General features: G+C 69.2%; 54 protein-coding genes (2 of these 54 only partly in view). 24 read left to right on the top strand and 30 right to left on the bottom strand.

Annotated elements, in window-relative coordinates:
* From rsrA to ACTMTF_RS30620, 5 genes are all read left to right on the top strand, one after another.
* Window positions 1-254 carry the 3' portion of a mycothiol system anti-sigma-R factor gene (rsrA, locus tag ACTMTF_RS30640; RefSeq protein ID WP_441113777.1) on the top strand. The gene continues 13 nt to the left of window position 1, outside the view, so only the last 254 of its 267 coding nucleotides appear in the window; the start codon falls outside the window, past its left edge; its stop codon occupies window positions 252-254.
* Between the two features lie 9 nt (window positions 255-263).
* A complete protein-coding gene (locus ACTMTF_RS30635) occupies window positions 264-1202 on the top strand; it encodes an NAD-dependent epimerase/dehydratase family protein (protein WP_441113776.1) in 939 nt (312 codons plus the stop codon).
* A 224-nt stretch (window positions 1203-1426) separates the two neighbouring features.
* A complete protein-coding gene (locus ACTMTF_RS30630) occupies window positions 1427-2782 on the top strand; it encodes an HD-GYP domain-containing protein (protein WP_441113775.1) in 1356 nt (451 codons plus the stop codon).
* Window positions 2779-4038 carry an HD-GYP domain-containing protein gene (locus ACTMTF_RS30625; RefSeq protein WP_397005381.1) on the top strand — a complete coding sequence of 420 codons (1260 nt, stop codon included), beginning with the start codon at window positions 2779-2781 and terminating at the stop codon, window positions 4036-4038. Before ACTMTF_RS30630 ends, ACTMTF_RS30625 begins: the two co-directional genes overlap by 4 nt.
* 280 nt (window positions 4039-4318) lie before the next feature.
* Window positions 4319-4531 carry a biotin/lipoyl-binding carrier protein gene (locus ACTMTF_RS30620; protein WP_397005379.1) on the top strand — a complete coding sequence of 71 codons (213 nt, stop codon included), beginning with the start codon at window positions 4319-4321 and terminating at the stop codon, window positions 4529-4531.
* Here ACTMTF_RS30620 and ACTMTF_RS30615 read toward each other — a convergent pair.
* The gene (locus ACTMTF_RS30615) at window positions 4521-4901 is read right to left on the bottom strand and encodes a thioesterase family protein (protein ID WP_441113774.1); all 381 of its coding nucleotides are present in this window, start codon (window positions 4899-4901) and stop codon (window positions 4521-4523) included. The two genes, ACTMTF_RS30620 and ACTMTF_RS30615, sit on opposite strands and share 11 nt — an antisense overlap.
* A gap of 273 nt (window positions 4902-5174) precedes the next feature.
* Here ACTMTF_RS30615 and ACTMTF_RS30610 point away from each other — a divergent pair, with 273 nt between their 5' ends.
* Window positions 5175-6746, top strand: coding sequence for a protein kinase domain-containing protein (locus ACTMTF_RS30610; protein ID WP_441113773.1), 1572 nt, complete (start codon window positions 5175-5177; stop codon window positions 6744-6746).
* A 6-nt stretch (window positions 6747-6752) separates the two neighbouring features.
* Here ACTMTF_RS30610 and ACTMTF_RS30605 read toward each other — a convergent pair whose 3' ends face one another.
* From ACTMTF_RS30605 to ACTMTF_RS30575, 7 genes are all read right to left on the bottom strand, one after another.
* Window positions 6753-8399 carry an acetolactate synthase gene (locus ACTMTF_RS30605; protein WP_441113772.1) on the bottom strand — a complete coding sequence of 549 codons (1647 nt, stop codon included), beginning with the start codon at window positions 8397-8399 and terminating at the stop codon, window positions 6753-6755.
* Between the two features lie 52 nt (window positions 8400-8451).
* Entirely contained in the window at window positions 8452-9219 is a 768-nt protein-coding gene (locus ACTMTF_RS30600; RefSeq protein ID WP_441113771.1) for a DUF4097 family beta strand repeat-containing protein, read from the bottom strand.
* On the bottom strand, window positions 9216-9872 hold the full coding sequence (locus ACTMTF_RS30595) for a response regulator transcription factor (protein WP_397005369.1): 657 nt from the start codon (window positions 9870-9872) through the stop codon (window positions 9216-9218). Before ACTMTF_RS30595 ends, ACTMTF_RS30600 begins: the two co-directional genes overlap by 4 nt.
* Window positions 9863-11023 (bottom strand): histidine kinase, encoded by a 1161-nt coding sequence (locus ACTMTF_RS30590; protein WP_441113770.1) that lies wholly within the window; start codon window positions 11021-11023, stop codon window positions 9863-9865. Before ACTMTF_RS30590 ends, ACTMTF_RS30595 begins: the two co-directional genes overlap by 10 nt.
* Window positions 11024-11136: 113 nt before the next feature.
* A complete protein-coding gene (locus ACTMTF_RS30585) occupies window positions 11137-11718 on the bottom strand; it encodes a helix-turn-helix domain-containing protein (RefSeq protein WP_441113769.1) in 582 nt (193 codons plus the stop codon).
* A gap of 61 nt (window positions 11719-11779) precedes the next feature.
* On the bottom strand, window positions 11780-12502 hold the full coding sequence (gene bioD / locus ACTMTF_RS30580) for a dethiobiotin synthase (RefSeq protein ID WP_397005363.1): 723 nt from the start codon (window positions 12500-12502) through the stop codon (window positions 11780-11782).
* A gap of 30 nt (window positions 12503-12532) precedes the next feature.
* Window positions 12533-13252, bottom strand: a complete 720-nt coding sequence (locus ACTMTF_RS30575) for a GntR family transcriptional regulator (RefSeq protein ID WP_397005361.1) — start codon at window positions 13250-13252, stop codon at window positions 12533-12535.
* A 570-nt stretch (window positions 13253-13822) separates the two neighbouring features.
* Between ACTMTF_RS30575 and ACTMTF_RS30570 the strand changes: the two genes are divergently transcribed.
* Complete coding sequence (locus ACTMTF_RS30570) at window positions 13823-15292, top strand: histidine kinase N-terminal domain-containing protein (protein WP_441113768.1); 1470 nt, start codon at window positions 13823-13825, stop codon at window positions 15290-15292.
* A 128-nt stretch (window positions 15293-15420) separates the two neighbouring features.
* Here ACTMTF_RS30570 and ACTMTF_RS30565 read toward each other — a convergent pair whose 3' ends face one another.
* Window positions 15421-15678, bottom strand: a complete 258-nt coding sequence (locus ACTMTF_RS30565; RefSeq protein ID WP_441113767.1) for a WhiB family transcriptional regulator — start codon at window positions 15676-15678, stop codon at window positions 15421-15423.
* Between the two features lie 266 nt (window positions 15679-15944).
* Window positions 15945-16907 (bottom strand): diacylglycerol/lipid kinase family protein, encoded by a 963-nt coding sequence (locus ACTMTF_RS30560; protein ID WP_441113766.1) that lies wholly within the window; start codon window positions 16905-16907, stop codon window positions 15945-15947.
* A 114-nt stretch (window positions 16908-17021) separates the two neighbouring features.
* On the opposite strand from ACTMTF_RS30560, the gene ACTMTF_RS30555 reads away from it, so the two are divergent.
* Window positions 17022-17408, top strand: coding sequence for a hypothetical protein (locus tag ACTMTF_RS30555; protein WP_397005355.1), 387 nt, complete (start codon window positions 17022-17024; stop codon window positions 17406-17408).
* Here ACTMTF_RS30555 and ACTMTF_RS30550 read toward each other — a convergent pair.
* From ACTMTF_RS30550 to sodN, 3 genes are all read right to left on the bottom strand, one after another.
* Window positions 17405-18184: an RNA polymerase sigma factor SigF gene (locus tag ACTMTF_RS30550; RefSeq protein ID WP_397005353.1), complete on the bottom strand. Its 780-nt coding sequence runs from the start codon at window positions 18182-18184 to the stop codon at window positions 17405-17407. The genes ACTMTF_RS30555 and ACTMTF_RS30550 overlap by 4 nt on opposite strands.
* 17 nt (window positions 18185-18201) lie before the next feature.
* The gene (locus ACTMTF_RS30545; protein WP_189136393.1) at window positions 18202-18627 is read right to left on the bottom strand and encodes an anti-sigma factor; all 426 of its coding nucleotides are present in this window, start codon (window positions 18625-18627) and stop codon (window positions 18202-18204) included.
* A gap of 128 nt (window positions 18628-18755) precedes the next feature.
* Window positions 18756-19157 (bottom strand): superoxide dismutase, Ni, encoded by a 402-nt coding sequence (sodN, locus tag ACTMTF_RS30540; RefSeq protein ID WP_397005351.1) that lies wholly within the window; start codon window positions 19155-19157, stop codon window positions 18756-18758.
* 89 nt (window positions 19158-19246) lie between these two features.
* Here sodN and ACTMTF_RS30535 point away from each other — a divergent pair, with 89 nt between their 5' ends.
* Entirely contained in the window at window positions 19247-19567 is a 321-nt protein-coding gene (locus tag ACTMTF_RS30535) for a S24 family peptidase (RefSeq protein WP_441113765.1), read from the top strand.
* Here ACTMTF_RS30535 and ACTMTF_RS30530 read toward each other — a convergent pair.
* The 4 genes from ACTMTF_RS30530 to ACTMTF_RS30515 are packed head-to-tail and all read right to left on the bottom strand — an operon-like array spanning window position 19543 to window position 22437.
* Window positions 19543-19956 carry a CGNR zinc finger domain-containing protein gene (locus ACTMTF_RS30530; protein WP_397005347.1) on the bottom strand — a complete coding sequence of 138 codons (414 nt, stop codon included), beginning with the start codon at window positions 19954-19956 and terminating at the stop codon, window positions 19543-19545. The genes ACTMTF_RS30535 and ACTMTF_RS30530 overlap by 25 nt on opposite strands.
* Before the next feature lie 52 nt (window positions 19957-20008).
* Complete coding sequence (locus ACTMTF_RS30525) at window positions 20009-20752, bottom strand: amino acid ABC transporter ATP-binding protein (RefSeq protein ID WP_441113764.1); 744 nt, start codon at window positions 20750-20752, stop codon at window positions 20009-20011.
* Window positions 20749-21576 carry an amino acid ABC transporter permease gene (locus ACTMTF_RS30520; protein WP_441113763.1) on the bottom strand — a complete coding sequence of 276 codons (828 nt, stop codon included), beginning with the start codon at window positions 21574-21576 and terminating at the stop codon, window positions 20749-20751. Before ACTMTF_RS30520 ends, ACTMTF_RS30525 begins: the two co-directional genes overlap by 4 nt.
* A 3-nt stretch (window positions 21577-21579) precedes the next feature.
* Window positions 21580-22437 (bottom strand): ABC transporter substrate-binding protein, encoded by an 858-nt coding sequence (locus ACTMTF_RS30515; RefSeq protein ID WP_441113762.1) that lies wholly within the window; start codon window positions 22435-22437, stop codon window positions 21580-21582.
* Window positions 22438-22721: 284 nt separating this feature from the next.
* On the opposite strand from ACTMTF_RS30515, the gene ACTMTF_RS30510 reads away from it, so the two are divergent.
* Together ACTMTF_RS30510 and ACTMTF_RS30505 are read left to right on the top strand one after the other, a co-directional pair.
* Window positions 22722-23894 carry an NAD(P)-dependent malic enzyme gene (locus ACTMTF_RS30510; RefSeq protein WP_441113761.1) on the top strand — a complete coding sequence of 391 codons (1173 nt, stop codon included), beginning with the start codon at window positions 22722-22724 and terminating at the stop codon, window positions 23892-23894.
* 154 nt (window positions 23895-24048) lie between these two features.
* Window positions 24049-25407: a hypothetical protein gene (locus ACTMTF_RS30505; protein ID WP_441113760.1), complete on the top strand. Its 1359-nt coding sequence runs from the start codon at window positions 24049-24051 to the stop codon at window positions 25405-25407.
* Window positions 25408-25454: 47 nt separating this feature from the next.
* On the opposite strand, the gene ACTMTF_RS30500 is transcribed toward ACTMTF_RS30505, so the two are convergent.
* The 6 genes from ACTMTF_RS30500 to ACTMTF_RS30475 all read right to left on the bottom strand — a co-directional run bounded on the left by ACTMTF_RS30500 (window position 25455) and on the right by ACTMTF_RS30475 (window position 34968).
* The gene (locus ACTMTF_RS30500; protein ID WP_441113759.1) at window positions 25455-26966 is read right to left on the bottom strand and encodes a trypsin-like serine peptidase; all 1512 of its coding nucleotides are present in this window, start codon (window positions 26964-26966) and stop codon (window positions 25455-25457) included.
* Between the two features lie 179 nt (window positions 26967-27145).
* Complete coding sequence (locus ACTMTF_RS30495) at window positions 27146-28681, bottom strand: hypothetical protein (RefSeq protein WP_441113758.1); 1536 nt, start codon at window positions 28679-28681, stop codon at window positions 27146-27148.
* Window positions 28682-29114: 433 nt separating this feature from the next.
* Window positions 29115-30629, bottom strand: a complete 1515-nt coding sequence (locus ACTMTF_RS30490) for a trypsin-like serine peptidase (RefSeq protein WP_441113757.1) — start codon at window positions 30627-30629, stop codon at window positions 29115-29117.
* A 408-nt stretch (window positions 30630-31037) separates the two neighbouring features.
* Window positions 31038-32207, bottom strand: coding sequence for a trypsin-like serine peptidase (locus tag ACTMTF_RS30485; protein ID WP_441113756.1), 1170 nt, complete (start codon window positions 32205-32207; stop codon window positions 31038-31040).
* 199 nt (window positions 32208-32406) lie between these two features.
* Window positions 32407-33525 (bottom strand): trypsin-like serine peptidase, encoded by a 1119-nt coding sequence (locus ACTMTF_RS30480; protein WP_441113755.1) that lies wholly within the window; start codon window positions 33523-33525, stop codon window positions 32407-32409.
* 336 nt (window positions 33526-33861) lie between these two features.
* The gene (locus ACTMTF_RS30475; RefSeq protein ID WP_441113754.1) at window positions 33862-34968 is read right to left on the bottom strand and encodes a trypsin-like serine peptidase; all 1107 of its coding nucleotides are present in this window, start codon (window positions 34966-34968) and stop codon (window positions 33862-33864) included.
* Between the two features lie 283 nt (window positions 34969-35251).
* Between ACTMTF_RS30475 and ACTMTF_RS30470 the strand changes: the two genes are divergently transcribed.
* The 5 genes from ACTMTF_RS30470 to ACTMTF_RS30450 all read left to right on the top strand — a co-directional run bounded on the left by ACTMTF_RS30470 (window position 35252) and on the right by ACTMTF_RS30450 (window position 39454).
* Window positions 35252-36691: an acetyl-CoA synthetase gene (locus ACTMTF_RS30470; RefSeq protein WP_441113753.1), complete on the top strand. Its 1440-nt coding sequence runs from the start codon at window positions 35252-35254 to the stop codon at window positions 36689-36691.
* A gap of 99 nt (window positions 36692-36790) precedes the next feature.
* Window positions 36791-37069: a hypothetical protein gene (locus ACTMTF_RS30465; protein WP_441113752.1), complete on the top strand. Its 279-nt coding sequence runs from the start codon at window positions 36791-36793 to the stop codon at window positions 37067-37069.
* Complete coding sequence (locus ACTMTF_RS30460; protein ID WP_441113794.1) at window positions 37056-37484, top strand: type II toxin-antitoxin system VapC family toxin; 429 nt, start codon at window positions 37056-37058, stop codon at window positions 37482-37484. Before ACTMTF_RS30465 ends, ACTMTF_RS30460 begins: the two co-directional genes overlap by 14 nt.
* A 42-nt stretch (window positions 37485-37526) precedes the next feature.
* A complete protein-coding gene (locus tag ACTMTF_RS30455; RefSeq protein ID WP_441113751.1) occupies window positions 37527-38474 on the top strand; it encodes a hypothetical protein in 948 nt (315 codons plus the stop codon).
* 23 nt (window positions 38475-38497) lie between these two features.
* Window positions 38498-39454, top strand: coding sequence for a zinc-binding dehydrogenase (locus ACTMTF_RS30450; protein WP_441113750.1), 957 nt, complete (start codon window positions 38498-38500; stop codon window positions 39452-39454).
* A 21-nt stretch (window positions 39455-39475) separates the two neighbouring features.
* Here the strand turns inward: ACTMTF_RS30450 and ACTMTF_RS30445 are convergent, their stop codons facing one another.
* From ACTMTF_RS30445 to ACTMTF_RS30420, 6 genes are all read right to left on the bottom strand, one after another.
* Entirely contained in the window at window positions 39476-39631 is a 156-nt protein-coding gene (locus tag ACTMTF_RS30445) for a hypothetical protein (protein WP_441113749.1), read from the bottom strand.
* Window positions 39628-40344: a PadR family transcriptional regulator gene (locus ACTMTF_RS30440; RefSeq protein WP_397005311.1), complete on the bottom strand. Its 717-nt coding sequence runs from the start codon at window positions 40342-40344 to the stop codon at window positions 39628-39630. The genes ACTMTF_RS30445 and ACTMTF_RS30440 overlap by 4 nt, the downstream gene beginning before the upstream one ends.
* Window positions 40341-41144, bottom strand: a complete 804-nt coding sequence (locus ACTMTF_RS30435; RefSeq protein WP_441113748.1) for a DUF4097 family beta strand repeat-containing protein — start codon at window positions 41142-41144, stop codon at window positions 40341-40343. The genes ACTMTF_RS30440 and ACTMTF_RS30435 overlap by 4 nt, the downstream gene beginning before the upstream one ends.
* Before the next feature lie 91 nt (window positions 41145-41235).
* Entirely contained in the window at window positions 41236-41415 is a 180-nt protein-coding gene (locus tag ACTMTF_RS30430) for a DUF6104 family protein (RefSeq protein WP_189136413.1), read from the bottom strand.
* A gap of 125 nt (window positions 41416-41540) precedes the next feature.
* A complete protein-coding gene (locus ACTMTF_RS30425) occupies window positions 41541-45209 on the bottom strand; it encodes a multifunctional oxoglutarate decarboxylase/oxoglutarate dehydrogenase thiamine pyrophosphate-binding subunit/dihydrolipoyllysine-residue succinyltransferase subunit (protein ID WP_441113747.1) in 3669 nt (1222 codons plus the stop codon).
* A gap of 204 nt (window positions 45210-45413) precedes the next feature.
* Window positions 45414-46058 carry a B3/4 domain-containing protein gene (locus ACTMTF_RS30420; protein WP_397005305.1) on the bottom strand — a complete coding sequence of 215 codons (645 nt, stop codon included), beginning with the start codon at window positions 46056-46058 and terminating at the stop codon, window positions 45414-45416.
* Window positions 46059-46131: 73 nt separating this feature from the next.
* Between ACTMTF_RS30420 and ACTMTF_RS30415 the strand changes: the two genes are divergently transcribed.
* The 4 genes from ACTMTF_RS30415 (at window position 46132) to ACTMTF_RS30400 (ending at window position 49758) form a co-directional block, all read left to right on the top strand.
* The gene (locus tag ACTMTF_RS30415) at window positions 46132-46749 is read left to right on the top strand and encodes a winged helix-turn-helix domain-containing protein (RefSeq protein WP_441113746.1); all 618 of its coding nucleotides are present in this window, start codon (window positions 46132-46134) and stop codon (window positions 46747-46749) included.
* Entirely contained in the window at window positions 46746-48020 is a 1275-nt protein-coding gene (locus ACTMTF_RS30410) for an MFS transporter (RefSeq protein ID WP_441113745.1), read from the top strand. Before ACTMTF_RS30415 ends, ACTMTF_RS30410 begins: the two co-directional genes overlap by 4 nt.
* A gap of 71 nt (window positions 48021-48091) precedes the next feature.
* The gene (locus tag ACTMTF_RS30405; RefSeq protein ID WP_441113744.1) at window positions 48092-49150 is read left to right on the top strand and encodes an MBL fold metallo-hydrolase; all 1059 of its coding nucleotides are present in this window, start codon (window positions 48092-48094) and stop codon (window positions 49148-49150) included.
* A gap of 95 nt (window positions 49151-49245) precedes the next feature.
* Window positions 49246-49758 (top strand): NADPH-dependent FMN reductase, encoded by a 513-nt coding sequence (locus tag ACTMTF_RS30400; RefSeq protein ID WP_441113743.1) that lies wholly within the window; start codon window positions 49246-49248, stop codon window positions 49756-49758.
* Window positions 49759-49862: 104 nt separating this feature from the next.
* Here the strand turns inward: ACTMTF_RS30400 and ACTMTF_RS30395 are convergent, their stop codons facing one another.
* Window positions 49863-50909 carry an NAD(P)H-dependent amine dehydrogenase family protein gene (locus tag ACTMTF_RS30395; RefSeq protein WP_441113742.1) on the bottom strand — a complete coding sequence of 349 codons (1047 nt, stop codon included), beginning with the start codon at window positions 50907-50909 and terminating at the stop codon, window positions 49863-49865.
* A 180-nt stretch (window positions 50910-51089) separates the two neighbouring features.
* Here ACTMTF_RS30395 and ACTMTF_RS30390 point away from each other — a divergent pair, with 180 nt between their 5' ends.
* The 4 genes from ACTMTF_RS30390 to ACTMTF_RS30375 form a co-directional block, all read left to right on the top strand.
* Entirely contained in the window at window positions 51090-51962 is an 873-nt protein-coding gene (locus tag ACTMTF_RS30390) for an SDR family oxidoreductase (protein ID WP_397005293.1), read from the top strand.
* 196 nt (window positions 51963-52158) lie between these two features.
* Window positions 52159-53316 (top strand): ROK family transcriptional regulator, encoded by a 1158-nt coding sequence (locus ACTMTF_RS30385; protein WP_441113741.1) that lies wholly within the window; start codon window positions 52159-52161, stop codon window positions 53314-53316.
* Window positions 53317-53327: 11 nt separating this feature from the next.
* The gene (locus tag ACTMTF_RS30380) at window positions 53328-54812 is read left to right on the top strand and encodes a sugar ABC transporter ATP-binding protein (RefSeq protein WP_441113740.1); all 1485 of its coding nucleotides are present in this window, start codon (window positions 53328-53330) and stop codon (window positions 54810-54812) included.
* A protein-coding gene (locus ACTMTF_RS30375; protein WP_397005288.1) for an ABC transporter permease crosses the window boundary here: on the top strand, window positions 54812-55028 show its 5' portion. Its footprint extends 812 nt past the window's final position; only the first 217 of its 1029 coding nucleotides appear in the window; its start codon is at window positions 54812-54814; the stop codon falls past the right edge of the window. The genes ACTMTF_RS30380 and ACTMTF_RS30375 overlap by 1 nt, the downstream gene beginning before the upstream one ends.

The raw sequence follows: 55028 nt of genomic DNA, 5'->3' as shown, positions 1-55028 counted from the left end.
AGCCGCACGAGACCGACTGTCGCGAAGTCCTGGACAAGGTCTACGCCTATCTCGACGGCGAGTTGACCGAGCACGACGTGTCACACATCCGCGTGCATCTCGACGAGTGCGGCCCCTGCCTGCAGGAGTACGACCTGGACAAGGCGATCAAGGCGCTGGTGGCCAAGAAGTGCGGCTGCGATCCGGTGCCCGACGACCTGCGCGCCAGGGTGCTGGCCCGCATCGCGCAGGTAAGGGCCGAGCTGGCCGACTAGGATTCCCCCATGCGCTTGCTTGTCACCGGGGGTGCCGGGTTCATCGGGTCTCATCTCGTCGATCGCATGCTCGCCGACGGGCACGAGGTCGTGGCGGTCGACGACCTGTCGTCCGGCAGCCGCGGCAATCTGGCCGGAGCCTTCGAGAGCGATCGGTTCACCCTGCACGAGCTGGACATCCGCGATCCCGCGCTGGTCCGGCTGACCGCCGAGCTGCGTCCCGAGGTGGTCTTCCACCTCGCCGCGCAGATCAGTGTGCGCAGGAGTGTTGCCGATCCGGTGCACGACGCCAGGATCAACGTCGAGGGCACCGCCGCGACGCTGGTCGCCGCCCGTGAGGGCAGCGCGCGCAAGGTGGTGTTCGCCTCCTCCGTCGCCGTCTACGGCAGGCCGACCACGATCCCGGTCCCGGGTGACGCCGCGACCGACCCGCGCTCGCCGTACGCCGCCTCCAAGCTGAGCGCCGAGACCTACCTCGCCATGTTCCGCGCCCTGCACGGGATCGAGTACACCACCCTCGTCCTGTCCAACGTGTACGGCCCGCGCCAGTCACCTGACGGCGAGGCGGGCGTGGTCTCGATCTTCACCGACGCGCTGCTCGCCGGCACCCCGACGGTCCTGTACGGCGACGGCACCCAGACCCGCGACTACGTCTACGTCGACGACGTGGTCGACGGCCTCGTCCGGGCCGCCGGGGCCGAGGGCAACGGCCGCAGGTTCAACCTCGGCACCGGCATCCAGACCACCGACCGCAGGCTCCACTCGCTGATCGCCGACGCGGCCGGGGCCCCTGACAAGCCGGGTTTCGCCCAGCCGCGCGAGGGCGACCTGCCGGCGATGGCGGTCGATCCGGTGCCCGCCTTCGAAGGGCTCGGCTGGGAGCCGCGCGTCGACCTGGCCACCGGTGTGAAGCTCACCGCCGAATGGGCCCGGAGTCGCCCCAGGTAGTTGGTTGATTACGCTTTGCTTGCGATTTTCGACTCCGCCCATGTGATCGCCCCTTCTTCTGTAGCGTGAGCCCAGAAGTAGACGTGGAGGCGAGTGGATGTTGAAGGCTACGATCGTCCGGCTGTTCACGGTCGTCGTGCTCATCACCCCTGTGGTCCTGGTGCTGGCGGGCGGGGCCGCACCTCCCGGGGTTTCCTGGACCTGAGTGCTGGTGGGGGGCCGCAATGCGTGATCTGCCGTGGCCCGCGAGGGTCTACCTGCTCGCCGTCATCGGCGCGGCGGCGGCCCTCATCGGGCGCAGTCTGATCACCTCCGGGAGCCTGGTGGCCCCGGAGAATCTCGACGTGCTGCTCGTGCTCGTCCTGCTGTTCCTGGTGTGCGAGTCGATGCCGACCCTGCTCAACGTGGAGCAGTTCGCGGTGTCGGTCAGCTTCTCGGCGGCACTGGCCGCGGTGGTGCTCATCGGGCCCGAAGGGGCTGCGCTGGTGGGCCTCACGGCCACGCTCAGCGTGCGGCCGGGGCTGCCGCTGATCAAACGGGTGTTCAACGGCGCGCAGTTCGCCATCTGCGGCTACGCGGCCGGCGGCGTCTACGTCTGGCTCGGCGGCGCCGTCGGCGTGCCGAAGGTCAACGCCTTCGACGATCTCATCGGCCCCTACGCCGCGGCCACCGCCGTGTTCGTGCCGCTCAACATCCTGCTCACGCTCACCATGATCAGACTGGCCGCCAACGTCAGCGCCCTGGAGGTGCCGCTGCGCGGGCTGACCCAGTTCCTGCTGTCCTATCTGGGCTACGGGACGTTCGGGCTGCTGGTGGCCGGGCTGTGGGCGACCGTGCAGTCCATCTCGGCCGTGCTCGTGCTGCTGCCGCTGTTCGTGGCCCGGTGGGCGTTCGGTCAGTATCACGCGCAGCAGCGCTCCTACGACGCCACCATCGCGGCGCTGTGCCAGGCGGTGGAGACCAAGGACTACTACACCCGGGGTCACTGCACCCGCGTCTCGCTCGCCTCCTCCATGATCGCGCACGAGGTGGGCATGGGGCTGGAACGGCTGCGGGCCATCCGCTACGCCGGCATGCTGCACGACGTGGGCAAGCTCGGCGTGCCCACCAAGGTGCTGCAGAAGGACGGGCCGCTGACGGAGGAGGAGTTCGCCGCGATCCAGCTCCATCCCATGCGCGGGCTGGAGATCGTGCAGGGGATCGACTTCCTGGACGAGGCGTTCGCCGGGATCATGCACCATCACGAGCGCCACGACGGCAAGGGCTACCCGATGGGGCTGGCCGCCGACGAGATCCCGGAGTTCGCCCGGATCATCGCCGTGGCCGACGCGTTCGACTCGATGACCTCCGACCGCGCCTACCGCGGCGCCAGGCCCGTCGAAGTGGCCGTGGAGGAGCTGCGCAAGGGCGCGGGCACCCACTTCGACCCGGTCATGGTGGAGGCCTTCATGCGCGCGCTGGAGCGCGACCCGTGGCAGCCGCCGGGCCGCGTCGACCCGCCGCCTCCCGAGGACGCCGACACCCTCACCAAGGACCACGACGACCCGACCATGCCCATCCAAGTGGTGACGGGACTGTGACGCGCACCCACCAGCGGCTCGGGACCGGGCAGCTGCTGCTCATCTGCGCGGCCGCCCTGATCGCCGTGGCCGGGATCGCGCACACCTGCGCGGTGGGCCTCGACCGGCCCGAGATCGCGGTCGGGTTCGGCGCGCTCATCGCGGCCGGCGAGCTCGCCAGGCTGACGATGCCGGGCAACAGGGAGGTGGCCCCCGTCGGCGCCGCCGCCGCGCTCGGCTACACGCTGCTGCTCGACCTCAGCCAGGCCCCGCTGCGCCACTCAGCGCTCCAGGTGGTGGCCGTGATCGCCGTGGGGATGATCGCCGGCGCGCTGCCGCACCTGGCGGTCGGCCGCCCGCCGCGCCTGGACGCGATGGCCCGCCGCCTGCTCACGGGCGCTCTGCTCGCCTTCGCCTTCCGCCCGCTCGCCGACCCCCTCTACCAGGCCACCCAGGGAGAGATGGGCACGTGGTGGCCGGCGCTCGGCGTGATGGTGGTGCTCATCAGCCTCAGCCTGCTGATCGACGTGTTGATCGCCGCCATGCTCCGGGCCGAGCAGCTGCGCACCGCCTTCAGGGTGGCGGTGCGCGACGAGCTCAACGTCGCCTTCCCGCTCGCCGCCGCCGTCGCCTCGTCGGGCGTGCTGCTGGCCCTGGCGACGCACAGCATGGATCTGGTGGCCCTGCTGGTCTTCGCGGCCCCGCTGCTCGTCACCCAGGTGGCCTTCCGCAAGTACGCCGGCATCCGCGCCACCTACCTGCAGACGGTCCGCGCCCTGTCCAGGGTCACCGAGGTCGGCGGCTACGTCGAGCCGGGCCACTCCCGCCGGGTCAGCCGCCTGGCGGTGGCGATCGGCAGGGAGCAGGGCATGGCCGAGCCGGAGCTGCTGGAGCTGGAGTACGCCGCGCTCATGCACGACATCGGCCAGCTCTCGCTGCGCGACCCGATCCCCGGCGGCGCGACCGTGCTGACCGACCCGGAGCAGGCCCGCCGCATCGCCGAGCTGGGGGCCGAGGTGATCAGGCAGACGGGCGTGCTCGACCGGGTCGCCGACCTGGTCAGCCGCCAGTGCGACGAGGTGAGCGAGGACCCGCCGCAGTCGAGCCGCATCATCAAGGTCGCCAACGCCTACGACGACCTGCTCGGCGGCTCGACCGACCGCGACCGTGCGGGCGCCGCCCTGGAGCGGCTCAGGCTGGGCGCGGGCACGGCCTACGATCCCGTCGCCATCGAGGCCCTGGCCCGGGTCGCCGGCCGCCCGTCACACCGGCGCTGAGCCCGGTGCCGCGGGTGCGCCCGCCGCGCCGGCGCTGAGCCCGGTGTCGCAGGCCCTGTACGGCGCCGTTGGTTGGTTGTAGGTTTCCACCAGATCCGGTCGGCCGGATCGGTGGTTTCGGGGGAGAGGGACGGCGGTCCCGGCGGTCGTATGGTGAGGCGCGTGCTCAAGGAGACGCTCGGCGGCAGGGCGGCACGCGGCGGGCGACACACGGGCTCGGTCGGGCCGATGCGCGCGCGTTGTCGTGGAGACTGTCGGATCACTACACAAGGGAGTCGCGATGGCTGAGGTCCACGCTGAGATGGTGGCCAACGTGTGGAAGGTCGTCGTCCAGGAGGGCGACAAGGTCTCCGAAGGCGACACGCTGGTCATCCTCGAGTCGATGAAGATGGAGATCCCGGTGCTCGCCGAGGATGACGGCGTGGTGGTCCAGCTCAAGGTGGCCGAGGGCGACGTGATCCAGGAGGGTCACCTGATCGCGGTCATCGAGTAGCGCGGGCGAGGAACCGGTCGCGGTCCACCACGATCCGCTCGATCGTGCCGCGGGCGACCACGGCGTGCTTGTCCTGGGCCTGGAAGGCGAAGGTCAGCCGTCGGCCGTCGACCCGGGTGAGCTCGACGCCGATCTGCACATGGGCGCCGACCGGGCTCGCGGCCAGGTGTTCGAGCTCGATCCGGGTGCCGACGGAGGTCTCGCCGGGCGCGAGGGCCTGGCCGAGCGCCTGGACGGTGGCCTGCTCGGCCAGCGCCAGCAGCCGGGGCGTGGCCAGCACCGGGACGTCGCCGCTGCCGATCTTCTGAGCTGTGTCCTCTCGCTCCACCATGATGAGCAGCTTGGAACGGAGACCGGGCGCGAGCGTCATGGCCGTCAGCCTAGTGCCGGTCCCGGCTTCGGCTGCGGGCAGCGCACCCGGTACGGTGCTGTGATCTCACAGAAAACCGGGACAAGTGTGGTCGGTAGGCCGCAGGATAGGGTTTGTACGGCTTGTGGCAATTGTGTGGCATGTGAGGACAGTGAGCCGTACACTCTCGGAGTTCCGTGACCTCTGTGTTACCTCGCTGCGACACAAGTCCGCTTGGTTGGAGAACCCTGGGGTGGGAGAGGTTCTAGAGGTAGAGGGGTAGCGGGGGAAGTCATGGTGGCCCAAGGGACGACGCTGGCGGGGCGGTATCGCCTGGATACCCGCATCGGCGCCGGTGGCATGGGCGAGGTCTGGCGCGGAGAGGACACGGTCCTCGCACGGACCGTCGCCGTCAAGGTGCTGCTCCCAGGGCGCATGCAGGACCCGGGATTCCTCGCGCGCTTCCAGGCGGAAGCAAGAGCGATGGCGACGATCAACCACTCCGGCGTGGTCGACGTCTACGACTACGGCGTCAGCGGCGACACCGTCTACCTGGTGATGAAGTTCGTCGACGGGGAGCCGCTCGACCGGCTGCTGACCCGTCTCGGCAGGATCTCGCCGCAGCCCGCGATGGAGTTGATCGCGCAGGCGGCCTCGGCGCTGCAGGCGGTGCACGACCAGGGGATCGTGCACCGCGACGTGAAGCCGGGCAACCTGCTGGTGCAGCGCGACGGCACACTCGTCATCACCGACTTCGGCATCGCCAGGTCCGATCTGGCCAACCGGCTCACCGACGCCGGCATGGTGCTCGGCACGGCCGCCTACTGCGCGCCCGAGCAGGCCGAGGGCGCGCCCGTCACGCCCGCCGTGGACATCTACGCGCTCGGCGTGGTCGCCTACGAGTGCCTGGCGGGGCAGCGGCCGTTCGACGGTGACAGCCCTGTCACCATCGCGCTCAAGCACATCCGCGAGGCGCCCCCGGCGCTGCCGGGCGACATCCCGCCGCCGGTGCGGGCGCTGGTGGAGCGCGCGCTGTCCAAGGACCCTGCCAGGCGCTTCCCGAGCGCCAGGGCGATGAGCGACGCGGCTCGGATGATCGCCGCCGGTGATCTCTCGATGGACGTCGCCCTCCCGCCGACGACGGGTGCCACGATGGCGCCGCCGCCCTCGGCGGCCCACCACACGGGAGCGGTTCAGGCGACCCCCGAGGCCACCACGGTGGCCGGGCCACGCCAGGGCGGCCGGCGCGCGAGCAAGGCTCCCCGCAGAGGCGGGCTGATCGTGGGCCTCGCCGCCGCGGTGGTGCTCGGGCTGGGCGCCGGCGCGGTCGCGCTGAACGAGATGAGCTCGGAGAGCCCCCCGTACGTGGATGTGAAGGCGGGCTCGTCGCCGTCCGCGTCGTCGTCGGGCGACCCGGAGCCCACTGCCGAGCCGGACGAGCCGACGCCGACCAGGTCCAGGGAGACCAAGCCCCAGCCCACCCGGGAGCAGCCGGTTACCAACAGGACGTCACCGACGCCCACTGAGGCGGCAGTCGAGCCCACCAAGACCACCAGTCCTAGCCCCAAGCCCTCAAAGACGCCCACACCGACACCGACGCCGAAAGTGAAGAAGCCGGTGCCGCATGTGGTCGAGATGCCGTTCTTCCAGGCCCGGACACTGATCGCCAAGGCGGGCTTCAAGCTCAACGCCGACGACCAGACCCATGGCGAGGTGGAGCCGTCCTGCCTCAAGATCGGCCAGAGCTGGCCGGACGGCGGCGAGCTGCTCGAGGTGGGCAAGACGGTGGAGGTCGTCCTCATTCCGCTGGTGCCGTGCAGCACGCCCACCCCGAGCGTGACGGTGACCACCACCGTCAAGCCGTAGCGCGCCTCACACGCCGGTCGTGTTGCGCGGGTAGGCGATCGCCGGGTCCGTGGCGATGTTGACCATGTACGGGATCCCGGAGTCGAACGCCCGGCGCAGTGCGGGACCGATCTCCGACGGGTCGGTGACCAGCTCCCCGCCGCCGCCCAGCGCCGTGACGACCTGGTCGTAGCGGCACTGCGGCTGCAGCTCAGCGGCGACGTCGTAGCCGTAGAGCATCTGCATCGGGTGCTTCTCCAGGCCCCAGATGCCGTTGTTGCCGCAGATCATCACGACCGGCAGGCGGTGCCGTACCAGCGTGTCGACGTCCATCAGGGAGAACCCCGCGGCGCCGTCGCCCAGCAGGAGCACCACCTGGGAGGACGGGCGGGCCAGCCGGGCGGCGATGGCGTAGCCGAGCCCGGTGCCGAGGCAGCCGTACGGGCCCGGGTCGAGCCAGTTGCCCGGCTGCCTGGGCTCGACGTACTTGCCCGCGTAGGAGACGAAGTCGCCGCCGTCGCCGATCACCACGGCGTCCTCGGCCAGCACCTTGCCCAGCTCGCCGTAGATGCGCATGGGGTGGATCGGGTCGGAGTCGGCGGCCAGCAGGGCAGCGTCGCCGGCGATGGCGGCGGCGGCCTTGTCGGCCAGCTTCGTCACCCAGCCGGCGTAGCGGGTCGGCTTGACGCCCGCCTCGCCGCAGGCGTCGCCGAGGCTCCAGAGCACCACGGACAGGTCGCCCGCGGCCGAGGCGACCGGCCGCATGTGCGTGGTCAGGTGGGACGGCGCGTCGGCGATGTGCACCACCTTGGCCAGCGGCGCGCCGTCCTTGCCGCCGAACCAGCCGTAGCCGAGCCGGAAGTCGAGCGGGGTGCCGATGACGACGACCAGGTCCGCCTGGGCGAAGGCGTCGCCGCGGGCGCGGGTGACGAGCAGCTCGTGGCCCGCGGGCAGGATGCCACGGCCCTGGCCGTTGGGGATGACCGGCAGCCGCCAGGTCTCCGCGAAGTCGCGGGCGGCCTCCTCGGCTCGGTCCATCCACAGGTCGGACCCGTACACCAGCACCGGCCGCTCGGCCTCGGCCAGCAGCTTGGCGATGGCGCGCAGGTCGTCGCGGTCGGGCTCCAGCGGCGACGGCGACTGCGTCTGCGTCTCGTGCACGGGGGCGGGCGAGAACAGGTGGTCCATGTAAAAGTCGAGGAAGACCGGGCCACGGTGGGGCGCGACCGCCGTCCGGAAGGCCATCTCGACGTCCTGGCTCACCGAGTCGGCGCCCGAGGCGGTGAACGCCAGCTTGGTGATCGGGGCGAGCAGCGGCGGGTGGTCCATCTCCTGCAGCGCCCCGCTGCCCCAGCGCGACTGTGGCGCGCGGCCGCCCATGACGACCACCGGTGAGGCGTTGAAATGCGCGGTCGCCACGCCGCTGACGCCGTTGGTGATGCCGGGCCCGGCTGTCAGCACGGCCAGGCCGGGTGTCCTGGTGAGCCGGGCGGTGGCCTCGGCGGCGAAGACCGCACTCTGCTCGTGACGCACGTCGAGGATGCGCATGCCCTCGTGCTGTGCGCCGTCGTAGAGGGGGAAGACATGCCCGCCCGACAGGGTGAACATGGTCTCGACACCGTAGGCCTTGGACACGGCGACGGCGGCGTCACCGGCGTGCTTCGCAGACTCCATGCCCGGGAACTTACCAATGAGTCACAAGAGTAAACAGTCCTTGGGCTCCCGCTCAGCAGCAGATGTCCACCGTGCCCTCCGGAGTGGACACGGTGATCTTCCGTGGCGACGTGGCGGTGTGGTCGGTGGAGACGGATACCTTCGGGGCGTTCGCCGACACGTCATAGGGAGCGTCAGGCAGGTTCAGGTCGATGTCGCCGGAGGTCCTGACCACCGCCCGCACCCGGCTGGGCGCCGTCCTGAACTCCAGCTCCACCTGCCCGGAGCCGACCTCCACGTCGGCCTGGTCCGCGAAGAGGTCGTTCGCCCTGACATCGCCCGAGCCGCTTCTGACGCGCAGGGGGCCGGGGATGTCGTAGACGTGGACGTCGCCGGAGACGGAGGTGACGCGCACGTCGCCGTGCACGCGGTCGACGCCGACGGGGCTGGTGGAGCTGACGACCTCGATGTCGGTCTCCTGAGGCACGAACAGCCGGTAGTCGACCTCGCAGTGCTCCTCCTGCAGCCATTCCTGCACGCAGGAGGTGTCCAGTCGCAGCGTCCGGCCGTTCCAGTCCTCGGAGACGGACGGTTTGGCCTGTGACCACTGCAGCTCTCGGTCGACGACGATCATGCCGGCCTCGCCCGCGTGGATGTCGAGTCGTACGTGGCCTCCGTTCGCCTCGATCCGGAGCTGGGAGTTGCCCGGGAAGGGGATGGTCCGGGTGGTGTGCTCGCTCGGAGCCTGCGCCATGGCCATCCCTCGGGAGAGCGCCACGGTGGACATGAGCAGGGCCAGCACGGTCATCACGGAGCCGGCGATCAACCAGGCCGCTCTCATGGCAGGCTCCTGATCTTGAGGAACTGCAGGACGGCGAGCACTCGCCGGTGATCGCCCTCCGCGGGAGACAGGTCGAGCTTGGTGAAGATGTTGCCGATGTGCTTGCCCACCGCTCCCTCGCTGAGCACGAGCTGCCTGCCGATGCCCGCGTTGGAGCGGCCCTCGGCCATCAGCTGGAGCACTTCGCTCTCCCGGGGCGTCAGCCGGTCCAGCGGGTCGCTGTGGCCGCGCAGCAGGAGCTGGGCGACCACCTCGGGATCCAGCGCGGTGCCACCCGCCGCCACCCTGCGCAGCGCGTCGATGAACTCGTCCACGTCCGCCACCCGGTCCTTGAGGAGGTAGCCGACGCCTCCCGTGGCGGCGGAGGCGAGGAGCTGGGCGGCGTAGCGTTCCTCGACGTACTGGGAGAGCACCAGGACCGCAGGCGCGGGCTGCGCCCGGCGCAGCACCAGCGAGGCGCGCAGGCCCTCGTCGGTGTGCGTGGGCGGCATCCGCACGTCCGTGAGCACCAGGTCGGGCCGGTGCTCCTCGGCCGCGCGCAGCAACTGCTCGGCGTCGGCGACGGCGGACACCACCTGCATGCCGGCGGCCTCCAGAAGCCGGATCAGGCCCTCGCGCAGCAGCACGGAGTCCTCGGCCAGCACTACTCGCACGGCAGATCCACCTCGATCGTCGTAGGCCCGCCCAACGGGCTGCGCAGGCGCAGGGTGCCGTCCACGGAGTCGATCCGCTGGCCGAGGCCGCGCAGTCCGGTGCCGCCGTCGAGCGTGGCGCCGCCGCAGCCGTCGTCGTGGACGAGGAGGTGCAGCCGGTCGCCCTCGCGGCGTACGGTCACCTCGGCCTTGGTGGCCGCGGCGTGTTTGGCGATGTTGGTGAGTGCCTCGGACACGATGAAGAAGGCCACCGCCTCGATCGTCGGGGTGGTGCGGCGCTCGATGTCGACGCGCAGCCGCACCGGGATGGGGGCCCGCGCGGCAACGCCGGAGAGCGCGGCGTCCAGGCCCTGGTCGTTGAGCACCGCCGGATGCAGGCCGCGGACGAGGTCGCGCAGCTCCTTCAGCGCCTGCTTGGACTCCTCGTGCGCCCGCTCGATCGCCTCGCGGGCCGGGTCGGGCAGGTCTCTGAGGGTCGCGCGGGCCAGCCCGAGGTTCATCGCCAGCGACACCAGCCGCTGCTGGGCCCCGTCATGGAGGTCACGCTCGATGCGGCGGCGCTCGGCGTCGGCGGCGTCGATCACGCCGGCCCGGCTCTCGGTCAGGGTCTCGATCCGCTGTCCCAGCTCCTGGTGGCTGGGGCCGAGCAGGGTGCGGGCGATCGACAGGTCGAGCATGGCCATCGCCCGCGCCAGGATGGGCGCGAGGAACAGCAGCAGGATGCCGAGGACGATGTAGACGGTCAGCACCACGGGGTTGCGCAGATCGATGGGGAAGACCAGGGGCGGCGGCTGGATCAGCGGTGGCAGGAAGGCGCTCACCCCGACCAGGCCGGCTCCCCACACGACCGCGACCATGACCGCGCCCACCATGCCCACCAGCGGGGAGAGCAGGTGATAGCCGATCTGCCGCCACAGGCTGCTGGTGCGCAGGGACGGCGCGGCCGGCACCGGCGGGATGCGCACGCCGAGGAAGGCCTCGAACCTGGAGCGCTGCACCCGGGTGAGCCAGGGCATGCCGCGGCGCAGCGCGGGCGGGATCACGGCCAGCACGAGGGTGAGCACGGCGAGCACGAACCCTACGGGCGGCCCGGTCATGACGTGGGCCGTCGCCAGCCAGGCCCTCGCCGACCAGGGGCGGATGGCTTTCATGTCTCCAACGGTATTGATCGCGGCACCATGCGCGACATGGCCCTGCTGTGTCGCTCCAGGGTGGAGCTAACCCCACCCCCCACAGCGGATTATCCCGCTAAGTCGGGAAAAGGTTAGGCTTTCGGCTTCGCCCGGACGTGCATCCGTTCGCCCTGGGAGCCGAACAGCGTGAGGATCTCGACCGGCTGGTCGTCGGCGCAGCCGAACCAGTGGGGCAGCCGGGTGTCGAACTCGGCGGCCTCGCCCGCGCGCAGCACCAGATCACGGTCGTCCAGCAGCAGCCGCAGCCGTCCGGACAGCACGTACAGCCACTCGTAGCCCTCGTGCGTCTGCGGCTCCGACCGGGGCCGGTCCGGCGGGATAATGATCTTGTACGCCTGCGGGCTCCCTGGCTGCCTGGTCAGCGGCAGGACGGTCATGCCGTTCAGCCGGCGCGGGGAGGGCTGGATGCGGGGGTCGTCGACCTCAGGCGCGCCCACGAGCTCCTCCAGGGGCACCCGGTAGGCCTGGGCGATGGGCAGCAGCAACTCCAGGCTGGGGCGGCGCTGGCCGGACTCCAGCCGGGACAGGGTGCTGGTGGAGATGCCGGTGGCCTTGGTCAGCGCGGACAGGGTCAGGCCTCGCTGGGCGCGCAGCCGTCTGAGCCGGGGGCCCACCTTGGCCAGCACCCCGTCGATCGCCGCCGTGTTGTCCATGGCATCTCTCATTCCCGGAAACAGCACGAGAAGTTGCCACAACCGGTGCATGAGTGCAAGCTCATGGCCCCAGCGTGAAGGTCTCCCTGAACACCGCCGGGTCGAACGAACCGCCCAGCGTGACGGCGAGGCCGCGCCGTGCCACGGCGGCGAACTCGTCGTCGCCGAGCTTACCCGCGTCCTCGGGGAGCACCCCGGCCAGGGGCCGCGCCGCCAGCATCTCCAGATCCCCCACGTTGCTCCGCTCGGCCGGGCCAGGACGGTCAGGCCAGGCCCCGATCACCACCCCGGCCAGGTCGAGCCCTCGATGGGCCAGCGCCTCCAGCGTCAGCGCGGTGTGGTTGAGCGTGCCGGGTCCGGCCCCGGTCACCACGAGCACCTGCGCCCCGAGCAGCCTGGCCAGGTCGGCGATGGTCGCACCGTCGTCGTCGAAGCGCACCAGCAGCCCGCCCGTGCCCTCCACGATCACCAGCCGGTTGCTCTCGGTCAGCTCACGGACCAGACGCGCCGCCGTGGGCATCGACACCGCCGGCTCACCCGCCGCCCGCGCGGCTGCGGCCGGGGACAGCGGCGCCGCGTACCGGGCCAGCTCGAACGTGGTCGTCACCCCGGACAGCCGGATGACCTCGTCGAGATCGCCTCTCGCGCCGGGCGGCACCCCCGTCTGGGCGGGTTTGACCACGGCCACGCTCGCCCCCCGGCCCCGCGCCAGCGTCGCCAGCGCCGCGCACACGACGGTCTTGCCCACCCCGGAGTCGGTCCCGCAGACGACGATCACACTCATCAGGCCAGCGTAGAGCGCCGGAGGCGGTGACTACGGGCGGCGCAACCGGGTGACGAACTTGTAGCGGTCTCCCCGGTAGAGCGACTGCGCCCACTCGACCGGGTTGCCGTCGGCGTCGAAGGCGTGGCGGGTCAGCAGCAGCATGGGCAGGCCCACGTCCACGCCGAGCAGCTTCGCGTCGTACGGGGTGGCGAGGACGGTCTCGATGATCTCCTCGGCGTCCGTCAGCCGTACGTTGTAGGCGTTGTGCAGCGTCTCGTACAGCGAGGAGTGCACTTCCAGCTCTCGCCGCAGCCGCGGGAAGCGGCGCGCGGACAGGTGGGTGGTGTCGACCGAGACGGGCTCGCCGTTGGCCAGCCGCAGCCGGTGGATGCGCAGCACGCGCCCGCCCGGGTTGATGGCCAGCCGCCTGGCCAGCGCTTCGTCGGCGGTGAGGTAACCGATCTCCAGGATCTTGGTGTCGGGCTCCAGCCCGGCCGTGCGCAGGTCGCCGATGTACGAGGTCAGCTGCAGGACCTGGGCGACCTTGGGCTGCGCGACGAACGTGCCCTTGCCCTGGATGCGCAGCAGCCGCCCCTCCACGACCAGCTCGGTCAGCGCCTGCCTGACGGTCGTGCGCGAGGTCTCGAACCGTACGGCCAGCGTCCGCTCGGGCGGCAGCGCGGTGCCCGGCGCGAGCGACTTGGTGAGCTCGAGCAGGCTCCGTTTCACGTCGTAGTACTTCGGTACGCGAGGGCCGTCGTCTGTCACGCTCTCACCTTCACTTCTGCCACGGCGGTGAGGGCGTGTCTGATCACCGCGAGATCATCGGAACTCACATTGGCCCGAGCGGTCAACCTCGGGTGAAGGCGGCCCGCCGGCACGGACGGCGGCCGGCAGCCCCCTGCCCGCGGTTGCGGCTCCGCACGGGTGGCGGGATCCGGGAGGGCGAGGCCGGGCGGCTCGCTCGCCCTGTCGCACGCCGATCCGGGCAGCTCAGGCTGATGGTGAAGGATAACCGCAGGGGTGGGCGTGGCCGCAACCGAGGTCGGGGTGAGAGCGGGACGGGACGTGACCGGGGGTGTGCCGATCCTGGTCGACCGGCCCAGGAAGGGCGGGTAATAGGGACGTAAGTACCTAGACAGTGTGATGGTTCTCACAATGTGAGATTTCGCTATAAGCGCGGGCAGGCAGGCCTTTTGGCGTCTCGTATGCCGAGACGTCGTGTCTTGGCCGGCCCACGGCCCGCCCCTGTGGCCGAGGTGCGCGTACAGCCCCATGTGCGCATTCAACCAGGGGCCCGGTTTGGCTGTTCGGCGGGTCAGCACGCATGATGCACTCGTGCCGACTCTCAGCGACCTCGTCGTCCGCCACACCGCGCTGAACGCGGAGGACCTCGACTGGCTGCACTCCCTGGTCTCCGACTGGCAGTTGCTGGCCGACCTGTCGTTCGCCGATCTCATCCTGTGGGCGCCCCTGCTCGGTGAGGGCGGCTGGATAGCGATCGCCCAGATGCGCCCCACCACCGGGCCCACCGTCTATCACGACGACATCGTCGGCTCCGTGGCCGCCAAGGGTGAGCGCCCGCTGATCGACACAGCCTGGAACGAGCGGCGCATCTGCCGGGAGGGCGACCCCGACTGGTCCACCGGGGTGCCGGTCCGTGAGGAGACCATCCCGGTACGGCGCGCGGTCCCGGAGGGTGAGGCCCGCTTCCTGGCGATCATCCAGCGCTCCACGAACCTGTCGTCGGCCCGCACCCCGTCCCGGCTGGAGCTCACCTACCTGCAGAGCGCGTCCGACCTGGCGCAGATGGTGGCCGAAGGGCGCTTCCCCTTCTCCGGCGAGGAGCCGATCCTGGTCCGCTCGCCACGCGTCGGCGACGGCCTGCTGCGGCTGGACCGGGCGGGCCGCGTCACCTACGCCTCACCCAACGCGCTGTCGGCCTACCGGCGGCTCGGGCTGCACGCCGACCTGGTGGGCGCCGAGCTCGGCAGGGTGACCGCGACGCTGTGCTACTCCGACGAGCCCATCAACGAAGACCTCATGATCGTGGCCAGCGGGCGGGCCGCCAAGGAGACCGAGGTGGAGTCGGGCGGCACGATCGTCCAGCTCCGGGCGATCCCGTTGATCGTCGGCGGCGGCCGCATCGGCGCGCTGGTGCTCATCCGCGACGTGACCGAGCTCCGGCGGCGCGAACGCGAGCTGATGACCAAGGACGCCACCATCCGCGAGATCCACCACCGGGTCAAGAACAACCTGCAGACCGTGGCCGCGCTGCTCCGGCTCCAGGCCAGGCGGCTGCAGGTGCCGGAGGGCCGCGAGGCGCTTGAGGAGGCCGTGCGGCGGGTCGGCTCGATCGCGATCGTGCACGAGACGCTCTCGCACGCGCCGGAGGAGTTCGTGGACTTCGACGACATCGCCGACCGGGTGATCGCGATGGCGGGAGAGGTCTCGGCGCCGGAGGCGGCGGTCATGCCGCGGCGGGTGGGCGGCTTCGGGGTGCTGCCCTCGCTGATCGCCACCCCGCTCGCGATGGCGCTGACCGAGTTGCTGCAGAACGCGCTCCAGCACGGCCGGCCCAAGCGGCTGCAGGTGGTGGTCGAGCCGGGGGCCGAGCGGCTCAACGTGCTCGTCTGGGACGACGGCCAGGGGTTGCCCGAGGGATTCGACCTCGACAGCTCCACCAGTCTCGGCCTGCAGATCGTCCGCACCCTCGTCGAGGGGGAGCTGTCGGGCAGGCTGGCGGTGAAGCCGCGCGAGGGGGGCGGTACGGAGGTCACGCTCTCGATCCCGCTACCTGCCGTGTGATCCCGCCCGGAAAGCCTGAACGCCGCGTCCCTGTGATCAGGGGCGCGGCGCTGTCCAGGCTCGGCGATTCGCTGCGGTTTTCAGACGGGGCTCCTTTGCCACGCTGTACTTCTCCGGAAGGGGCCCTGTTAGTAGGCGGTGGCGCGGGCGCGGGCCCGTGCGCTGCGGCGCTTGAGCGCCCGGCGCTCGTCCTCGCTGAGGCCGCCCCAGACACCGGCGTCCTGTCCGGACTCCAGCGCCCACTTCAGGCAGGCGTCCATGGCCGAGCAGGAATGACAGACTTGCTTGGCCTCCTCGATCTGCATGAGTGCCGGTCCGGTGTTGCCGATCGGGAAGAACAGCTCGGGGTCCACGTCACGGCAGGCAGCTACGTGGCGCCAGTCCATGCGTCCACTCCTTAGTCGATGGAGCCTAAGGTCGGCTCCGGCTAACTTTGTGAATGATTTCACTAAGGCGTGCGAACAAGGTCCCGGAACGGTGTACCGGGAGATGTTCACCCGACGTCCGGAGGATCTTTGGGGTGTTAAAGGTCCTACGTTCCGACGTCGTGAATTGAGCTTTTCAGCCACGGAGAGTGCACGCAAGAGGGTGTGACCGAAGTTTTGGCCGTTTAGGATGTCGGATGCGTCACACAATCACAGAATGTAACCTGCTAGACCAGAACCTGTAATGCGTTCGGGGTAGCCCGGAATGTGACGTATTCGCGTTCGCCCAGGTAGTCCCCGTCCAGTTGGAAGGCCACCGGGCGGTTCGCGGTGAGCGTGAACTCCGCCTCGTCGTGGAGCTGCACCAGGTGCCTGCCGGACGGCAGGCTGTCACGCTGGGTGAGGATGTGCCGGATGGTCGGCACCATCGCCATCGGCCCGATCCGCCGCAGCGCCAGCATGTCGAGCCCGGTCTCGAAGCCCGCCCACGGCGTGGGCGTGACGGGCTTGCTGCCGATGTACGACCAGGGCGAGGTGTTGCTGATGATCGCCATGAACACCCCGGCGGCGGACGGGATGCCAGGGCCGGTCAGGCGCATGGCGGGATGCCGCTTGTCCGTCGCCAGATAGTGCCGCAGGGCGGTGTTGACATACCGGGTCGGGGTAGCCTTCCGCCCGGCTCCCCGCAGCCCCTCGACGGCCCTGATGACCTCCGCGTCGTAGCCCAGGCCCGAGCAGAAGGTGAAGTAGCGGCTCTCGCCCTCCCACAGCGCCTGCCCCAGGCCGACGGTGCGCCGCCGGCCCTCGCGCAGCGCCTCCAGCACGGCGCCGGTGGCCTCGATGGGCTCGTTCGGCAGGCCCAGGGCCCTGGCGAAGACGTTGGCACTGCCGCCGGGGATCACGATCAGGCCCGGCCGCCCCGCGCTCGGGTCGTCTCCGGGCGGCTCGCCGCCGTTGACCGGGTTGAGCAGCCCGTTCACCGTCTCGTTGATGGTCCCGTCGCCGCCCAGCACGGCCACCACGTCGTAGCCCTTGGCGCGGGCCGTGGCGGCCAGGGCGGCCGCGTGTCCGCGGTAGCCCGTCTGCTCGACGGTCAGGTCCACGGCGGCGCCCAGCGCGCGGATCAGCACGTCGCGCGTCCGGGCGTTCGTGGTGGTGGCCTTGGGGTTCACCAAGAGCATCGTGCGCATACGGCCAGCGTATCCGCTGGTCGATGTCTACTTTGTGGATAAAGTCCTATTTTGCGAGGGTTCGCTGTGGACGCCGCGCGGCGCACCGGGCCTGCGCATAGGTAGGGTTCGGATGTGTCGAAGCGTCCGTGGAGTCTGATCGCCGCCGCCCTCGTCGTCGCCCTCGAAGGGCTGATCGCCTCGGGGCTGGGCATCTACGTCCTGGTGGAGACGGTGCGCGGCGGGGCGGACGACCTGACGGCCGCGCTGGCCGAGGCGGCGTTCGGGCTGCTCATCGGCGCCGGACTGCTCTGGGTGGCCTGGGGCGGGCTGATGGCGGCCGAGCGGTGGGGGAGAGCGCCCAGCGTGCTGACCCAGATCTTCATGATCCCCGTGGCGGTCACGCTCATCCAGTCGGACCAGCCACTCATCGGGATCCCGCTGATCGTGGTCGCCCTGATCGGGCTCGGCACGCTGCTGGCGCCTCCCACCACCCACGCCCTCTATGGGGACGACACCTAGTCGTCGGCTGTCAGGCCCTCGCGGAGCTGGGCGAGGGTGCGGGCGAGCAACCGCGACACGTGCATCTGTGAGATGCCGAGCTCGGTGGCGATCTGCGACTGGGTCATGTTGCCGAAGAACCGCAGCAGCAGGATGCGCTTCTCGCGCGGCGGCAGCCGCTCAAGCAGCGGCTTGAGCGACTCGCGATATTCGACCCCCTCTAGCGATTCGTCGACGATGCCGAGCGAGTCGGAGACGGCCGGAGCGTCGTCGTCGCCGGAGTCAGGGGCGTCGAGGGACACGGTCGAATAGGCGTTGGCCGACTCCAGTCCTTCGAGCACCTCCTCCTCGGTCATCTTGAGGTAGGCCGCCAGCTCGGCCACCGTGGGCGCCCGGCCCTCGCGCTGCGACAGCTCGCTGATCGCCTTGGTGAGCGAGAGCTTGAGCTCCTGCAGCCGGCGCGGCACCCGGACCGCCCAGCCCTTGTCACGGAAGTGGCGCTTGATCTCGCCGACGATCGTGGGCGTGGCATAGGTGGAGAACTCGACGCCGCGGTTGAGGTCGAACCGGTCGATGGACTTGATCAGGCCGATGGTGGCGACCTGAGTGAGGTCGTCGAGCCATTCGCCCCGGTTACGGAAGCGGCGGGCCAGGTATTCGACCAGGGGAAGGTGAAGCTCGACCAGCTCGTCCCTGATGCGCTGGCGGCGCGGCTCCTCGGGACCGAGCTCGGACAGCTCGGCGAAGAGCATGCGAGCACGCACCCGGTCGGGCACGGCGTGTTCGCTGGTGGCCATGGCTCCAGTCCCTTCCGTCACGCCGACCTCGCCACGCCTCGGCGCTTACGCAGGACGATCGCCATGCGGTCGGGGGAGTCGGTCACCGCGTCGACGTCGTCTGCCAGCGCGGTCAGCACCATCCAGGCGAAATCATCGCGTTTCGGTGCGGAACTCCCCACTGTCGCGACCTCGACGCGGACCTGCATCTCCTGGCCCGTGAGCTCGAACTCGGCGGTCAGGTCGGTGCCCGGCACCGCCTCGCTCAGCAGCATGGCGCACGCTTCGTCGACCGCGATCCGCAGATCCTCGATCTCGTCCAGCGTGAAGTCCAGCCGGGCTGCCAGCCCGGCCGTGGCCGTACGCAACACTGACAGATAGGCGCTGGCGGCGGGGAGCCTGATGCTCACCACGTCGCGGATGGCGGCCTCGCCTGTCGTGCGCGTCTCGGTTTCCTCGGTCACGTTCCTCCTCGCGTATAAGACGCCTACTGCAACTTACCGCCCTCGGGACGTGCTTGGCGGATTCAGACTCGCCATCGACGGAAAAGGCTCTGTGCGGTCTGGAGCCGCACAGAGCCTTTTGTGCCGGTTTAAGCGGCCTTGGTCTCCCAGAAGATCTTGGAGATCTCGTCGATCTTGCCCAGGAGATCCTCGGCCTTCGCGACGTCGACCGTCCCCTTGCCACCCGCAGCGCCGGCCAGCTTCGTGGCGTCCCAGAAGAGCTGGTGAAGCTGGGGGTACTGCTCCAGGTGCGGCGGCTTGAAGTAGTCGGTCCAGAGCACCCAGAGGTGGTGCTTGACCAGCTCGGCCCGCTCCTCCTTGATGGTGATCGCGCGAGCGCGGAAGACCGGGTCCTCGTTGCCCGCGTACTTCTCCATGATCGCCTTGACCGACTCCGCCTCGATCCGGGCCTGAGCGGGGTCGTAGACACCGCAGGGCAGGTCGCAGTGGGCGGAAGCGACATGCTTGGGTCGTAGCAGTCGTGCGAGCATCAGAAAATCCTTCCTTGATGCCGAATCAGCTTGGTCCAAGTACCGACCTTACTCGCGTTGAAACGCCTTCGGAGGAGGGGGTCACAGCCATGAGAGTGCGTGTCGAGGGCGACTCGATGCGTCCGGCGCTGCTGCCCGGAGACTGGCTCCTGGTCCGGCGTGGCGCCCGGGTGCGTCCCGGCGACCTCGTGGTGGCCAGGCTGCCCGGCGAGCCGGACCGGCTGATCGTCAAGCGGGCCGCCTGGCAGGGCGAGGACGGCTGGTGGCTGGAGAGCGACAACCAGCGCGCCTCGGGCCGCCGCGACAGCTGGGACTTCGGCGCGGTCCCCGAGCTGGTCGGGCGGGTCGTGCTGCGTTACTGGCCGCTGCGTCACCGGCCACTGCGTCACTGGCGGCGGCGCGCCCGGTAGGCGGCCACGTTGGCCCGGCTGGCGCAGCGCGTCGAGCAGTAGCGGCGCGAGCGGTTGGAGGAGGTGTCGAGGAAGGCGCGTGCGCACCGGGGGTCCAGGCAGCGGCCCAGCCGCTCGGCGCCCAGCTCGGCGACGACCGCGGCCAGGCCCATCACGGCCGCGGCGCCGGTCTGATCCGCCAGGTGCAGATGCCAGTGCCCGTCGTGGTCCGTCAGCTGAGGGCGTACCGGATAGCGGGAGAGCAGCGCGTTGAGCAGGCCGGCCACCGTCGCGCCGTCGCCGGCGTCGAACACCGCGGCCAGCTCCGCCCGGAGCGGCTGGAGCTCGGGCGGTGCGGCGGGATCGTTGACCAGGCGGACCGCCCACTCGGCGTAAGAGGTCAGGTCCATGCCGGAGTATTACACGAGAACAGGGGCGCCCCGAAACGGGACGCCCCGGTCGTCATCCCTCGGGGTGCAGGACGCGGTGGAGGAAGGAGCGGGTGCGTTCGTGCTGGGGGTCGCCGATCACCTGACTGGGCGGCCCGTCCTCGACGATGACGCCGCCGTCCATGAAGACCACCCGGTCGGCCACCTCGCGGGCGAAGCCCATCTCGTGTGTGACGACGAGCATGGTCATGCCCTCCTCCGCCAGCTTGCGCATGACGGCGAGCACGTCGCCGACCAGCTCCGGGTCGAGCGCCGAGGTGGGCTCGTCGAACAGCATCAGGTCCGGGTTCATCGCCAGCGCCCTGGCGATGGCCACCCGCTGCTGCTGGCCGCCGGAGAGCTGGGCGGGGAAGGAATCGCACTTGTCGCCTACGCCGACCTTCTCCAGGTTCTCCCTGGCGACGACCTCGGCCTCCCGCTTGGACCGCCTGAGCACCCGCCGCTGGGCGATCATCACGTTCTGCAGGGCCGTCATGTGCGGGAACAGGTTGAACTGCTGGAACACCATGCCGATGCGGCGCCTGACGGCGTCGATGTCCACGTCCAGGTCGGTGACCTCGATGCCCTCGACGTAGACGTGGCCCTTGGTCGGCACCTCCAGCAGGTTCACACAGCGCAGCAGCGTCGACTTGCCGGAGCCGGAGGGCCCGATCACGCACACCACCTGGCCGGGCTCGACCAGCATGTCGATGCCCAAGAGCACCTTGTTGGCGCCGAAGTGCTTATGCAGGTTCTTGATCTCGATGGCGTGGGTCATCGGCCCGTCCCCTTGAGCTTCTCCAGCCGTCCCGCGAGGTAGCCCAGCGGGATGGTGACGATCAGGTACGTGATGCCGGCGACCATGATGGGCGTGGCGTTGGCGTACTGGGAGGCCAGGTCGTTGCCGAACTTCGCCAGCTCGACGTACTCACCGGAGACGCCCAGGAACAGGACCAGGGAGGAGTCCTTCAGCAGGGCCACGAACTGGTTGGTGGTCGGCGGGATGACGATCCGGATGGCCTGCGGGATCACCACGGTGACCTGCGACCTGGCAGCCGACATGCCCAGCGACCTGGCGGCCTCGACCTGTCCCCGGGGGACGGCCTGCAGGCCCGCCCTGAAGATCTCCGCCTGGTAGGCCGCGCCGACCAGGCCGAGCCCGAGGATGCCCTGCCCGTAGGTGCCGAACGGCACCACGAAGCCGGGCAGCGCCAACGGCAGGAAGGTGATCAGCAGGAAGATCAGCAGGGCCGGCAGGCCGCGGAAGATCTCGATGTAGATGGACGAGATCCACCGGTACGGACGCACCGTCGACAGCCGCATCAGCGCGAGCAGCAGTCCGAACACGGCCGACAGGACGAAGCCGCCGACCGTGTAGATGATCGTGTTGCGCAGGGCGATCGTGAACAGCTCGGGCAGGGCCTCGGCCGCCACGTCGACCTTGGCGAAGTTCTGGGCCAGGCTCGGCCAGTCGGCGTAGAGCACGACCCCGACGAGGGCGGCGATCAGGAGGGCGTACTGGATGCCGCGGCTGATGCGCTGCTTCTTACGGGGGCTGAGCCGGGCTCGTACCGGCTCAGCCGTACCGGGCAGTTCCGCCATGGATCAGCCCAGCTCGCCGGGCTTCTTGCCGAACCACTTGACGAAGATCTCGTCATAGGTGCCGTCGGACTTGGCCTTGGTGATCTCGTCGTTGATCGTCTTGAGCAGGACCGGGTCGGCGCCCTTCTTGAGGCCGATGCCGTACTGCTCGCCGGTGTCGAGGCTGGCGATCACCTCGAACTTCTCCGCGACGTCCGACTTCTTCAGCCAGGTGAGCACCACGGGGAGGTCCTGGACGATCACGTCGGCCTGGCCGGACTGCAGGGCCAGGAGCTCCTTGGCCGAGTCGGCGTACTCCACCGGGTCGAAGCCCTGCTTCTTGACGTAGTCGAGGCCGGTGGTGCTGGCCTGCGCGCCGAGCTTGAGGTTCTTGGCCTTGACGTCCTCCAGGGAGGTGGCGCCGGTGCCCTTCTTGGCCAGCAGGGCCTGCGTGGCGTCGAAGTACGGGACCGAGAAGTCGATGTTCTGCTGGCGCTCGGGAGTGATCGTCATGCCGGCGGCGGCCACGTCGCACTTCTTGGCGGCCATGGCGGCGCCGCTCTTGATGACGGCGAAGTCGATGTCCACGATCTCCTGCTGGACGCCGAGCTTCTTGGCGGCCAGGTCAACGATGTCCACGTCGAACCCGACGATCTTGCCGCTGGCGTCCTTGAACTGGAACGGCTCGTACGGGATGTTCGTGCAGACAGTGAGCTTGCCGGGCTTGACCAGTTGTGCGCCACCGGCGGCCGAGGCGGTGGCACTGGCGGAGGTCGTACTCGAGCCTCCGGTGTCGCCGCCGCAGGCGGTCAGTGCCAGGGCGGCGGTCAGGGCGAGCGCGCCGGCGGCGGAGCCGCGGCGTGTCAAGGGCCAGAGGGCCATGAGAGGCCTCCTCAAGTGATATGCCACGAAAGTTGAGTTTTGTGCAGTTTAGATGGGTTTTAGCAGCGGTCCGTCATCTGCCATTTAACAATGCGTCAACGGATCAGCGTCGGCCTCGATACCGGAGGCCGTCTCAGCATGTGGCAGGATGGGGGAACGGGTGACCCCCGTAACCCCCTCAACGAGACGATCGACGAGGGGAACCTGGCGGCTACCGAAGCCAGGCCTCTCGAGTGTCTTCCGAAGGTCTCTTCCGTCCGCTGAACTACTGGGGTTCTGTGTCCATGACACCCGCTCTCGATCAAGATCCTGCCTTCGCCCTGCACCGCGGGGGAAAGCTCGAAGTCCGCTCCACCGTGTCGGTCCGCGACGCCGGTGACCTGTCGCTCGCCTACACCCCCGGGGTGGCCCGCGTCTGCACCGCCATCGCCGAGACGCCGGCGCTGGCCGACGACTACACCTGGGTCTCCAACGTGGTGGCCGTCATCACCGACGGCACCGCAGTCCTCGGCCTCGGCGACATCGGGCCCGCCGCCGCCATGCCGGTCATGGAGGGCAAGGCCCTGCTGTTCAAGGAGTTCGGCGGCGTCAACGCCGTCCCTCTCTGCCTGGCCTGCACCGACGTCGACGAGCTGGTGGAGACCGTGGCCCGGCTCGCGCCCTCGTTCGGCGGCATCAACCTGGAGGACATCAGCGCGCCGCGCTGCTTCGAGGTCGAGTCCAGGCTCCGCGAGCTGCTCGACATCCCGGTCTTCCACGACGACCAGCACGGCACCGCCATCGTCGTGCTCGCCGCCCTGCGGAACGCCGCGCGCCTCACCGGCCGCACCCTGGGCGACCTGCGCGCCGTGGTGGCCGGCGCCGGCGCCGCGGGCGTCGCGGTCGCCCGCATCCTGCTGGAGGCCGGCATCGGCGACATCGCGGTGGCCGACTCCAAGGGCCTGATCTACGACGGCAGGGAAGGCCTCAACCCCGTCAAGCAGGCCCTGGCGCGTGACACCAACAAGGCGGGCCACACCGGCTCCACCGAAGAGGCCCTGGTGGGCGCCGACGTGTTCGTGGGCCTGTCGGGTTCGACCGTCACCGAGCAGACCATCGCCGCGATGGCCGACGACGCCATCGTCTTCGCCCTGTCCAACCCCACGCCCGAAGTCCTCCCCGAGGTCGCCGCCCGGCACGCCGCGGTGGTCGCCACCGGCCGCTCCGACTACCCCAACCAGATCAACAACGTCCTGGCCTTCCCCGGTGTCTTCAGGGGCGCGCTGGACGTCAGGGCCACCACGATCACCGAGAACATGAAGGTGGCCGCCGCCAACGCGCTGGCCGCCGTCGTGGGTGACGACCTCACCGCCGAGTACGTCATCCCGAGCCCCTTCGACGAGCGCGTCGCCCCCGCGGTCACGGCGGCTGTCGCCGCTCAGGCCAGGGCCGACGGCGTGGCCCGTACGAAGGACTGAAAGGCCTCTCTCCGGGCAGGAAGACGCGGTCCCGTATCCCCAAGGACAGTTCAAGACGGCACCGGGAATCTCTCAATTCCGCTAACTCCCCGTGCTATAAAAAGAGCTCTCTGTAAGGATGCGGGCGCCCCCGACTCCTGCCATGAGGAGAGCGATGGAACGCGAGCCCAACCGACAGCTGCAGCAGCTCATCGCGGAGGCGGGCTTCTCCCACAAGGGACTGGCCAGGCGCCTCAACGACCTGGGCGCCGCGCGCGGCACCCCCGGCCTGAAGTACGACCACAGCTCCGTGCTGCGCTGGATCGGCGGTCAGCGGCCGAGAGACCCGGTGCCCTGCCTCCTCACAGAGATATTCGCCCTACGACTCGGCAGGCCCGTGACGGCGGAGGATCTCGGCATGTCCGCCATCACGACACCCCTCGATCTCGGGCAGGAGTTCACGCACACGTGGCAGGAGGGGGTCAGGACCGTGACAGCGCTGTGGCGGGCCGACGTGGAGCGGCGAAGGTTCCTGATCGACTCGACGTTCGCGATAGGCGCGGGCTCGGTGGGGGCCGTGCGATGGCTCACGTCCCCGCCTGAAGGACGGCCCAGCAGTACGGGCGCGCGCCGGGTGGGCAGAGCGGACATCGCCGCCGTGCACGAGGTCACCCGCTCCTTCGGCGAGCTCGACAACCGGTTCGGCAGCGGGCGGGTCCGCTCCTCGGTCGTCAAATACCTCGACACCGCGGTGACCCCGCTGCTCAGAGACGGCTCCTACGGCGACAGCACCGGCCGCCGGCTCGCCGCCGCCGCTGCCGAGCTCACCAGGCTCGCCGGCTGGATGGCGTACGACCTGGAGCAGCACGGCCTCGCCCAGCGTTACCTCATCCAGGCCCTGCGCCTGGCCAGAGGCGCCGACGACCACGCGCTCGGCGGGGAGATCCTGGCCGGCATGGCCCACCAGGCCATCTACATGGGCCAGCTGGCCCACGCGCTCGACCTGGCGCGCGCCGCCCAGCTCGCCGCCCGCCGGGCCGGCGTCCCCACCCTGCTCGCCTCCAGCCACGTCCTGGAGGCGCACGCCCACGCCGGGCTCGGCGACGCCCGCTCCTGCGGCCACTCGCTGCACGAGGCCGAACGCGCCTTCGACGCCCGCAGCCCCGCCGACGAGCCCCGCTGGCTGAGCTACTTCGACGAGGCCTACCTGGCGGCGAAGTTCGCCCACTGCTTCCGCGACCTCGGCGAGGGCGAGCGCACCGTACGGCAGGCCCGGCGCTCCCTCGACATGGACGGGCGGTACGTACGGGGCCGGATGTTCAACCTGTCGCTGCTGACGGCGGGGCTGCTGCAGTGCGGTGAGCTGGAGGAGGCCTGCACGGTCGCGGTGGGGGCGTTGACGCTCGCCGGCGAGCTGCAGTCCGCGCGGTCCCGGTCCTACGTGGCCGACCTGCGCAGGCGGCTGGAGCCGTACCGGAACGAGCCCGCGGTGGTGGCGCTGAACGAGCGGACCCGGGAGCTGGTCGCCGTCTGAGCATGCGTGGAGCCCGTCACCTCGCGTGGTGACGGGCTCCTGCGCGGCTACTTGAGGAGCTCGCCGTTCGGGCCGACGACCGGCTTCGTCTCGGCGTAGTTGGCCTTGTTGTACACGTCGGCCACCTCACCGTCGAAGTAGGGGGAGCTGATGGTGTCCACCCGGTCGTTGCCGTCCTGGTCGTGGAACATGCTCGTCACGCCGTTGAGGTAACCGGTGCGCTTGCTGTTGCTGTAGCGCAGCAGCCACGGGCCGCCGTCCGCGCCGCCGGTCATCGAGCACTTGAGCACCTGGTGCGTCTCGACGCGGAACGTGTTCGCCTGGTACGTCTTGGTGCCGGTCTTGCCGTAGCACCACTTGGGCGTCACACCGGTGAAGGCCTTGTGGCCGTCGGGGTGCGGCTCGCCCGGGTAGCCGAAGACGGTGACCTTCTGGCCCAGAGGCTGGTTCCAGGCGACGCCCTGGCCGCCGACCGCATCGCCCAGGCGACCGGTGTCCTTGGCCAGGCCGACGTAGAAGGTCGTCCTGAGGTAGTCCGTCTTCGCGGTCTCCTTCACCCAGTACTTCAGGAAGTAGTGGGTGATGGTGAAGTTGCCCTGCGCGTCGATCTTCTGGTAGCCGGGGCCCTTGTACGCCTTGTACTCACTTTGGGTGACGTGGTCGACGACCAACTTGTCGGCGGCCTGGGTGCCGTTGCCGTCACCCTTGGGAGCCTTGTCGAACTGCTCCTTCTCGACTTCCTTGTAGGCCCTCTTCTTGTCACCCTTGTAATCCGGGCCGACGATGTCGGAGGTCGTCGAGAGCTTGGCCCAGCAGTCGGCGGTCTCGCCGCCGTTGAGGTCGACGCACTTCTGGTACGTGGCCGCGTCGATGGCGACGTCCTTGACCCACTTGTCGCCGGTCCACTTGTCGTACTCGGCCTTGCCGACCTGCTTCTGGCCGTTGAACCGGAAGCCGTTGTGCACCGCGACGAAGGCGAAGTCGCCGTCGTAGTCGTCGTAGGTGTCCAGGTCGTAGGCCGTGAAGGCGTAGGCGCCCGCGTAGACGCCCCAGGGGGCCTTGCCCTGGTAGTAGCCGGGGACGAACACCCACTTGTCGTAGACGTCGTCCTTGCCGTTCTCGAAGACGCAGTGCCCCGCGGTGGCGACCAGGTTGCGGTGCCTCGACTGGATGGAGGTGGCGGAGCACCAGTGGTATTCGCCCTTGTTGTCGAGGAAGAACACCTTGCCGATGGTGCGCGGCAGGTTGACGTTCTTGACCTTGGTGCCGGCCGGTGCGTTGGTCGCGGGGGCGGTCGAGCCGGGCTTGCCGTCATCCGGCTGGTCGCCGGCCTTGGCGACGACGACCTTGTTCACTGCCTTGGCGTCCCAGTGGTACTGAGTGGCCTTGCGGAGGGCGGCGCCGTTGGCGTCGAGCCAGAAGTTGGCGTTGCTGTAGCCGTCAGCGGGCTTGGGGGCGAGGGGGTCGGACGCCCAGGTGGGGGCCGCCGCGCTGGCGGGCACGGCGAGAGCGGCAGCGCTCAGGGCAGTGGCGGTGAGGGGGATGAGCAGGCGCTTCACTGGAAGACTCCACAACATTAACAAAAGGGGTGTTAGAACCCTATCGTCACTTTGGTCACACCGTTAAGAGCTTTCGGGATGTCCGGTAAAAGGCCGAAGGGCCCGGCAGAAGCCGAGCCCTTCGGGTGAAACTGAGTGAGTACGAGGTTTGGACCCTCGCGCTCGCGGCTGCTTAAGAACTACTTCTTGAGCGAGCCCGACCAGGTGTTGGCAGCCTGGTTGTAGACCGTAGCGGTCTCACCGTCGAAGTACGGCGAGGAGCTGTAGTCGTAACGGTCGTTGCCGTCCTGGTCGTGGAAGATGCTGGTGACGCCGTTGACGTAGCCCAGACGCTTGGTGTTGCTGTACTTGATGAGCCACGGGGAGCCGTCGGCACCCGGGGTCATCGCGCACTTCAGAGCGATGTGCTCCTCAGCCTTGTACGCAGCGGAGGCGTAGGTCTTGCCAGAGGTGGCGCCGTAGCACCACTTCGGCGTGACACCGGTGTAGGCCTTGTGGCCGTCCTTGTGGGCGTCGGCCGGGTAACCGAAGACGAAGACCTTGCCACCGGTCTTCTGGTTCCAGGAGACACCCTGGCCACCGACGTTGTTGCCGAGCGCGCCAAGGTCCTTGTTGACATCCTTGACGATGTAGAACTCGGACCGAAGGTACTCGACCTTGGTGTCCTTCTTCACCCAGTACACCACGTTGTAGTGGGTGATGGTGAAGTTGCCGTCCTTGTCGATCTTCTGGTAGCCCGGGCCCTTGTAGGCCGCGTACTGCGACGCGGTCACGTACTCGGTGACAGGCGCCAGCGAAGACTGACGGCCGTTCTTGAACTCGTTCTCCTTGTTGAACGGAGGAGCTGCGTCGTACTGCGCCTTGGTAACTTCCTTGCGCACCGCAACAGCGCCAGGCGTCTTCGCGCCGGCAAGGTCACTCAGGTCCGTGGTCTTGGCCCAGCAGTCGGCGGTCTCGCCACCGTTGTAGTCCACGCACTTCTTGTACTCGGCTTCGGTGATGGCGTGAGCCTTGTCGAACTTGACGCCATTGTGCTTGTCAAACTCGGCCTTGGTCACCTTGGTGGGGGTGCCGCCGCCAGGCTGGACGCCGTTGTACACGGTCACGAACGCGTAGTCGCGGTCGCGGTCGTTGTACACCGAGAAGTCGTAGTGCGTGAAGGCGGTCTTGCCGACGTAGATGCCGAACGGGGTCTTGCCCTGGTAGTAACCCGGGACGAACACCCACTTGTCCATGACGCTGGCGTTCTTGTCGTCGTCGTAGACGCAGTGACCGGCGGTCGCGACCAGGTTCTTGTACTTGCCCTGGATCGAGGTGCCGGAGCACCACTTCAGGTCGCCCTTGTCGTTGACGAAGAACACCTTGCCGATGGTCTTCGGCAGGTTGATGTTCTTGGTCTTCGAGGCGACCTTCGTCTCCTCGCCGATCGGCTTGATCTCGTTAGCCTTGGTGTCGGGCGTATAGCCGCCGCTGACCTTGAGCTTCGAGGTGGCCTTGGTCTCCCAGGTGTAGGGAGTCGCCTTGGCGAGGTTGTTGGTGTGCCCGTTGGCCGCGAACCAGAAGTCGACCACTGCCTGAGCGGCAGGGGCGTCCTTGGCCATGGTGTCCGACGCCCAGTCGGGGACCGAGTTGGCGTTGGCGGTACCGGCCAGGCCGGCGGCCAGCAGACCGGTGGCCAGAATGGCGCCACCGGCGGGGAGGAGGATGCGCTTCAAGGTAACTCCTTGCTCTGTCGTGGAACGCTTTCTGCGTCCCATGCGTCAGTAAAGGGATAGCCAGGAACATACAGTGTGGATCTTGAAGTCGGGTAGCCGCTTTGCCAGGAAAAGATGGGACAAGGCGGGCGTGACCGTTCCGTGATGTTTAGCCAGCCGTTGCGGATGAGGCGGGCAAAGGGGGCGGAGGGCGCATCTCCGCAGATCAACATAAGGGTGTTGTTAGTGTGACGACAGGGTCGGCAGTGTCCCGCCGGCTCCACCCGCGTGATTGATGTGATGCAGATCACAGTGGCTTGATGGCACCGTATCGGGCCGCCATGCGTCCAAACGACTTCACATTCGGGCTCGGAAGCAGCCGAAGGGCCCGGCGGTGCCGGGCCCTTCGGGGTCTAACGGGTGACGCTGCGGTGAAACCGATCGCTCAGCGTGACTAGACGATCTTGCCGGACCACACGTTGGCGGCCGCCTTGTAGACCGTGTTGGTCTCGCCGTCGAAGTACGGCGAGGAGATGTAGTCAACGCGGTTGTTGTTGTCCTGGTCGTTAAAGGTGCTGGTGACACCGTTCACGTAGCCGAGACGCTTGGAGTTGCTGTAGTTGAGGAGCCAGGGGCCGCCGTCGGCGCCCTCGGTCATCGCACACTTGAGCGCGACGTGCTCCTCGATCTTCTTGGCGGCCGACCCCACCAGCTTCTTCGTGGTCTTGCCGTAGCACCACTTCGGCGTGGTGCCGGTGTAGTTCTTGTGACCGTCGGGGTGCGGTCCGGCGGGGTAGCCGAACACGCGGACGATCTTCTGGGTCGGCTGGTTCCACGAGAAGCCCTGGCCGCCGACGTTGTCACCAAGGCGACCCGCGTCCTTGATGAAATCCTTGTTGATGTAGAACTCGGTCCGGTAGTACTTGATCGACGAGGTCTCCTTCACCCAGTACTTAAGGAAGTAGTGGGTGATGGTGAAGTTGCCGTCCTTGTCGATCTTCTGGTAGCCCGGGCCCTTGTAGGCCTTGTACTGGGACTGCGTGACGTACTCGACGACCGTAGCCCGGGGGGCCTTGCTGCCGTTGTGCTTGCCGGTCGTGGCGTCGGTGTACTGCTCCTTGGAGACTTCCTTGAGGACCTTGACCTTGTCCTTGTAGTCCGGGCCGACGATGTCCTGATTCTTGGAGGCCTTCGCCCAGCAGTCCGGAGTCTCACCGCCGTGGTAGTCCTTGCACTTCTGGTACTCGGCTTCGGAGATCTCCACGTCCTTGGCGGTCTTGACGCCGTCGAACTTGTCCCACTCGGCCTTGCTGACCTTCTCGGCGGTGCCGCCGCCGATCTTGACGCCGTTGTGGACGGCCACGAACGCGTAGTCGCGGTCGTAGTCCTCGTACACCTCGAAGTCGTAGTGCGTGTACGCCGTCTTGCCGACGTAGATGCCCCACGGAGCCTTGCCCTGGTAGTAGCCCGGGACGAAGACCCACTTGTCCATGACGTCCGTGTTACCGGAGGTGTCGTACACACAGTGGCCGGCGGTGGCCACCAGGTTGCGGTACTTGGACTGGATCGAAGTGGCGGAGCACCACTTGCGCTCGCCCTTCTTGTTGACGAAGAACACCTTGCCGATGGTCTTCGGCATGTTGACGTTCTGCGACTTGGACGAGCTCTTCTTCTCCTCGCCGATGGGCTTGGTGCTGCCCGGCTTGGTGTCGGAGCTGTAACCGCCCTTGCTCTGGAGCTTGGAGACGTCGTTGTGGCTCCAGACGTTCGACTCCTTCGCGGCCTTCAGGGCAGCACCGTTGGAAGCCGCCCAGTAGTCAGCGATGGCCTGCGCGTTGGACTTGCTCGTCGCCATCGGGTCCTTGGCGATGTCCGGGGCGGTCGTGGCCGTGGCCGTGCCCGTCAGACCGACGGCCAGCATGCCGGTGGCCAGGATGGCGCCACCGGCGGGAATGAGGATGCGCTTCAAGGGAACTGCTCCTTGGTCTGTCGTGGGCCGCAACATGCGGCCCATGCGTCAGTAAAGGGATAGCAAGGAACATAGCGCGGTGATCTCCGCAGGTGAAAGCCGTTGTGGAGGCTTCGGCATGAACCCCAATGGCCGTGACCATTTCGTTACATGTCAGGGGTGAAAGCGGTAAGTGATCGTTCGGGCGCGTCTGTGCAGGGTATGCCGGGGCTGTGATGGATGGGACGAAAGTTCCGTTAGCTCTTGGATGCGAAGCATCGACACAGCAAATGTGACTTAGATCACAGGAACCGGATTTGCCTCTACTCCGTCTAAGTCTGCTCGATCTTCACAGGGAACGTTCAGGTTCGGGCTCTGGGGTCAAAAAAGGGGGGCCCGGCCGAAGCCGGACCCCCCTTCAAGGGTGCGCTACTTGTAGAGCTCGCCCTTCGGGCCGACGATCTTGCCGGACCACACGTTCCTGGCGGCCTCGTAGACCGCCGCGGTCTCACCGTCGAAGTACGGCGAGGTGATGTAGTCGATGCGGTCGTTGCCGTCCTGGTCGGCGAAGGTGCTGGCGACGCCGTTGACGTAGCCGAGGCGCCTGCCGTTGCTGTACTGCGTCAGCCAGGGAGCGCCGTCGAAGCCGGGGGTCACGGCGCACTTGAGGCCGATGTGCTCCTGGATCTTGAGCCAGGGGGCGCCGACCGTCTTCGCGGTGGTCCGGCCGTAGCAGTGCTTCGGCGTGACGCCGCTGTAGGGCTTGTTGCCGTCGGGGTGCGGCGCCGAGGGGTAGCCGAAGGTGCGGACCGTCCGGTTGGAGGCCTGGTTCCAGGAGAAGCCCTGGCCGCCGACGTTGTCGCCGAGCCGGCCCACGTCCTTGGACAGCAGGATGTAGTGCTTGCCGCCCCAGGAGCGCTTGGGACCGCTGAAGCGCTTGTAGTCGCGGCTGCTCACCCGCTTGACGCCGTTGAACTGGATGCCGTTGTAGACGGTGACGAACGCGTAGTCGCGGTCGTAGTCCTCGTAGACGTCGAAGTCTTGGTGGGTGAAAGCCGTCTTGCCGACGTAGATGCCCCACGGGGTCTTGCCCTCGTAGTAACCGGGCACGAAGACCCAGTTGTCCAGCAGCGCGGTGTTGGTGTCGGTGTCGTACACGCAGTGCCCGGCCGTGGCGACCAGGTTGCGGTAGTTCGACTGGATCGACGTGGCCGAGCACCAGCGGAACTTGCCGGAGCCGTCGACGAAGAACACCTTGCCGACCGTCTTGGGCAGGTTCACGTTCTGGGAGTTGGACGAGGACCGCTCGGAGCCGCCGGGGGCGGTGCTGCCGGGACGGCCGTCGGGGTTGTAGCCGCCCTTGGAGACGACCTTCCTCACCTGGTTGGAATCCCAGGTGTAGGCCGTGGCCCGGCGGAGCGCCGCGCCGTTGGAGGCGAGCCAGAACGATGCGACGGAGGCGGCCTGGCTGGTGTTCCTGGCCATCGGGTCGGTCGCCACATCGCCGGCGGCCTGTACGGCGCCCGTCAGACCGGTCGTGAGCAGGCCGGTCGCCAGGGCGGCGCCACCAACGGGAAGGAGGATTCGCTTCACAAACATCTCCAGGCTTTTTCCTTTAGCTGACGCGGCGCCTTCGTGCGCCCCGAAGGTCAGCGAACGGACAGCCGGAACCGTACAGCGCTGACTGTGACCGCGTGGCGGCTCACTGGATCATGTCAACGGCGAGAGGGCCGTCGTGATCGTCCCGAGATGTGGATCGAAGCTGATCACCGCGCGTGACCGGCGAGTGACGTATGAGCTACATCACATTTGTCGGAGTGGTCTGTGCGGCGGCGTGCCGGTAGGCCTCTCCGGTGACGACGCTGAAGTACGGCGAGGACACCGCGTCGAACTCGCCCTTGGCGTCAGTGTTCCAGGTCAGGCTGTTGACGCCGATCAGATTGCCGAGCTTCTTGTCCGCCTGCCAGTTGTAGACCCACGGCCCGCCGCTGGCGCCCTTGCTGAAGTTGCAGGGGGCGAGCTGGACGCCGAAGTTGAGGTCGAGGGCGGGGGCCACGGCCTTTCGGGTGCCGCCCACGCAGGGCTGCAGCGCCACGCCGTTGAACGGCTGACTGCCGTCGGGCTGTGGACCGGCCGCGTAGCCGAACGCGTAGATCTTGCTGAGCGGAGACCTTCTGCTGAGCTCCAGGCCCAGGCCGCCGACGTTGTCCTGCAGCTGGCCGACGTCCTTGGCGACGTACTTGGCGCCCTGCTTCTGCCAGGTGAAGCCGCGGTGCACGGTCACGAACGCGTAGTCGTAGTCGTAGTCGTTCTTGCCCGGCCAGTCCTCGTGCATGCTGATCGAGGAGCCGACGTAGATGCCGTCGGGTGTCTCACCGTTGGCGCCCGGATTGGGAACGAAGATCCAGTATGCGGCGGCGTTGCCCTGCCGCGCGTCGTAGGCGCAGTGGGCGGCCGTGGCGACCACGCTGTGGTTCTTGGCCGATACGGAGCTGGCCGAGCACCAGTACTCCTTGCTGCCGAAGCGGAAGAACACCTTCCCCATGGTCCTGGCCGTGCCCTTGTTGGGCGCGGCGGGCGGCGCCGCCTGGGAGGTCCGCAGTGCCGATGCGGCGGCCGTGCTCGGCGCGTTGACGGCGCCCCCCGAGGCCGCCTTCGCCGCCGGGGCGGGTTTCGAACTCGGCGTGGCGGGACTGTAGCTGTCGGCCTTCTTGAGCTGCTCCGGCTTCCAGTAGTTGGCGACCTGCTGCACGTCCGCCCTGGTCTTGGTGAGCATCACCTTGTAGACCTTGGAGGCGGCCGAGGTGTCCGCGATCTTGGTGGCCACCGAGGCGTCCGACACCCCCGCGAAGGCAGGCAGCATCAACAGCGCGCCGCTGAGCGCGGCTGCTGCCAGGTGCCTGGCCCGGGGGATCATGAATTGCCTTTCTGAGGTCGTAACGGTGGATTTTTCCAGATCGACTGGTCTATTGCAGCTGGGATAGGCATTTGTTATCTGGTCAGCGTGGACCGCGGCCTATAAGGACCGCGTCAAGCGTCTCGCCGCGCCCGCCGGTCAATGATCCTATAGGACAGACGTCGCCGCAGGTCACGGACCCCCTGGGGGACGTGAATGGACGGTTGTTTCTGGTGCGGCTTTCGTGGTGGTACGTCTGTCGAACGGATCTTGTCGATCTTGCTTTGCCTTTAGCGATCATGAATGCCCGAAGGCCCCGGTCCGGCGGGATCCGGGGCCTTCGGCTGCCATCCGTGGTTACGACATGTTGCCGGTCCAGCGATTGGCGGCGGCCTTGTAGACCTTGTAGGTGTCGGTGTTGAAGTACGGCGACGAAATGTGGTCGTAGCGGTCGTTGCCGTCGGTGTCCCACGCGACGCTGTTGACACCGATCAGGTAACCGGTGCGGGTCGAGCTCCGGTAGCCGTAGAGGAACGGTCCGCCGCCGGCGCCGGCGGTGAAGGCGCACCTGACGCCGACGTGCTCCTGTAGGTCGTACTTCGGCGCGGCCGGCATCGGGGTCGTCCTGCCGTGGCACCACTTCATCGTGCGGCCACTGAACGGCCGGTCGCCGTCGGGGTGCTCACCCGCCGGATAGCCGAAGGAGAAGACCTTCACCTTGGGGTCGCGGTTCCAGGTGAAGCCCTGGCCGCCCACGTTGTCACCCAGCCGGCCGACGTTCGCGACCTGCCGGCGCCACTGGCCGTAGGTCTTCGCCCTGGTGACCTTGATGCCGTTGTGGACGTTGACGAAGGCATAGTCGAAGTCGAAGTCCTCGCGCACCACGAAGTCGTCGTGCGCGTTGAACGTCCTGGCCGCGTAGATGCCGTACGGCGCCCTTCCATCCCCGTCCCGGTAGGACGGAATGAAGATCCAGTTGGTGTAGAAGGCGTTCTGCCCGATGTCGTAGACGCAGTGCGCCGACGTGGCCACCAGGTTGCGGTACTTACCCTGCACCGAGGTCGCCGAGCAGTACCTCCAGTTCTTCGGGTTGCGCGGGTCCGTTCTCGGCAGGGTGAAGAACACCCGGCCGACGGTGTTCGGCAGGTCGACCTTCCTGGCCTTCTCGGTCTTTCTCTGCTCGCCGCTCGGGGGAACGGCTCCGGCCGGGCCGTCGGGGACGGAATCGCCGCCCCTGACGCCTCGGGAACGCATGTCGATGCCGTCGTCGTGGTCCGTGGCCCGCCTGATCCGCTCAGGTGTCCAGAACTGGACCGCCTGCTCAGCGGGGGTGGCCGCGGGCTGCGACACGACATCCGGGGGTGCGGTGGCGCTCGCCGCGACGTCGCTCACGAGTCCGGTGGCCAGGGTGACGGCCACCAGTCCCGCGAGGGGGGTCGCGACGCGCCTTGCTCGGGAAGACATGGTGCTCCTCTCAGTTCTCGGCGGCCCAGAGCGGGGTGCTGTGCCCCGGTGGGCCAGGAAAACGATCGGAACGTTATTGAATGGCGCGACCGGTCGGCCAGGAAGCGACAGGAAAAAGCATGGAACGGTTTCGTCCCGTGCGCTAAACCGTCGAATCTCAGCTATTACTAAAAAGCATTCGCCCAGGTGGGAAGGGCTGTCGTCATCGCCGGCAACAGTGGTAACACTGATTATCAAAAGCCACTCACCATCGACAGAATATTATTCTGATTAGATGGGTGGCATGGATCCACGCACCCCCTGCCTCATCGGCGCCGCCCAGCGCACGGTCCGTCGGCAGCCCGGCCCCGAGCCGCTCGACCTGTGGGAGGAGACGGCGCGCGCCGCCGCCCGCGAAGCCCTGCTCCCCGTGGACCGCCTCGACTCGATCCAGATCGTGTACACCGACTCCTGGCAGTACGACTCCCCGACCGGCCGGCTCGCCGACCGGCTCGGCGCCACCCCGCGCCACCGCGCCTACTCCAAGGTCAGCGGTACGGCGCCGCAGGTGCTCATCGGTGCGGCCGCGTCCCGGATCGCGGCGGGGGAGCTCGACTCGGCCCTGATCGCCGGAGCCGAGGCGCTCGCCACCCGCCGCGCCTACCGGCAGGCCGGCGAGCGGGTGCCGTGGAGCCATGCCGCCCACCCCAAACCGCCCTACGGCTGGGAACGGCCGCCACATCCGGCCGAGCTCGCGCACGAGCTGTTCCTGCCGGTGCACACCTACGCGATCATGGAAACGGCCCGGCGGGCGGCGCACGGCCTTTCGATCGAGCAGGAGATGCGCGACCGGGGCCGCATGATGGCGCCGATGACCGAGGTGGCCGCCGCCAACCCGCACGCCTGGCGGCGTACCCCTCGCACGCCCGAGGAGCTGGTGACGGGCAACCGGTTCGTCGGCTGGCCGTACACCAGGAACACCGTGGCCGTGATGGAGGTCGACCAGGCGGCCGCCGTCATCCTGGCCAGCACCGAGCTGGCCGACCGGCTCGGCGTCCCGCCCGACCGGCGCCTCTACCTGCGCGGCTGGGCCTACGCCGAGGACACCTGGGAGGTCGCGGCCCGGCCCGCGCTCGGCTCGTCGCGGGCCATCGCCACGGCGGCGACGACGGCGTTCGCGCGCGCCGGTCTCGGCCTGGACGACATGGGCGCGCTCGACCTCTACAGCTGCTTCGCCATCGCGCTGCGCCAGGCCTGTGACGCCATCGGGCTCGACCCGATGGACCGGCGCGGGCTCACCGTCACCGGCGGCCTGCCGTACGCCGGCGGTCCCGCCAGCGACTACGTGCTCCACTCCACCGCCACGATGGCCGCCCGGCTGCTCGCGCGGCGGGGCCACGGCCTGGTCACCGGGGTCGGCATGCACCTGACCAAGCACACCTACGCCGTCTGGTCCACCGAGCCCGGCGGCACGCTCGGAGACGGCGAGCCGGTGTTCGCCGCCGAGCCGGTGCCGATCGTCGCCGCCTGCGAGGGGCCCGCCGTGGTGGCCGGCTACACGGTCGCGCACGACAGGGACGGGGCGCCGCAGAAGGGCATCCTCGTCGTCGACCTGCCATCGGGCGGGCGAGCGTACGCCCAGGTGACCCTGCAGGAGCTGATGGCCGACGCCGAGTCCCGCGAGCTGGTCGGGCAGCCGGTCGAGCTGGCGACCGACGGGAAGGTCAATGTGGCGAGTTGGTGAGGCTGTAAAGAGGCTGCAAAGATTGTGACGACGTGGTTACTATCTGCTGTTGACATTTTTATGTCAGCGGCGGACGCTGGAGTCATGCGGAGGACCACGGTGCGCATCGACGAAACGCTCCTCAACGAGGCGAAGGCGTACGCGGCACGAAACGGACGCAGTCTCAACTCAGTGATGGAGGATGCCTTGAGGCAGCTCATGAACCGCTCCACCGAAGTGGCGGAGCGTCCCCCGATCGACCTACCCCTGTCCGGCGAGGAGGCGGGCTTCCACCCGTGGGTCCAGGTCAGGCTCGACGCCGGTGAGAAACTGGAGCACATCATCTACGACCTGGACGACATGGAGCGATACGGGGCGTTGCGTGATGCTGCTTCTTGACATCAACGTCCTCGTCAACGCGTTCCGGCCGGAAGCGCAGGACCGCCATCGCTATCACGCCTTCGTCGAGACGCTGATCAACGGTGAGTCGAGCTACGCCGTGAGCGACTTCGTCGTCAACGGATTCATCCGCACGGTGACCAACCGCAAGATCTACGTGAACCCCGACCCGCTCGAACGGGCCCTGGAGTTCGCGGAGACCTACCGCAACCAGCCGCACGCGTCGGTGGTCGACGCCGACGACCGGCACTGGGAGATCTTCACCCGCCTGTCCAGGAAAGCCGGGGCGACGGGCAATCTGATCCCCGACGCCTATCTGGCGGCGCTCGCCATCGAGCATGGTTGTGAATTCGTAACCTGCGACAAGGACTTCGCCAGGTTCGAGGGGTTGCGCTGGCGGTCCCCGCTCAACTGAACTGGGATCACGGCATAAGCCCCATAACTGGCGAGGTTGGTCGTGACCGAGCAGTTCGATGTCATCGAGGCGGGCGGCCGGCGTCCCCGCCGGTGGATCGGGCTGGCGGTCGTCCTGGTGCTGGTGGGAGTGCCGGTCATCGGGCTGCTCAGCAGCCGCGAACCGGTGGCCGAGCCCGCGCCGAAGCCGCTCCCCAGCTCGTCCCGCACCAGTACGGACAGCGGGCCGAGCCCCAGCAGGCTGGAGAGGGTGACGAACGCGCCGAACGTGGTCCACGCACGCGCGGTGGTCGACGGCGACATGGAGGTCCTGGACGTCGTCTTCCCCGACGGGCAGCGGGCCGAGGTGCGCTATCCCGCCGAGCTGAACCTCGACCGGCTGGGGTCGCGGCCGTTCCACGGCGTGTGGGTGGACGGCCGCTACCGGCAGCTCGTCGCCCCCTACAACGGCGAGATCGAGGTGACCAAGGGCGGGGAGCCGATCAGGAAGTTCGCCCCCAATGTCACGCTGTGGCCGCGTCAATCCGGCAGCGCCTCGTACGGGCAGGTGCTGTTGTTCGCGTTCGGGCCGTGGCGGGTGGCGATGTACGACCGCTGGCAGGGGCTGGACTTCGACGACCGGGTGGCCCTGGCCGAGAGGTTACGCGGGAAGGTGACCGACGACGGCTACCTGATCCTGTCAGCGCAGGATGCTCCCACGGGCACCGGATCCGACGCGGATGGCACGGTGAGGATGCGGATGGCGCGGCCGGGTGAGATCGCGATGGGGGATCCGGTCGGGCCACAGCTCTGGTTCGGCGGCGGCGCCAGCGACATGGTGATGCTGATCCCGACCCCTGGCTGTGCGGAGGTCAGGACCCCGCCGCGCCGGGGCAGATGGCAAGGGCGCGCGGTCAGGGACGTGTGCAGGGGCGGCGTGCGCATCGGAGCCACGGGCGACGACGGCTTCGTCACCGCCGCACTCGACGAGATCCGCGTCAAGCTGAAGTGAGGCCGCTGAAGTAAGGTGCGGCCATGTTCGCCGTTACCGCCACACAGACCGATCCCGACAACCCTCTCGCCGGGCTGACGCTCGGCGAGCGCCCTGAGCCTGAGGTTCCCGACGGATGGACGACCGTCTCGGTGCGGGCGGCCGCGCTCAACCATCACGACCTGTGGACGCTCAAGGGCGTGGGCATCAGGCAGGACCGGCTGCCGATCGTGCTCGGCTGCGACGCGGCCGGCGTGGACGAGGACGGCAACGAGGTCATCGTGCACGCCGTGATCGGCACGGGCGCCGACGAGACGCTGGATCCGAAGCGGTCGCTGCTGTCGGAGCTGCACGACGGCACCTTCGCCGAACGGGTGGCCGTGCCGCGCCGCAACCTTGTGCCGAAGCCGGCCGCGCTGAGCTTCGAGCAGGCCGCGTGCCTGCCCACGGCCTGGCTGACGGCGTACCGGATGCTGTTCGACAAGTCCGGGCTGGAGCCGGGCGCGACCGTGCTCGTCCAGGGGGCGGGCGGCGGGGTCGCGACCGCGCTGATCGCGCTCGGCCGGGCGGCCGGCTACCGGGTCTGGGCGACCAGCCGGTCCGAGGCCAAGCGGGAGCGGGCCAAGGAACTGGGCGCCGACCAGGTCTTCGAGCCGGGCGCGCGGCTGCCGGAGCGGGTGGACGCGGTCATGGAGACCGTCGGCCAGGCGACCTGGGATCATTCCCTCAAGTCGCTCAAGCCGGGCGGTCGGATCGTGGTCTGCGGCGCCACCAGCGGCGCGGCCCCGGCTGCCGACCTGAACCGGGTCTTCTTCCTGCAGCTGTCCGTGGCCGGTTCCACCATGGGCACCCGCGACCAGCTGCAGCGCCTGGCCGTCTTCCTGGAGCAGACCGGCCTGCGTCCGGTCATCGACAGGACGCTGCCCCTGACCGAGGCCCGCGACGGCTTCGCGGCCCTGCACGAGGGCGACATCTTTGGCAAAATCATCTTCACGAACTGAACGTCTTCACGAGCGCGCAGGTCAGCCGGCGCCCGCGGGTGTGGGGGCGGTGCGGGATGATCGCCGGTCGTGCTCGCCGGGAGCCTCGGGTGCGGTGGCCGGCTCGGCCGTGGGCGCCTGGTTCCGCCGCTGGGGGACCAGGCGCTGCACCGGAGGGCGCAGGCCGTAGCGGATCATGACCGGAGGGTGTCGCTGAGCCGGGCGGCGGCCTCGTCGAGCGTGGCGCGCAGCTCGTCGAGCTTCTCCCGGGTGATGTGGGAGTCCGACGCCTCGGCGCGCACCCGGGCGACGAAGTCGGCCAGGGCCTCGCCGAGCTCGTTGTCGAGGTCGACCCGGTTCGCGGGCGCCCCGCCCACCGTGCTCCAGACCTCGGCCCAGATCCTGCGCCACTCCTCGCTGAGCCGCTCGCCCTGGCCCTGCCACTGCTGGGCGTGCTCGCTCCACTGGCGCTTCTGCTCGTCCTTGAGCCGCTTGAAGTCCTGTCTCTGGTCGCGGCCGCCGGTGCGGACGTCCTTGGCCATCCGGGTCAGCTCCTCGCGGAGCGACTTGACGGTGTCCCGTACGTCCTCCTTGACCTCGCGGGCGATGTCGCGGACGGAGGCGGAGATCTCCTCCTCCAGGTCGTCGAGCTCGTCGAGGCGGGCGTTGAGCTCGGCGCGGCCCTTGTCAGTGATGGAGAACACCTTCTTGCCGTCGATCACCTCGTGGGTGACCAGGCCCTCCTCCTCCAGCCGGGCCAGGCGGGGGTAGATGGTGCCGGGGGAGGGCGAGTAGACGCCGAGGAAGCGGTCCTGCAGCAGCCGGATCACTTCGTAGCCGTGGCGGGGGCTCTCCTCCAGCAGCTTGAGCAGATACAGCCGGAGCCGGCCGTGAGCGAAGACAGGGCTCATTGCTTCTCCCCTTTGAGCAGGGTGACGTCGCCGGAGACGGTCGTGGCCGTGAGGGACGCCATGCCGCCGCCCAGCCGGCCCGTCATCGACTTCGTGGCGGGACCGCTTGATTTGGACACTTCGTCGAACGAGCTGACCAGCCGGCCTGAGGTGGATTTGACCGCCACGTCCGCCTGGGAGTTCTCCGGCAGCCGGACCAGGATGGCGCCGGACATGCTGTGGAGGGTCACATGGCCGGTGGGTCTGAGCCTCAGGTCCGCGGTGATGCGCCCGGAGACGGTGTTGGCGCGCAGCCTGCGCGGGGTGCCGCCGGCGACCGTGAGCTCGCCGGAGACGCTCTTGAACGACAGGTCGCCCTCCATCGCCCGGGTCTCGACGTCGCCGGAGGCGGTCGTGGCGCTCACCTCGCCGCTCACGCCGTCGAGCACGATCTCCCCGGACACGCTTCTGACCTGTGTCACCCGCTCGAACCCGGCCACCACGGCGGAGGCGGTGACGACGCCGGCGTTGACCGTGCAGTGCCGGGGGACGGTGAGGGTGGCCACGGTCCTGCGGCGGTCGCGTCGCAGCCAGCCGAGCAGGCCGTCCCAGGTGAGGTCCTTGTAGGTGACGCTGAGCTCTCTGGACTCCTCGTCGTAGGTCACCAGGAGCGGGGTGCCCGAGTCGAACTCGGTGACTTCGAGTGTCGGCGGGCCGTCACTGGCCAGCACGGCCAGTCTCCCGGCGACGATCCGCACGTCAAGGGCATCCACCGGCCCGAACGTGAGCTGCTCGGGCCCCTCGATCGTCCACTGCTGCATATTTCCGCCCTTCTGGCGATACGTCCCGATAGAAGACACGATATGTCGCGTCTGTGAAAAACTCAAGATGTATCGCGTCTGCGGGCAGAGGTCAGTCCTCGTCCTCGTCGTCGAGCCGGGCGAGCCAGGTGGCCAGCCGCTCGACCGGAGTCTCGAACTCGGGGTTCAGGTCGACGAACTCGCGCAGCCGCTCGCCCAGCCACAGGAGGCTGACCTCCTCCTGCCCCCGCCGCTCGACCAGCTCCTCGATCCCCCGGTCGGTGAAGTACATCGTGCTCCATTCATGAATATCCTGTGCCACCTCAAACTTTAGCCAGCACCTGGCACGGGTCCGCCGCGCGGTGAACGCGGTGAGCCCCCGCCAGAAGGCGGGGGCTCACCGGGGTCGTGCTCGGATCAGCCGAAGATCTGCTTCAGGATCTCCTCGAGCTCGGCGTCGTGGGCGGCGTGCGAGCCGGCCGCGGGCGAGCTGTTGGCGGGCCTGGAGACGCGCCGCAGCGGGCGGCCGTCCAGCAGTTGCGGGTCCTCCGCCAGCTTGAGCGCGAGATAGGGCCACGGCCCCATGTTGATCGGCTCGTCCTGTGCCCAGACCAGCTCGGCCTGCGAGCCGTAGCGGGCGAGCTCGGCGTTGAGCTCCTCCGCAGGGTAGGGGTAGAGCCGCTCGATACGGACGATGGCGACATCGTCGCGGCCCGAGGCCTCGCGACCGGCGAGCAGGTCGTAGTAGACCTTGCCGGAGCACAGCACCACCCGGGTGACCTTGGCGGGGTCGACCGTGCTGTCGCTGATCACCGGCTGGAAGGTGCCGGTGGTGAAGTCCGCCGCCTTCGAGGTCGCCTTCTTGTGCCGCAGCAGCGACTTGGGCGTGAAGACCACCAGTGGCTTGTGCCTGCCGGACTCCACCTGCCAGCGCAGCAGATGGAAGTGGTTGGCGGGCGTGGTGGGCTGCGCGACGGTCATGTTGTCCAGCGCGCAGACCTGCAGGAACCGCTCGATGCGGGCCGAGGAGTGGTCGGGACCCTGACCCTCGTAGCCGTGCGGCAGCAGCAGCACGACCCCCGAACGCTGGCCCCACTTCTGCTCACCGGACGAGATGAACTCGTCGATGATCGTCTGGGCGCCGTTGACGAAGTCGCCGAACTGCGCCTCCCACGCCACCAGGGCGTCGGGACGCTCCACGCTGTAGCCGTACTCGAAGCCCAGCGCCGCGAACTCGCTGAGCAGCGAGTCGTAGACGTAGAACTTCGTGGTGCCCTGGTTGAAGGTCTTGAGCGGAGTGTGCTCAGCCCCCGTGACCCGGTCCACCAGCACGGCGTGCCGCTGGGTGAACGTGCCGCGCCGGGAGTCCTGGCCGACCAGGCGGACCGGATGCCCGTCGATCAGCAGTGACCCGAACGCGAGCGTCTCGCCCATGCTCCAGTCGATCGTGTCCTGCTCGACCATCTGCCCCCGGCGCTGCAGCACCGGCGCCAGGCGCGGGTGCGGCGTGAAGCCCTCGGGCAGGTTGAGCTGGGTGTCGACGATGCGCTTGAGCGTCTCGTCGGTGATCGCGGTGGGCGTGTCGTCGTGGGACCACTTGACCACCTCGGTCGGCGGCACCCGCATCGCGCCCGCCTCAAGCGGCTTCTTGGCCGCCTCGCGGGTCTCGGTGAAGGCCTGCTCCAGCTTGGCCTGATAGTCGCGCAGCGCCGACTCGGCCTCCTCGACCGTGATGTCGCCCCGGCCGATCAGCGCCTCGGTGTAGAGCTTGCGGGTCGAGCGCTTGGCGTCGATCAGGTCGTACATCAGCGGCTGGGTGAAGGCGGGGTTGTCGCCCTCGTTGTGGCCGCGGCGGCGGTAGCAGATCAGGTCGATGACCACGTCCTTGCGGAACGTCCTGCGGTATTCGTAGGCGAGCTCGCCCACGCGCACCACGGCCTCGGGGTCGTCGCCGTTGACGTGGAAGATCGGCGCCTGGATCATCCGGGCCACGTCGGTCGCGTAGACCGAGGACCTGGAGGAGGCCGGCGAGGTGGTGAAGCCCACCTGGTTGTTGACCACCACGTGCACGGTGCCACCGGTGCGGTAGCCGCGCAGCTGCGACAGGTTGAGCGTCTCGGCCACGACTCCCTGGCCCGCGAAGGCCGCGTCGCCGTGGATGAGGACGGGCAGGACCGTGAAGCCCTCCTCGCCGCGCTCCAGCAGGTCCTGCTTGGCGCGGACGACGCCCTCCAGCACCGGGTTGACCGCCTCGAGGTGCGAGGGGTTGGCCACCACGGAGGCGCTGATGGTCTTGCCGCTGGGCGCGGTGAAGGTGCCGGTGGCGCCGAGGTGGTACTTGACGTCGCCGGAGCCGTGCGCCGTGCGCGGGTCGAGGTTGCCCTCGAACTCGCCGAAGATCTGGGCGTAGGACTTGCCCACGATGTTGGCGAGCACGTTGAGCCGGCCGCGGTGGGCCATGCCGATGACGACCTCGTCGAGGTCCTCGTCGGCCGCGTCGCTGATCACCGAGTCGAGCAGCGGGATCAGTGACTCGCCGCCCTCCAGCGAGAAGCGCTTCTGGCCGACGAACTTCGTCTGCAGGAACGTCTCGAACGCCTCGGCGGTGTTGAGCCTGCTCAGGATGTTGAGCTGCTCGTCACGTGCGGGGGGAGAGTAGGGCTTCTCGACCCGGGCCTGGATCCAGGCCCGCTCCTCGGGGTTCTGGATGTGCATGTACTCGATGCCGACGGTGCGGCAGTAGGAGTCACGGAGCACGCCCAGGATCTCGCGGAGCTTCATCAGCGCCCGGCCGCCGAAGCCGCCGGTGGCGAACTCGCGCTCCAGGTCCCACAGCGTCAGGCCGTGGGACTGGATGTCGAGGTCGGGGTGCTTACGCTGCTTGTACTCCAGCGGGTCGGTCTCGGCCATGAGGTGGCCGCGCACCCGGTAGGCGTGGATCAGTTCGATCACGCGTGCGGACTTGGCGACGTCCTCGTCGTGCGAGGCCGAGATGTCCCGCACCCAGCGGACCGGCTCGTACGGGATCCGCAGTGCCTCGAAGATCTCGTCGTAGAAGCCGTCCTCGCCGAGCAGCAGCCGGTGGATCGTGCGCAGGAAGTCGCCCGACTGGGCGCCCTGGATGATCCGGTGGTCGTAGGTGCTGGTCAGCGTCATGACCTTGGAGACGGCCAGGCGCGAGAGGGTGTCGGGGGAGGCGCCCTGGTATTCGGCGGGGTATTCCATCGCGCCCACGCCGATGATCGTGCCCTGACCGGGCATCAGGCGCGGCACGCTGTGGACGGTGCCGATGGTGCCGGGGTTGGTCAGCGAGATCGTGGTGGACGTGAAGTCGTCGACGCCGAGCTTGCCGGCGCGAGCCTTGCGGACGACCTCCTCATAGGCCATCCAGAACTGCCGGAAGTCCATCTCCTCCGCGCCCTTGATGCTGGGCACGAGCAGCTGGCGCTCGCCGTTGCTCTTCTGCACGTCGATGGCCAGGCCCAGACCGACGTGCGCGGGCTTGACCAGGGTCGGCTTGCCGTCGACCTCGGTGAAGGAGAAGTTCATCTCCGGCATGGCCTGCAGCGCCTTGACGATCGCGTAACCGATCAGGTGCGTGAAGGAGACCTTGCCGCCGCGACCCCGCTTGAGGTGATTGTTGATCACGATGCGGTTGTCGATGAGCAGCTTGGCCGGGATGGCCCGGACGCTGGTCGCGGTCGGGACCGACAGCGAGGAGTCCATGTTGGCGGCTGTGCGAGCCGCCGCCCCGCGCAGCTTGATCTCTTCGGCGCCCTTGGGCACCGGAGTGGAGGGCTGCTTGGGCTTGTCGGCAGGCACTTGGTCGGTCGCAGGCTTAGGGGGAGCAGGCGCCGCCTTCGGCGGTGCCTTGGCGGGTGCGGGCGCGGTTGCCGTGCCGTTCGCCGCCTCCCTGGCCGGGGTGCGGCCCGGTCCGTAGTCAGGGTTGTAGTCAGCGAAGAAGTTCCACCAGGCCTTGTCAACAGACTCGGGGTCCTGGAGATACTTCTGGTACAGCTCGTCGACAAGCCATTCGTTCTGACCAAAGCTTGCCAGCGGGTTTGTCCGCGACGACTCAGACGACACGGCGGAAATCGCCCTCTTCCGCAGATCGGCGTTGATGTTAGAGAACCTGTCCAAGGCTACTCGCATGGACCAGCGGCGCGCGCCCGGGAGGCTATGGCGCCACGCCCGATCCTCTCAGGACTGTTCAAAGAGGTCACGCCCCCCTAGTCAATACAGGTGTACGTCGTTACGTCACCGTTTGGTATCAACAGTAAGGCGCGAGGTTTAGTTCCCTCCAGCTATGAGCCGCGTGGCGACGCGCACCTCCGGTGAGAGCCGTGTCAGCAGGTCGGCCAACTCCTCGCCGGCCTCCTTCAGCTCCTCCAGCGACATCGGCTCCAGTCGCTCCAGCAGGAACAGGGCGTTGGTCGTCTCCTCGACGAGCCGGGTGCGGGCCACCTGGCGCCAGTTCCATCTGCGGCAGGTGACGCCCGTGTCGTCGCGCCAGATCACCTCGCCCGGCTCCGGCTGCCCGAGCGCCTCCTCCGAGGCCTCGTCGCCGACGGCCCTGATCAGCCGCGCGGGGCCGGTGTAGCGGTCGAGGTCCTCGCCGCCGATGGGCAGCGCGTGCTTCACGCTGACCGCGTTGTAGGCGTCGACCACCTGGTTGATCTCCGGCAGGGGCAGCCTGCGGGTCAGTGCGTCGACGGACGGCCGGGTTCGCTGCGGCTTGGCGCCGAAGGCGCGGTAGGCGTCCTTCCAGGCGTCGATCTTCTCGGGCTGCGGGGCCCGCTCGGCGGCCTCGGCCAGCAGGGCGCGCGACCAGTCGTCGGTGGGGCCGTTACGCAGGCCGCGCGCGGTCATCACGAGCACGGCGAAGTCGGGACGGAGCGCGTAGACGGCTTCGTCCACCCAGATGTCGTCAAGCATCCCTCCAGTTTACGAGTCCAGAATTCGCAGAATTCTCTTTGCAAAATTGTCTTTGCGGTCTATCGTGAGGTGTATGGAGGAAGCGTTCAAGATCAGCGACCCGCGGGTGCTCAAGGTGGTGGCGCACCCGCTGCGGGTGCGCCTGCTGGCCCTGCTGCGCGCCGACGGCCCCGCGACGGCCAGCGAGCTCGGCCGCAGGGTGGGCGAGAGCTCCGGCTCGACCAGCTACCACCTGCGTGAGCTGGCCAAGTTCGGCTTCATCGAGGAGGACCCCGAGCAGCGCGACGGCCGCGAGCGCCGGTGGCGTTCCCGGCACCGCTACACCTCCTGGGACACCGACCAGATGTCGGAGACGCCCGAGGGGCAGGAGGCCGTCAAGATCATGCAGCTGCGCCAGGTGGCGGTGCTGGAGCAGGCGGTCCAGGACTACGACGTCGCGCAGTGGCCGGCCGAGTGGCTGCGGGCCGCGGGCATCAGCGACCACCTGGTCAAGCTGCCGGCCTCGGCGCTGCTGGAGCTGATGGAACGGATCGAGGAGCTGGTCCAGGACGTCACCGCCCGCCACGCCGGCGCCCCGGACGCCGAGCAGGTCCACCTCTGGGTGGGCGGCTACCCACGCGCCCACGCGGCCGAGGAGGCCGGGGAGGGGAAGGAGGCCGAGGAGGCCGAGGAGCCGGGGGAGGGCCGATGACCGCCCGCTCGGCGTTACACCGCTACATGCTCGTCAGCTTCCTGACGTGGCTGCCCGTGGGCCTGACGATGGCCGCCATGGTGCTGCTGATGACCGGAAGGGGGCTCAGCCTGGCCCAGATCGGCCTGGTGGTGACGGTCTTCTCCCTCGTCACCGTGGGGCTGGAGCTGCCCACCGGCGGGCTCGCCGACGTCGTGGGGCGGCGGGTGGTGCTGGCCGCCTCGGCCGTGTTCACCGTGGCGGGGCTCGCGCTGATGAGCGTCTCCACGACCTTCTGGATGTTCCTGGTGAGCGGCGTGCTGAAGGGGGTGGCCAGGGCCCTGTCCAGTGGCCCGGCGGCCTCCTGGTACGTCGACACGCTGCACGGCCTGCGAGGCCGGGACGCGGACCTGAAACCGGGGCTGGCCAGGGGCGGCGCCATGGAGTCCGTGGCGCTCTGCCTCGGCGTCCTCGTCGGCGGCGGCCTGCCGCTCCTGGTGCCGCCCGGCCTGATGTTCCCCCTGGCGGCGCCGCCGTTGGTGGGCGCGCTGGCGGCGGTGCTGCTACTCGTCGTGGTGCTGCTCGCGCTGCCCGAGCCGCCGCATCCGCGCAGGTCGCCCGCGAGCGTGCTGCGCGAGGTGCCCGCCACGGTCGCCGCGAGCGTGCGCCTCGCGGCGGGCGACGGGGTGCTGCGCCGCCTGATGCTCGCCGCCGTGAGCTCCGGCGTGGTGCTGACGGCGATCGAGCTGCTCACGCCCGGTCGGCTCGCCGAGCTGGCCGGTACGGCGGAGCGCGGCAGCCTGGCGTACGCCGTCGTCGCGGCGCTCGGGTTCGCGGGCAGCGCGGTGGGAAGCGCGCTCGCGCCCCGGGCGGCGCGGCTGGCCGGCGGCTCGGCCAGGGGCGCGATCGCGGGGGCGGTGCTGAGCGCGCTCTCGGTCGGCTCGCTGGCCGCGACGGCCGGGCTCGACGGCGCTGCCGGGCTGCTGAGCGCGGCTCTGGCCTATGTCGTCCTGTTCCTGGGCATCTCGGTGACAGGCCTGCTGTGCCTGGAGATGACCCACAACGCGGTCTCCGCGGCCGAGCGCACCACCGTCACCTCGTCGAGCTCGCTCTCCTTGCAGGCCGGCGGGACGCTGGCCAACCTCGCTCTCGGTGCCCTGGCCACCCAGGCCGGAATCGCCGCCGCGTGGGGGATCGCCGCCGTGGTGGCGCTCTCCTCGGCCCTGCTGTTCGTCCGGATGCCGCTCGCGGGCCGCGCGGTGGTCCCGGAGGAGTCCGGCCGCCCCGTCTGACGCTGTGATCTCGGGTACGTTCCGCGACCCCCGTAGAACATCGTTCCAGAACTACGGGCAGAATCTCCCGCATGGCTAAGTTCGTGGTGACCCCGTCCAATGAAGACCAGCGTGCGGCGTGGATCGGCGGGAAGATCCCGGAAGTGGAGCGGGTACGGCCCGGCCTGTGGTCGATCCCGGTGCCGATCCCGGTGAACCCGCTGCGGTACGTCCTGGTCTACGCGCTGGAGGTGGCCGACGGCGTGGCGATCGTGGACGCCGGGTGGAACACCGACGAGGCCTACGAGGCGCTGGTCGCCGGGCTCGGCGTGGCCGGTTACGCGATCACCGACGTGAAGGCCGTGCTGGTCACCCACATCCACCCCGACCACTACGGCCTGGCCGGGCGGGTGCGTGAGATGTCGGGCGCGTGGATCGGGCTGCACGAGGCCGACGCGAGCCTCCTGCGCGAGCGTTACGACGACAGCGCCATCGAGTCGCTGGTGAGCAGGGAGCGGGCGCTGCTCGACCGGTGCGGCGTGCCCCCGCAGACCCTGGACGAGCTGGCGGGCGCGTCCATGATGATCAGGCACATGGTGTCGATGGCCAAGCCCGACCGGCTGATCGAGGACGGTGAGCGGCTCGACCTGTCCGGATGGGACCTGCGGGCCGTCTGGACGCCCGGCCACTCGCCGGGGCACCTGTGCTTCGTCTCGCCGTCCAGGAAGCTGCTGTTCTCGGGGGACCACGTACTGGCGAAGATCACGCCGATGGTGGCGGTGCACCCGCAGTCCCCGCCGAACCCGCTGGCCGACTACCTCGACGCGCTCGCCACCGTGCGCGAGCTGGACGTGGAGGAGGTGCTGCCCGCGCACGAGTACCGGTTCCTGGAGCTGCGGGAGCGGGTCGACTACGTGATCGAGCACCACGGCGACCGGCTGGCCGAGATCGAGCGGGTGATCGCCGGGTCGGCCGGGGTGACCTGTTGGGAGCTGGCCACCAGGCTGACGTGGTCGCGACCCTGGGAGACGATCCCGCCCTTCATGCGGCGTGCGGCCAACAACGAGACGCTGGCGCACCTGGTGTGGCTGGAGTCACGCGGCCGGGTCCACCGCGTGCTCGGCGACCAGGAGATCTGGCATTCCATGTAAACCCTGTAGGAAATGTTGACTTGGTGGACCCGGCTGCGTACCGTCGAGCGCATGAGCCCTGACAGGCGCCACCTCCCCGCATCGGCGGTGGCCTCATGAGCATCGTGACGGTGGTGGGCAACCCGCGTGCGGGGTCGCGGACCCTGGACGCGGCCGTGGCCGCCACCGACGCCGTCGCGGCCCGGCTGGGGCACTCCGGCGCCCGGGAGGTCGTCGATCTGTCCGCCCTGGCGCCGGTGCTCCTGCGCCCCGGCGCGCACGCGGCCTTGGAGCTCGCGCTCGAGCAGCTCGCGGATGCCCGGATCGCGGTCCTGGCCAGTCCGACCTACAAGGCGACGTACACGGGGCTGCTGAAGGCATTCGTCGACCGGCTTCCGCCGGGCGCGCTCTCGGGCACGGCCGCCCTGCCGATCCTGGTCATGGGCGACGCCCGGCACGCCTTGGCGGTGGAGGTGCACTTCCGGCCGCTGCTGGTCGAGCTCGGCGCCTTCGTGCCCACCCCCGGCCTGGCCCTGCTGGAGTCCGAGCTGCCCGGCGGCGAGCGCCTCGCCCACTGGGCGGACCAGGTCAGCCCTCAGCTCGCCGCCTGGGAAGGAGCCCTGACCTGAGGACCCTGACCTGGGGGTCCTGACCTGGAGGTCCTGACCTGAGGGAGGGTCCGGGCTTGAGGGAGGGTCCGGGCTGAGGGCCGGCATCCCGTCCACGGCCGCTTTCAGGCCAGCCGGATCTGGCCGCGGCCGGTCGGGAGCGGGAGGTCCAGCAGGGTGCGGATGCCCGGCGGGGCCGCGCAGACCGCGGGGATGGTGTTGACCGCGTGCGCCGCCGCCGCGGCGAGCCCGTGGCTGACCTCCTCGACCGCCACCGACATCTGCGGCACGCCCTCGATGTGCAGCGCGAAACCGGGCTCCGGCCAGCGGCCGGTCTGGGCGGCGTCGGCCTTGTAGACGACCTCGACGGTCATGAAGGGCCGGCCGCGCACCAGGCCGGAGAAGACCCAGCGGGAGGCGCAGACCGCGCCCTCGCGCACCGGCCCGGCGGCGATCTCGAACGCGCGGGCGGCCACCTCGAACTCGTCGGTCTCCGCCACCTCGTCCAGCCGTACGTCCAGCGCGTCGGCGACCAGGTGCACGCTCTCGGCGAAGAGCATGCGCTGGAACGCCCTGAAGGGCCGGATCATCGTGGCGTAGTCCCTGGCCGAGCGGGTGAACCCGATCAGGTCCACGACCACCTGGCGTGAGGGGTGCCCGCGGAGATCGGACGACTCGCGTACATAGATGTGGTCCACCCGATCGGACAGCCCGGTGAGCGCCAGCGGCAGGAAGTCGCTCATGAAACCGGGGTTGATCCCGGTGCCGTGCAGGGTGGTGCCGCCCTGGTCGCAGGCGGCCTCGATGCTGGCGACGACGGAGGGGCCGTAGGACTTGGGATAGACGAAGCCGGTGGTGGTGATGACGTTCTTGCCCGAGGCCAGCAGGGCGCAGATGGTCTTCAGGTCGGCGGCCCGGTCGGGGCCGAAGTAGGAGGCGGGCAGCGGCATGTGCAGCACGCAGTCGGCGTCCATGGCCATGATCCGGCCGGAGTCGCCGGTGCAGACGACGCCGGTGGGGGTTGAGCCGGCCACCTCGCCCGCGTCCTTGCCGATCTTGTCCGGGTCGTGGACGAGGACCCCGGCCAGCTCCAGCGACGGCCTGTCGATCACGCTGCGCAGCGCATAGCGCCCGACGGCGCCGGTGGCCCACTGGACCACGCGAATAGGCATGTCCGGCCTCCCGGCCCGGGGGTGGAGGGCGGATGGTGGTGACGGAACGCCGCCCGTGCGAGCCCAGAACTCTAGCAGAGAAAGACCCGGTCGATCACTATCCGCGACGATCAGTCACGTTGCCTCCCGCTCGGGTTATGGTGCTCGTACTAGAATGTTGTTCGCCTGGTGGGAGGTTCGATGCTTCGCTTCGATGACAGGGTCGCGATCGTCACGGGGGCCGGGCACGGTCTCGGCCGCTCGCACGCGCTACTGCTGGCCGACCGGGGCGCGAAGGTCGTCGTGAACGACCTCGGCGGCGCGCTCGACGGCACCGGCGCCTCGGCGGGACCAGCCGCCGACGTGGTGGAGCTCATCACCAAGAACGGCGGCCAGGCCGTCGCCAGCACCGACAACGTCGCCACCCCGGAGGGCGCCAGGGCGATCGTGGCCGCCGCCGTCGACGCGTTCGGCAAGATCGACATCGTCGTCAACAACGCCGGCATCCTGCGTGACAAATCGTTCGGCAAGATGACGGTCGAGGACTTCGACAACGTGCTGGCCGTGCACGTCCGCGGCTCCTACCTGGTCAGCCAGGCCGCCTACCCGTACATGAAGGAGGCCGGCTACGGCCGCGTCGTCAACACCTCCAGCCCGGCGGGCCTGTTCGGCAACTTCGGCCAGGCCAACTACTCCACCGCCAAGATGGGGCTGGTCGGGCTGACCAAGACCATCGGCATCGAGGGCGCGCGCAACGGCATCAAGGCCAACGCCATCGCGCCCATCGCCTGGACGCGGATGACCGAGGCGATCCTGCCCGCCGAGTTCGAGGCCAAGTTCTCGCCCGAGCGGGTCAGCGCCCTGGTCGCCTACCTCGTGCACGACTCCTGCGAGGTCACCGGCGAGGTGTTCAGCGTCGGCGGTGGCCGGGTGGCGCGGGTGTTCGTGGCCGAGGGGCCCGGCTGGAAGGGCGACGACCTCACGCCGGAGGCGGTGGCGGACAACTGGGAGTCGGTCATGGCCGAGCAGCCCTACGTGCTCACGGCGGCCGACTCGATGAAGGCGATGCTCTAGCGGCGAGGGCCGGAAAGCCCTGCTCAAGCGGCAGGTCAGGCGCGAGGGCGGCGGTCCCACCCCACGGTGGACCACCGCCCTTTCCTGTCCGCTAAGTCCTGACAAAACGGAGTTTGTTCGATTATCGACATAAGTCAGCGGAGTTTGGTCGCTCTGGACTCTTGTATTGCCAGGTGTGCGATCTTATTGTCTCGGCATGACCTCCGCTCCGGGTTCGCCCGGCGACGTGCTGACGCTCATCAGCGCAGGCTTCGCGACGACCCGTTCCGACCTCGCCAGGCTCACCGGCCTCGCCAGGTCCACGATCGCCCAGCGAGTCGACGCACTGATCGAGCGCGGCCTCGTCGAGGAGACCGAGAGCGGCGAGTCCACCGGAGGCCGCCCGCCCCGCCAGCTCCGCCTGCACACCGAGCAGCACGCCTTCGCCGGGGTCGACCTCGGCGCCACGCACTGCCGGATCGCGCTGATGGACATGTCCGGCGACGTGCTGGCCTCCTGTGAGGACCCGCTGCTCATCGGAGACGGCCCTGAGCCGGTCCTGGCGCACGTGGACGGGCGGCTCGACCGGCTGCTCGCCGAGGCCGGACGTCCCCGCTCGGCGCTGCGGGCCATCGGCATGGGCGTGCCGGGCCCGGTCGAGTACGCCACCGGCAGGCCCAACAACCCGCCGATAATGCCCGGCTGGAACGACTACCCCATCCCCGAGTACTTCGCCGACGCCGCCGTCCTGGTCGACAACGACGTCAATGTGATGGCACTGGGCGAGCAGCGCAACGCCTTCGCCGACACTCAGCACCTGCTCTTCGTCAAGGTCGGCACCGGCATCGGCTGCGGCATCGTGGCCGAGGGCAGGCTGCACCGGGGAGCGCAGGGCTCGGCCGGCGACATCGGCCACATCCGGGTCAACGGCCACGACGCCGCCGGCTGCCGCTGTGGCAACAGCGCCTGCCTGGAGGCCGTGGCCGGCGGAGCGGCCGTGGCGCGCAGGCTGACCGAGCTCGGCATCGCCGCCGAGACGGGAGCCGACGTCGTCGCGCTCGTCCAGGCCGGGAACACCCAGGCGTTACGGCTGGTCAGAGAGGCGGGCCGGCTCATCGGCGAGGTGCTCGCGAGCCTGGTCAACTTCTTCAACCCCGAGGTCATCGTGATCGGCGGCGCCCTGTCCCGGGTCCACGAGCATCTGCTCGCGGGCATCAGGGAGACGGTCTACCGCAGGTCGCTGCCGCTGGCCACGCACCATCTGTCGATCGTGCCGAGCCGGATGGGGATCAACGCCGCGGCGCTGGGCGCCGGGATGCTCGCCATCGAGCACTATCTGTCGCCCGACAACGTCAACCGCATCGTCAACGCCTGAGAGGGGATCCGATGCTCGTCATGAGAGGGATCGTCAAGCAGTTCCCGGGTGTGCGCGCACTGGACGGGGTGGATCTGGACGTGCGGGCAGGAGAGGTGCACTGCCTGCTCGGCCAGAACGGCGCCGGCAAGTCCACGCTCATCAAGGTGCTCGCCGGCGTTCACCAGCCGGACGAGGGCACCATCGAGTTCAACGGCGCGCAGGTGCGCCCGTCGAGCCCCAACGACGCCATCAGGCTCGGCTTCGCCACCATCTATCAGGAACTCGACCTGGTGGACGGGCTCAGCGTGGCGGAGAACATCTTCCTCGGCCACGAGCACGCCAAGCTCGGCTTCGTCAACCGGTCGGCCGCCAACCGCGCCGCCCGCCAGGTGCTGGAACGGCTCGGCCACGGCGAGCTCCGCCCCTCCACCGAGGTGGGACGGCTGCCGGCCGCGGCCAAGCAGGTCGTGTCGATGGCGCGGGCGCTCTCTCACGACGCCCGCCTGATCATCATGGACGAGCCGTCCGCCGCGCTGGCCCACGACGAGGTGGACAACCTCTTCCGGATCATCCGCGAGCTCACCGCACAGGGCGTGGCCGTCGTCTACATCTCGCACCGGCTGGAGGAGATCCGCGAGATCGGCGACCGGGTCACCGTGCTGAAGGACGGCCGTACCGTCGCCGTCGGCCTGCCCGCCCGCGAGACCGCCACCTCGCACGTCGTCTCGCTGATGACCGGCAGGAACGTCGAGTACGTCTTCCCGCCCAGGGCGGCGCGCCCGCCCGGCGAGGAGGTGCTGAAGGTCGAGCGCCTCAGCTCGCCGGGCGCGTTCGCCGACGTGTCCTTCTCCGTACGCGCGGGCGAGATCGTCGGGCTGGCCGGCCTCGTCGGCTCCGGCCGCTCGGAGATCCTCGAAGCGGTGTACGGCGCCCGCCCCGCCTCCGGCGTGGTCCAGCTGTCCGGCGAGGAGGTACGGCACAGCGTCGTCGGCAACGTCAAGCGCGGCATGGGCCTGGCCCCCGAAGAGCGCAAGGCCCAGGCCCTGCTCCTGGACCAGAGCATCACCGCCAACATCACGCTGGGCAGCCTGCCGAGCTTCGCCAGGCTCGGCTGGATGAACCGCGCCCGCGAGCGGGCCGAGGCGCACCGGCTGGTGAAGGCGCTGGACATCCGGCCACCCGACCCCGAACGGCCGATCAAGAACCTGTCGGGCGGCAACCAGCAGAAGGCCGTGCTGGCCCGCTGGCTGCTCGGCAGCCGCAAGCTGCTCCTGCTCGACGAGCCGACCCGGGGCGTGGACGTGGGCGCCAGGGCCGAGCTCTACGCGGTCATCCGCGACCTGGCCGACCGGGGCATCGGGGTGCTGCTGGTCTCCAGCGAAGTGCCGGAGGTGCTCGGCCTCGCCGACCGCGTGCTGGTGCTGCGTGAAGGAACGGTCATCCACCAGGCGGACGCCGGCGAACTCGACGAGCACCGCGTACTCGACATGATCATGGATGGGAGAGCGGCCTGATGAGCGACCCCAAAAGACCGCCGGCGGCGGTCCCGGAGACAGGCGGGTCCGCGCCGCCGGGCGCGGCGACACGCAACCCGCTGAACATGCTCGGCGAGGCCCGCCACCTCGGCCTGCTGGTGGCGATCGGCCTGCTGATCGTCGTCGGCCTGGTCACCAGGCCGGATACCTTCGCGACCGGCACCAACCTGGTCAACATCCTCACGCTGGCCGCGA

Origin of the sequence: Nonomuraea sp. ZG12 (assembly GCF_052068115.1) — a bacterium.
GTDB lineage: Bacteria > Actinomycetota > Actinomycetes > Streptosporangiales > Streptosporangiaceae > Nonomuraea.
The sequence above is the reverse complement of the archived record's forward strand: the minus strand, read 5'-3'. Positions and strand labels throughout refer to the sequence as shown.

Bases quoted from the DNA above. Each gene is read 5' to 3' on its own strand.
- ACTMTF_RS30635 (WP_441113776.1), top strand. From the start codon at position 264: ATGCGCTTGCTTGTCACCGGGGGTGCCGGGTTCATCGGGTCTCATCTC.
- ACTMTF_RS30630 (WP_441113775.1), top strand. From the start codon at position 1,427: ATGCGTGATCTGCCGTGGCCCGCGAGGGTCTACCTGCTCGCCGTCATC.
- ACTMTF_RS30620 (WP_397005379.1), top strand. From the start codon at position 4,319: ATGGCTGAGGTCCACGCTGAGATGGTGGCCAACGTGTGGAAGGTCGTC.
- ACTMTF_RS30615 (WP_441113774.1), bottom strand. From the start codon at position 4,901: ATGACGCTCGCGCCCGGTCTCCGTTCCAAGCTGCTCATCATGGTGGAG.
- ACTMTF_RS30610 (WP_441113773.1), top strand. From the start codon at position 5,175: ATGGTGGCCCAAGGGACGACGCTGGCGGGGCGGTATCGCCTGGATACC.
- ACTMTF_RS30605 (WP_441113772.1), bottom strand. From the start codon at position 8,399: ATGGAGTCTGCGAAGCACGCCGGTGACGCCGCCGTCGCCGTGTCCAAG.
- ACTMTF_RS30600 (WP_441113771.1), bottom strand. From the start codon at position 9,219: ATGAGAGCGGCCTGGTTGATCGCCGGCTCCGTGATGACCGTGCTGGCC.
- ACTMTF_RS30590 (WP_441113770.1), bottom strand. From the start codon at position 11,023: ATGAAAGCCATCCGCCCCTGGTCGGCGAGGGCCTGGCTGGCGACGGCC.
- ACTMTF_RS30585 (WP_441113769.1), bottom strand. From the start codon at position 11,718: ATGGACAACACGGCGGCGATCGACGGGGTGCTGGCCAAGGTGGGCCCC.
- bioD (WP_397005363.1), bottom strand. From the start codon at position 12,502: ATGAGTGTGATCGTCGTCTGCGGGACCGACTCCGGGGTGGGCAAGACC.
- ACTMTF_RS30565 (WP_441113767.1), bottom strand. From the start codon at position 15,678: ATGGACTGGCGCCACGTAGCTGCCTGCCGTGACGTGGACCCCGAGCTG.
- ACTMTF_RS30560 (WP_441113766.1), bottom strand. From the start codon at position 16,907: ATGCGCACGATGCTCTTGGTGAACCCCAAGGCCACCACCACGAACGCC.
- ACTMTF_RS30550 (WP_397005353.1), bottom strand. From the start codon at position 18,184: ATGGCCACCAGCGAACACGCCGTGCCCGACCGGGTGCGTGCTCGCATG.
- sodN (WP_397005351.1), bottom strand. From the start codon at position 19,157: ATGCTCGCACGACTGCTACGACCCAAGCATGTCGCTTCCGCCCACTGC.
- ACTMTF_RS30535 (WP_441113765.1), top strand. From the start codon at position 19,247: ATGAGAGTGCGTGTCGAGGGCGACTCGATGCGTCCGGCGCTGCTGCCC.
- ACTMTF_RS30530 (WP_397005347.1), bottom strand. From the start codon at position 19,956: ATGGACCTGACCTCTTACGCCGAGTGGGCGGTCCGCCTGGTCAACGAT.
- ACTMTF_RS30525 (WP_441113764.1), bottom strand. From the start codon at position 20,752: ATGACCCACGCCATCGAGATCAAGAACCTGCATAAGCACTTCGGCGCC.
- ACTMTF_RS30520 (WP_441113763.1), bottom strand. From the start codon at position 21,576: ATGGCGGAACTGCCCGGTACGGCTGAGCCGGTACGAGCCCGGCTCAGC.
- ACTMTF_RS30515 (WP_441113762.1), bottom strand. From the start codon at position 22,437: ATGGCCCTCTGGCCCTTGACACGCCGCGGCTCCGCCGCCGGCGCGCTC.
- ACTMTF_RS30510 (WP_441113761.1), top strand. From the start codon at position 22,722: ATGACACCCGCTCTCGATCAAGATCCTGCCTTCGCCCTGCACCGCGGG.
- ACTMTF_RS30505 (WP_441113760.1), top strand. From the start codon at position 24,049: ATGGAACGCGAGCCCAACCGACAGCTGCAGCAGCTCATCGCGGAGGCG.
- ACTMTF_RS30485 (WP_441113756.1), bottom strand. From the start codon at position 32,207: ATGTTTGTGAAGCGAATCCTCCTTCCCGTTGGTGGCGCCGCCCTGGCG.
- ACTMTF_RS30480 (WP_441113755.1), bottom strand. From the start codon at position 33,525: ATGATCCCCCGGGCCAGGCACCTGGCAGCAGCCGCGCTCAGCGGCGCG.
- ACTMTF_RS30475 (WP_441113754.1), bottom strand. From the start codon at position 34,968: ATGTCTTCCCGAGCAAGGCGCGTCGCGACCCCCCTCGCGGGACTGGTG.
- ACTMTF_RS30470 (WP_441113753.1), top strand. From the start codon at position 35,252: ATGGATCCACGCACCCCCTGCCTCATCGGCGCCGCCCAGCGCACGGTC.
- ACTMTF_RS30460 (WP_441113794.1), top strand. From the start codon at position 37,056: ATGCTGCTTCTTGACATCAACGTCCTCGTCAACGCGTTCCGGCCGGAA.
- ACTMTF_RS30450 (WP_441113750.1), top strand. From the start codon at position 38,498: ATGTTCGCCGTTACCGCCACACAGACCGATCCCGACAACCCTCTCGCC.
- ACTMTF_RS30445 (WP_441113749.1), bottom strand. From the start codon at position 39,631: ATGATCCGCTACGGCCTGCGCCCTCCGGTGCAGCGCCTGGTCCCCCAG.
- ACTMTF_RS30440 (WP_397005311.1), bottom strand. From the start codon at position 40,344: ATGAGCCCTGTCTTCGCTCACGGCCGGCTCCGGCTGTATCTGCTCAAG.
- ACTMTF_RS30435 (WP_441113748.1), bottom strand. From the start codon at position 41,144: ATGCAGCAGTGGACGATCGAGGGGCCCGAGCAGCTCACGTTCGGGCCG.
- ACTMTF_RS30430 (WP_189136413.1), bottom strand. From the start codon at position 41,415: ATGTACTTCACCGACCGGGGGATCGAGGAGCTGGTCGAGCGGCGGGGG.
- ACTMTF_RS30420 (WP_397005305.1), bottom strand. From the start codon at position 46,058: ATGCTTGACGACATCTGGGTGGACGAAGCCGTCTACGCGCTCCGTCCC.
- ACTMTF_RS30415 (WP_441113746.1), top strand. From the start codon at position 46,132: ATGGAGGAAGCGTTCAAGATCAGCGACCCGCGGGTGCTCAAGGTGGTG.
- ACTMTF_RS30410 (WP_441113745.1), top strand. From the start codon at position 46,746: ATGACCGCCCGCTCGGCGTTACACCGCTACATGCTCGTCAGCTTCCTG.
- ACTMTF_RS30405 (WP_441113744.1), top strand. From the start codon at position 48,092: ATGGCTAAGTTCGTGGTGACCCCGTCCAATGAAGACCAGCGTGCGGCG.
- ACTMTF_RS30400 (WP_441113743.1), top strand. From the start codon at position 49,246: ATGAGCATCGTGACGGTGGTGGGCAACCCGCGTGCGGGGTCGCGGACC.
- ACTMTF_RS30395 (WP_441113742.1), bottom strand. From the start codon at position 50,909: ATGCCTATTCGCGTGGTCCAGTGGGCCACCGGCGCCGTCGGGCGCTAT.
- ACTMTF_RS30390 (WP_397005293.1), top strand. From the start codon at position 51,090: ATGCTTCGCTTCGATGACAGGGTCGCGATCGTCACGGGGGCCGGGCAC.
- ACTMTF_RS30385 (WP_441113741.1), top strand. From the start codon at position 52,159: ATGACCTCCGCTCCGGGTTCGCCCGGCGACGTGCTGACGCTCATCAGC.
- ACTMTF_RS30380 (WP_441113740.1), top strand. From the start codon at position 53,328: ATGCTCGTCATGAGAGGGATCGTCAAGCAGTTCCCGGGTGTGCGCGCA.